This is a genomic window from Marinoscillum pacificum (genome assembly GCF_024714495.1).
Taxonomy (GTDB): Bacteria; Bacteroidota; Bacteroidia; order Cytophagales; family Cyclobacteriaceae; genus Marinoscillum; species Marinoscillum pacificum.
This window is the reverse complement of the sequence record NZ_JAMZMJ010000001.1, coordinates 1384116-1441786: the sequence shown is the minus strand read 5'-3', so window position 1 is coordinate 1441786 and position 57671 is coordinate 1384116. Positions and strand designations below refer to the sequence as shown.

The following is a 57671-nucleotide window of genomic DNA, read 5'->3' as shown; positions in this document are numbered from 1 at the left end:
ATACGACTTGACTGAATGGGTAGCTCCTGTGAGGCATATCCAATGAACGAATAGGTTATGATACTTGCTCCGTGGGGAATGGTTAAGGAGTACTGACCATCAATGTCTGAAACGGTGCCAACAGAAGTGCCTTTAACGACTATGTTAACACCAGGAATCGATTCTCCATATTCGTCCATAACCGTTCCACTCACTGTTCGGATGTTACCTTGAAATTCATCGTATACTGCACGAGTAATTGGTCTGGTGTTACGTGTGTAGTTCAGGAACCAGGTGTACAATTGCGGAGCTGTACTACTTAGGTTCGGGTTGGCATTAGAGAGCTTGAGTTTTACATTGTCCCAGCTTACTCCTGTGTTCTGGAATACATCGGCTTTGTAGGTCAGTTGCATGGGTTTTTCTACATTCTCCACACGAATGTCATACTTAGGATGCCAGCCTGCATTGCCAACAAAATAACTTACCTCAAAGGAAGCAGTTGTTTTACTTTCAGCGTCTACTTTGATTAGAACTTCACCTGTAGGTTTGTCCTTTAAGTTTCTGGTGAGTGCCAATTCGGCATAGAGTCTTTCGAGCTGCTCATTTAGGTCTCCTATTTTGTCATTGATGGACAATTCTTCTGTTTTGATGGCTGTTAAAGCATCATCATAAAAGATGATCGCTTGTTTCAGTTCGATTAATGAAGTGCCAGCATCACCTCCCAGCTTTTTGTTGGTGTTCAACAGGCTATGCTTCTCCTGCAAAACAGCCTTGCGCGATTCGAGTTTGGTAACTTGTGCTTTCAGTTTATCGGCTGCAATTGAAATGCTATCTATCCGTTGATCTTTCTGAATGGGAGAGAGGTAGTTGAGATTGTGATTCACTGATAGAACCGTAAAGGAGCCAGTAGCTTTCACTTGTACGCTCTTACCATCGATATAAGGAGATAGCTCTTTGAGTTTAATGGTTGATTTCCCTGCAGGTAAGAATATGGATCCAGTTCGAGTAACCTGGGCACCTTCCAGAAAAATGGTTACCTGCTCAATTTTACTTGTGAGTGGACGCTCTGTAAATGACTGGCTAAAAGCCGATGATACAGAAAGGATAAGGAGTAGTGTGATAGATCTCATGCGCTTTTTTATGATTGAGATGCATGAGGTGTGGAGATTCCATAAAATAGGAAGAAGTTTTTTAGAATTTGAAATGATTCTGATCTACAGGTATAATCACGGTCATCATAACGAACGTGATTATACTCTAAGATCCAAAGCTGTCATTCTGCCAACCCAAAGTAAAAACTAAAGATACCTAGCGTATTGAAAAAACCATGAACCATGATCATAAACCAGAGATCGTACTTGCGTTTGTAAAAAATGAGTGAAAAAATCGCTCCTGTTGATCCGGCAACAAGCTGACCGGTGATTCCTTGTTGCATGTGCATGTAGCCGAAAAAGCCGCAGATGATTAGAATATTGATTGCGATGCTTAATTTACTGTCTCCGAAAAACTTGACGAATTGGCGCATTAAAAAGCCTCGGAAAATAATTTCTTCTCCAAAGGCTGCTGTGGCCCAAATGACTCCCAGCCAGATTAAGGAGGAGGTAAGATCTCCTTCCAAATGATCCAATTGTGACATGTCAATAGGAACGCCAGTCAGTGTCTCAATCGCGGGAACAACTAATAGAACATAGAAAACGAAGAGCCCAAATGCAGTCAAAGGAGCCAGAACCAGTAGGTTTTTAGCCGTGAATTTTTCACGATACATTCCAATTGCGGCAAAAGGTTTTCCATTGAATTCGAAATAGCTAGCTACGATAATGACTAAAGAGAGAATGATGTTCTCAAAAATGGTTCTGGTAACAGGACCAAAGTACATGAATAAGATAATGGCTAGCGTCGCTAGTGGAAGAAGTATTTGTTTTAGTGTTAGGTTTTTCATCTTTCTGTTAGTTTGAATTGTTATGAGCGAATATCAATTCATATGCACTGCCAGGAAAGATGATTCTGCTGGACTATCGTTACGGCTGCTTGAATTGTAACGGTCTGACTATTGATTCATCCAATTCTTGAAATCGCTGGTTTTTGGCCTGCTAACGATGAATTCCTGATCTCTCGGATTGGTCACAAAAAGGATCACTCGATGGTTGAAATACGGCTCTATTTTCGAGATGCAAGATTTAGACACTATTTGTCCACGATTGATTTTAAAGAACTTAGTCTGATCCAAAGTAGTGTAGAGGTCATCAATAGTCTCTTCGATGATGAATCGCTTGTCCAGCGTGACACCAAAAGTGATGCTGTCTTCTGAATAGCAATAGAGTAAATCGGCTATTTTGAGCTGTACAAATCCGTTCCCAGATTTAACCAAAATGCCTTCTCTTTCGACAGGAACTTTTAAATCACTGAGCAACTGCTTCAGGGTTGTTTGATCCAATGTCGAAGACTTATTGGACTGGAGGAACTTGTCCAGTGCACTTTTTAGATCGTCCTTTTGTATCGGTTTTAACAAATAATCTACACTGTTGACCTTGAAGGCCTGAATGGCATATTGATCAAAGGCAGTAGTGAAGATGATAGGGGCTTTTACCGTTGTTTTCTGGAAAATCTCGAAGCTTAGGCCATCAGCCAGTTGAATGTCCATAAATACCAGGTCAGGGGCTTCATTATTTTTAAACCACAGCACAGCATCTTCGACCGTATCGATAATTTGAAGCAAATCAATCTTAAAGTCACATGCCTTCAGCATGGATTGCAGCTGGTTGACAGCCCGGATTTCGTCTTCGATAATTAAGATTTGCATTGTTATTCTTTTGGCAAGCTATTATTCAACAATGGGAGGGCAACTGAAAATTGATGCCCATCATTGACTATTTCTACTGATCGGTTAGAGATGAGCGCATACCGCTTTTCAATGTTTTTCAATCCCATTTTAGTGGAAGGTAGCTGGGTGGATTTCTTTTGAATTTTATTGGTGACCACTATGAATTCATCGATCTTGTCAATGTTGATCACCAGTGGTTTGGCTCTGGAAACTACATTGTGTTTAATGGCATTCTCCAGGAGCAATTGTAAGCTCATGGGCGCAATGAATTGATCTTCCGAGCCTTGCGGGATATTCCAATTCACTTTTAGATTGTCTCCAAATCGTTCAGACTGTACATGGATGTAGGCTTTAGCAAACTTCAACTCCGCCTTTAAAGAAATCAAATTGGCATTGCCTGACTCCAATAAAAACCGATAGATATCCGATAGTTTGTCTACAAACTGTTTTGCGTCTTCTTTCGGGCTTTGATCGATGATATCGCGCAAGGTGTTGAGCGTATTGAAGAAAAAATGCGGCTGGGCTTGATTACGAAGGGTGTCTAATTCGGCCTGGATAATTGCCTGTTTGGCTTGCTCTTCTTCTCTAACTGATTTTTTGAGTAAAACAAAGAAGTAAACGGCTTCATAAATAGCCATTGTCATAGTGGTGAGTATCACAATGACAACCAAAGATCGGGCTCTACCTTGAAAGTCATAGTGAACATTATTTACCAGCATAGAAATGAAGAAAACCCCAAGGAAATCAACGATGGTTACCGTGACTGTAGTACTTATGAATAGTAATGTTACCCGTTTGATGCTGTCCTTCAGGCTGGGGAAGAGGATTCTTAAGCGAATTAGAATGTATCGATTGATGAGCCAATCGCAAGCAGAGAAACATAAAGAGACTACAAAGGTAGCTATTAGTTCTGCTGTTGTAAGCTCGGTTATGGTTACATTAAAAACGTAGATTGTTGATAAGCCCAACAGGATGACACCTATGATGACGAACCATTTATCATCAAATCCCAGGTATTGTATGCGTTTTTCTCTATTGGTGATCATTCAAGTCTCAAGTGTTTACCTGCTTCGGTGCAAAACTTAGTTTGTTAGTCAATTTACAAAAGGACTTTGAGTTGAATTGTCGTTAATGGTATTTGAATTGTGAAAAAGTCTTCCATGGGGGGCAATTGTTTCACTTTATTGAATTTTATGCATTTGGTGTTGTCATCAAATACGTTTTATCGCTAGGGGTTAGTTTATTTCAATCAGGAAATGGCTGGTATGTTGTCGTTTAAATATGAGGAGTCTATATCTTTTTTGGTACTTTGAAGCTATTTTTTTGGACTATTGTTTTTTGTGTTCCTAACTAATCTTGATTTCTTAATACAGTTACCTGTAAAATACCATAATTAGGGTATTGATTATATATAACGTAACCTGATACCTTGTTAAGGATAATTGATAGTTGATCAATTTCTACTCATCTGGCACTAGACGATTCATTTTTTACACCTAAAATTTAAAGATTTATGCCAATTGACACTACACCAAGTACGGTGGCAACTAATGCATTAAATGCAATCGACTACAGCGCACTCATAGGCGGTCCGATGGATGCTATTGTTAAAGCGCAAGCAATGGCAGCTAAGACAACCTATGAATTTATCAATGAGGTTGGACTTACTGTAGACCCAGATACCAATGAGAAGAAACCGGTAAATGTCGTTTTCCAGTATAATAATGGAGGGCAACTTACTACTCTTACAGTTCCGTTAATAACTGTTTTAGCTATTCCAGTTATTGAGGTTACCAATTTCACCATTGATTTTATAGCTAATATATCGGCAGCATCCTCGAGTATGTCTGAAACGTCCAATGATACGGAACTTACCGTAGATGCTACAGCTGAAGCTAGTTTAGGAATAGGCCCATTTTCAGTTTCTGTAAAAGCTCAGGCTAATTATTCAAGCAAACAGCACTCTAAAGCCGCACAAGACTCCAAGTACTCTGTTGAATATACCATGAACGTTCATGTGGAAGGTGGTCAAGCTGGATTGCCTGCGGGTTTACAAACTGTGCTAAACATACTACAGGGTAGCTCATCTTCCATTTCACCAGATGAACAAATGGCAATAAGTCCTGCAGCCCTTACCCTGGATCGGACACAGACTAACACACTTCAAACGACTATTAAAAATGGAAATGGGTTAGTCGTACCAGGAGCAGAGGTAACAGTCAAGGTAATGGATACCGCAGATAATCCATTTGATCCAATCACTCTTGTTGAAGGAAGTGAGACGCCTGATCTTGAGGCTGCACTAAAACTGAAGAATAAAGGGCTACCTCTACATAGTGAGGGCAACTCCAAATTGATAGTCAGTGATCGAGTTTTGAATACTTACAAACGAGTATATCAAGGGAATAATGATCTGGAAGATGATGCTGACACTAAAACCGGATATGCCAATGATAAAGGTATAGTGGGTTTTGAATTTAAAGTTAAGGATGCTGTTTACTCTGGAACTGAAGAAAAGTCAGGAACTATTTCTGTGACTGCCAAAATTCCGAAACCAGGAAATGATGGGGGAACTTATAATCAGGTACAAAATATCGTCTATGTGATCATTCCTAACTCATCAGATACGGGAGGTGAGGAAGATGGTGGTGGAGAAGAGGAAGCTAAGCCGTCTAAAAAATCTGATAAGAAATAGTAGGAAAACTTAAATAAAGAATTGTCTCTCAAACATGTCATCAAAAAAGGATCAACCGGATATTCTGGAGAAACTGGTTAAACAAATACTGATAGATTTAATAGAAGCTCAAAATCAAGCGAATATCAAATCAGCCAAATTGGCCAAGGATTATTTCGATCACAAGGTCGAAAATCTACAATATTTTGGTGTTCCTAATAGCCTGGTAAAATCCTTTGACTTTACATTAAAATTCATGTTTGAAGACCTGGTGAACATGTTCAACGAGAAGACTAAGTCTCAATTTAAGCAACTCATTAAGTCCAACTGGAGAACGTTTGTTCTTCAGTTGCTTGATCAGGAGATCATTCAAGAATCAGATCTTGCTCAAAAATTAAAAGCTGTTCCTGATATATCAATCAATGTTGATCAACTGGAACCTCAGGATGAAGATCTGTTGGAAACAATATCTAGCTATCTAATCAAACAACTGGAAGCGCATGCTCAGCACTTAATTGAAAGCCAGAAATGTTCTTTTTCTAAGGAAAATAGTGAAAGCCTAAAGAATGAAGTACAGCAAATAATTGATCCTGTTAACATTCAAGAATCAGCTTCTTCAGAAAAAAAGAAGATGGTCATAGACTTGAATCAATTGAATAAGATGGATCAAAGTATGATTTGTGAAATAAAGGTTCATGCAGATATGCAAACATTAAAATGGGGCTATTCTGAGAAATTTGAGGATCCTGATCATGAGAAAGATCAAAAAAGGATGAAGTTTTTAGTAGACAACTAAGTCATGGCGGAAGAGAACTCAACTAACCCTGCGGAGGATCTGGTTCTATCGAATCTATTTCTTTTTAAAAATATCATTACGTTTCCGTTGGAGGCCGTGATTGATGCGAATATCAATGCATCCAGGACTTTACTGAAATTTATTAAAGAGTTTGGTTTTGAAACCAAAGATGGAAAGCTTGTACCCAAGTTATTGACCTTTTCCTATCATTATACAGGCTCCGGAGGCATACCGCAAAAAATGATCGTCAACATTCCTGTTTTGTCACTTATTACCATCCCCTTGATGACAATCAATAAGGCTGAATTCAAAATGGGAATCAATATTATTAATTGGATTGGGAAGGATACTGATGATCCACAAGGTCCAGACAAAGAGCTCAATCAGATCAGTCAACCAATAGCCATGTTGGGACCGTCTCAATCGAACGTTGAGTTGATTAACAATAACAATAAAGAAGAGGTATACACAACTTCATTAAAGACGAATATGCAGGCCAAAATGGAAGTAGTTACTTCAGATATGCCCGCAGGTTATCTACAGTTGCTGAATATATCTCAGGAAAATATTAAAGGTGTTACAGAGAATGAATATGAATTATCGGTATCACCCGAAAAAGTCTATTTCACTAAAAGCAAGAATGATATTTCATTGGAGATAACTCTGCACAACAGGAGTGATTCCAAAGTAGTAAGTAACGAATTAATCAATATCACTGTAGTTCCGAAAACTAGTCAAGACATGGATCAGGTTTTGCAGAAACCAATTGAAGTGGAGCAGGGAGATCCGGTTGGAGTTCCTTCTAATTATGCTGCCACGATTTTGACAAACGATCATGGTATTGTAAAAGTGCATTTGACTGCCAAAACCAAGCAACAATTTCCTTGTAATGGGTACATCGAAGTTACCTCATCAAGAACAAGTAAGAAACTAATCTATTTTCAAATTAAGCTATGATAAATCAAAACCCTCTTCATCAACCAGAGCACAAAAACGGATTTAAATGCCCTAAGTGTGAAACACATATTGAGACCAGCCTGCAAGACTTACTTTATCAGGCATCCATAACCTGTCCAAAGTGCCTGACCAACTTCTCTATGGATAGAGAAGAATCATCCAAGGCTATCGAGTTAATGCAAAAGCTGAAAGTGGCATTGGAGAATATCGATACTGCAAAGAAGTTTAAAGGATAAAAGTACTTTGCCACATTTGGTGTTGTCACCAAATAGATACACATAAGACTTAGGTTCCAATATAGTTTGTTGGAGACAACTCCAACAAAGGCTAAGGTTTCTAGAAGTACCGAAAATTCTGCTTCGTATTGATCTCTCTACCCCGATAACTATCGGGGCAGTTCATATGCGCACGGCTAGTGATTCATTTTAGTGTTTGTTATACTTCCTGTAATTAATTTTGAAAGGAATGTTTCTGTCTAGTAATAAAAATATCGTCATTATCCAATTCCACTTTTAATACATAAATCCTTCCAGGAACTACTGAAGTTAATGCACTGAAAGTAATGTATGTCTGGTCATTTTCAGAGATATAATTATTGTTGGCAATAATTTCTAATTCTATAGTTGAGTTGTCGGTTGAGTCAATTAACCAAGCCTTATTAATCTTGTCATAACATCTATAAATGGTCCAAAAGCTTTGCGCATTATTATGTCCATTTATTACAATTTCACTATGGTCATTCGTTAGTATAATGTTTCTTTTGACAAATCGAACAATATATTTTCGTGAATTCCCTGATTCCGATGTAACGGTAATTTCTTTATCTTCTTCATAATTCATATGACTATATATATCAACGTCAGGTTGTGATTTTTCTGAGAGCGAAAATTCTGGATTTATATTAGTAATATCCCTATTGGCCCAAACGTAAACTAGATGAAAGTTTTCGTCTGGAAGTCCTATGAGATCATCAGGATGGGTAACGAAATTCTGTAATGATGAATAAGACCATAACTGGTCTTCGTAATTTACAGAAATAATATAGTTATCGCTATTTCTTGTATTTAGATGATACGCTTCTATGTTACTAATTGGATCTATTAAATTTAGAATTAGTGAGTTAGGTATTTTATCAAATGTCAAATTTTGACTCAATTGAAAATTTGTTGAGATGTCAGGCTCTATTATTAAATTTTGATCCTTCAAAAGAATCGATAATTCTTCATAAGAAGCATCTATGGCTATACTGTCCGTCTCGTGGTTTATTTCACCTTGTATCACATTATCTCCTGCAATTAGGGATATTGACACAATCCCTGGTACTAATTCAGGTTGTGCGGTATAAACTCTTGAATTCCCAGTCTTATTCGTAATTATGAATTGTACCTCTTCACTGAAATTAATGGGTTGACTTGCAGATGGATGCATAATTGATCCGTTAGGAAGTGATACCTCAACTGATAGGTTAGATAAGTCAGTTGATTTGTAGACATCAAAAATGATAGAATCCCCTTTGATTGAAGCTTCTTTACCATGAACCTTAAATGATAATATTTCAGGTAAGTAGTCTAATACCACACTGTAAACTCGAATAGCACCATTCTCAGCTGTAACTTGTATTGCCAAAGGGTCATTAAAATCTATTGGATCTCGTAAATCTGGATCCATCGAGGCTCCGGGAGGTAACTCCACATTCACCAGCAAGTTCGAAATATCTAAATCAACATCAAGGATTAAAGTAATAGTATTTAAATCATGGTCTATTATAGTTTCAACATCATCTATTATAAAAGCTAGTATCGTGTTATCAGAACTAAGCTCTTCCTGACATGAAAATAGTAAAGCAAAATAGAGAAGAAATACTGGATAAAATCTTTTTTTCATATGCAGTAACTTAAGTGAAGTACAACGACCAGCTATCCGCCGTGTGTCCAGAGCTGGTAAAAAGCGGTAAGGTAGCGAATCTGCCCAACCACCGCAACAGTATCCACGATGCACTGCGTTCTGAAAGTCAAAAGCCAGAACCACAGAAGCTGAGTCGAGCGATTAAGTGTCAGAATGGGCAGAGTCGTGGGCGAGTCCCGATGCACTTTTAGAAAGCACTGTGACACATGGCGGATGAGCGTTTGTTAGGAGCTTTAATTGAGGATTAATTCAGGTCTAGGTTCAATTGATTTACTTTTTCTCCCCACCGCAAAGATTATATCATCTAGTAAAGATGCTATTTCCGAGCTTCTGAGGTCGTTTGGATAGCCGAACAGTACGTAGTACATGTCCACGTCATGCCAGCTAAAAAGGTTATATGCAAATTCTTGGATTTCTTCATCGGTATTCTTTTTATGAAGCCATTTTTTTATGGATTTCTTCATTTCACGGACTTCATTTTTGAAAATCTTCTCTCCAAATTCGTAGAGCCCAGCGGGAAATTTGTATTTTTCTCTTATTCGATTCTTTTCTTCCACAAAAAGTTCCCATTCATCTTCTTCATATAAGGGAACCTCATAAGATTCATTTTCAAAGTTGGCTAGCAAATCAAGTCTATAGAATATTTCAAGTTCAAGTCTCTTCCGATCAAATTTGTTTGTATTCAGATAAAGGCTTATCCTCTTTTTGACATCTTGTAGTCGAAATGGCTGCCTTGAAACTTTAACAGCAAGTTCTCTTGCTATTTCCTCTATATGTAAATGTTTGTTATTCAGAGCTACAATGTCAGCAATCAATGGAGACTCAGTAAACACTTCTTCCAACTCTATTTCGTGCCAGATTGGAATTAAGCGTTCACTATCGCCGATCAATTCCTTTGTGAAGATTGCATTTAGTTCTTTTTTTGGCCACTTCTTTTCAAAAAACTTTTTACTCAATACCACAACACCAAAGTCAGAATCTCTAATTCCTTTCTCTATAGATTCTTTTAAACTTGATCCAGGTGAAAGAGAGAATTCGTCGTACCAGACTTTAATGTTTCGCTTAATTAATTCAAGAACAAGGGGCTTTACGAATGTTCCTTTGTCTTCACTTGCATGACTTATAAAAAGATCCCATTTCATTCCTTTTCGACCCATATATTGCTCCTAATATCCATATAAACTGCACCAGTGCATGTTATCTGCTATCTAGTAGTTATACGGTTGATTTTTTTAACTATTTAATGGTCAGTGACTTATTCGTATGTAACCGTCTATAGCCGTTTTCAAACGGGTATAAGTGTCGCTTATGACAGGAATCTACCAGTTTCTCCGCTAAGGATCAAGTATAAACCGGTAGTTACCAGTAAAATACCCGAAAGTGGGTACATGTGTTAAATCACTAGCATTTTGAGTACATTTATAGTTATGAATTCACCCTACACTTCCAAATTCATAGGCATTTTACTCGTGATGATGATGTTCTTGCAGTCCTGTAAGAAAGACGATGAGCCTACTAAAAAAGACGATACCACTTCAGGCGAATTTGCGATCGATGTGGGAGAGAGTCAGATACCTTATGTTGTAATTACTACTTCAGGAGCTATCCAGAACGCAAAGAAGATTGCAGCGGAAATGTCCATTTACATGGAGAAAGAACTCCTACAGACCAATTTCATAGGTATTGAGTACCGAGGATCTACTTCGTTTCGTCTCTCGGATAAGAAATCCTATGGTATAGAAACGTGGGACGAAGCAGGAGAGGATCTGGATGTTTCATTTTTTGGATGGCCAGAGGAGGAAGATTGGATTTTGATGGGGCAAGTGGTCAATCTGGAAGAAAACTATCAGTTTGACAATACACTGCTTTACCATCATCTGGGATATACCATTTCCAGGAAAATGGATCGGTACGCCGCCAGAACTCAGTACGTAGAAGTTGAAATAAACGGGGACTACCAGGGCATCTATGTGTTCATGGAAAAATTGAAGCGAGATGGCGATCGCATTGATTTGTCCAAGCTGAATCCAGATGAAATTTCTGGTGAGGACTTAACTGGTGGCTACATTCTTAAAATCGATAAGACTTCAGGAGGCGATGGTAATGCCAATCAACCGCTGGAATACTTTGAAAACAACTGGGATGATGACGCTCGCTATACTGCAGAAAACAGTTTCCGGTCTGCCTACGATATCAATGGTCAGTTGCTCAATTTTGAGCCTCATGGTTCGCCTTATCATGCCAATATGTATCTGGAGACCTATTTTAACTATGAGTACCCAGATGCAGATGACTTAGTCGCGGAGCAAAAGACCTACATTCAGAACCATATCCATGAGTTTGAGGAGGCTCTACTGGCCGATGACTTCTCATCCGAACAGAGGACTTATACCGATTTCATTGATGTTTCCACTTTCGTGGACTATTTCCTGATCAATGAACTATGTAGGAATGTGGATGCCTATCGCTTGAGTACCTATTTGACCAAGGATAAAAATGGCTTGCTGAGTATGGGGCCAGTCTGGGATATGAATATTGGTTTTGATAATGGAGGTCGTATCCCAATGGATGATTGGGTGATCAACTACAACAATCATGTCTCTCAGGACGCCTGGATGATGCCTTTCTGGTGGCCTAGATTGATGGAAGATCCACAGTTTAGGGCATTGGTGAAAACTCGATGGCAAGAACTCCGGTCTGGAGCATTGTCGCTGACTAGTCTCAATGCGCTAGTGGATGAGTCTGCAGCTTATCTTGTGGACAATGGAGCAATAGCACGAAATGAAACTGTGTGGTCCATCGGTTCTGATTACAACCAGAGCATTGAAAACTTGAAAAATTATTTCTCAGAGCGAACTAGTTGGATGGATAGTGAGATTAACGGCTTTTAGTGTCGTAAATAGAGGTTCCATTTGTCGCTAATGGCAAGTGATTTTGGAACGAGTAAATCATAGCTTTACTGAAAATTAGACAATTATGAATTCCATTGAAATCATCATGATTCCTGTTGCTGACAGGCAGAAATCCAAAGCTTTTTATCTAAACCTTGGATTTGAAGTGGTACTCGAAGCACCTGATCCACATGGTGAAACCTGGATTCAAATGAGACTTCCCGGCTCTAATACCACCATTTCATTGGCTAGCTTCCAGGGGATCATCTGCGAAACGGAGGACATTCATGCTGCTATTGACAACTATCACCAAAAAGGTATAGAAGTGGGTGCTATTGATGAAACACCCTGGGGCAAGTTTGCCTGGCTCAAGGACCTGGATGGCAATAGTTTATGTCTGCACCAGAAGTGAGAAAATTTAAGGTTTAAGGGACTAAGTTTTATGTTCTGAGTTCTGAAATTCAACTAAACTCAGAACATAAAACCCAAAACCTAACAACTTATATCGGCTCTTGTTGACTTAGACAATGGAAGCTGCCTAATCCCCAGACAAGATCTGTTGAATCAATTCCAATTACTTTTCGATCGCTAAACAACCCTTGCAAAATCTCTAAAGCAATCGGGTCATTCTTTGCATCTCTATAAGTAGGAACGGCTACACACTCATTGGCAATGTAGAAGTTCGCATAAGATGCTGGAAGACGCTGATCTTCATAAATCACCGGTTTTGGCATTGGAAGTTCCACTACATTGAGTGGAGAGCCATCAGGCATTTTGAAGGTTTTTAGTTTTTCCAGATTTTCCGCTAGCGGCTCATGATTTTCATCCGCTGTGTTTGGCTCCACTACTGTAACTATCGTGTTGGTATTCACAAAGCGTGTGATATCGTCTACGTGTCCATCAGTGTCATCTCCAACGATACCATCACCAATCCACCAAATCTCTTTAGCTCCATAGTAGTCCTTCAAATACCCTTCAATCTCCTCCTGGTTTAGGTGTGGATTGCGGTTTTCATTCAAAAGACAGGCGGTAGTGGTTAGGATGATTCCCTGATCGTTAAAATCTACAGAACCACCTTCCATGACTATACCCGGTGTATAATGTTTTAACCCAAGTTTATCGGCAATGCTGGTCGGGATCTTATTGTCCAGATCGTACGGAGGATATTTCTCACCCCAGGCATTGTATCCCCAGTTGACGATCGCTTTTTCACCTTCCTTGATCACGAATGCCGGACCATGGTCTCGACACCACGCATCATTGGTTGGGTGCTGGTAAAATTTGATTTTTGATAAGTCCGCTCCAACTTCTTTCAGATAACCTGTGGCTTTTGCCTGCATCGCTTCATTCGCTATGTTGATGCAAACTTCTTCGCTCTTGGCTACTTCTCTGATAAACTCACAGTAAGGCTTGTAGATCGTTTCGATCTTGCCAGGCCATGAGTTGGTGTTGTGTGGCCAACTTAACCATGTTGCTCTATGTGGGTGCCATTCGGCAGGAAATCGGAATCCGTCCGCTTTAGGTGTACTCATTCTTCGTCGATGAAACGTTTTTCGATAGGACCATAGGCATCAATTCTTCTATCACGAAGGAACGGCCAGTGAATGCGGTAGCTATCTGATTTGTCCAGATTTACTGGTACTACTTTTACTATTTCTTCCAGATGCGGTGCTTTGTATTCCAACCAACCAAATGCGTTGGTAACATAGGATCCACCCCAAAACTGCATGTCGCCTTCCACACCTGTACGGTTCACACCAATCACAGGTACACCATTCGCAACAGCGTGTGATTGCTGAATCGTTTGCCACGCGTTGTGCTGCTCCTGATTGGTTTGATCATCCTGATCTTTGTGCCAGCCGATAGCAGTAGGGTAGAAGAGCATCTCAGCTCCTTTCAGAGCAGTGATTCGTGCTGCTTCCGGATACCATTGATCCCAGCATACCAGCACACCGATTTTAGCATATTTGGTGTCGAATGTCTTAAATCCAAGATCCCCAGGAGTGAAATAAAATTTCTCAAAATACCCTGGATCGTCCGGAATGTGCATTTTACGGTATTTACCAAGGTAAGTACCATCCGCATCGATTACAGCGGCAGTGTTGTGATACAAACCTTGAGCTCTTTTCTCAAAAAGCGAGGCAATGATCACTACATTGTGTTTTTTGGCTAGTTCAGAAAATATTTCAGTAGATGGGCCAGGAATGGCCTCCGCTAATTTGAAATTTTCATAATCCTCTACGTCGCAGAAATATGTAGATCCAAACAGCTCCTGGAGACAGATAATCTGCGCACCCTGTTTTGCTGCTTCTTCTACGCCTTCTACGGCTTTTCTTAGGTTGTCTTTTAAGTCAGAGCTACACGAGTTCTGAACTAAACCAATATTTACAATTCTTTCTTTTGCCATATCAATGTGTCAAACTTCAAAAGGAGGTGTGAAGTTCGGCAATAGTACGGGAAATTGAAAAAAGTGTTTTTAAGAATCTGAAATTAATCAGCAGGATTAGCGACGACTAATGAGTCAGTCTGAATGGAGAGTTTCCAGGTTTCGGTAAGATTATATCCACGAGACATACCGGTAATGTGATGTCCTACAATACCTATGGCTGCTCCTGCGGCCATTGCTGCAATTGGTGGCCCATACGGGTGCTCTCGTTCAGCAAGGATCGGGTTTCTTTCCGCACTAATAGCTACCAGTAGTCCAACCATGCCTCCAGCAGCTAGCAAGGCTCCAGCGGTAGTTACCGCATAGCCAGCAGCATCCTGGGCGAGATTTACTTTTGTTTTGCAAGATATTTTACGAAGGTCTTTAAAGGGTATGGTATCTAAACTCGTAATGATTGCATCGTTGCTCAGTTGGAATTGATTAAATCGATAGCGTTTGCCACCTAAAGTGACTAGTCTAATTTCCTCTGGTTTGACTATGCGTAAGGCGTTAGGATTAGTAGACTTGGTAAGGACCAAAGATTGGCTGAAGCCTAATGAAGTAATGCCCATTAAGCTTACCAGAAATAAGGTTCGGATCATGATTATCGGCGGTGTTAGTACCTGAAGATAATCAATAAATACCTAAGAACCAGTTAGCTTCAACGATTAAAAACCGGGCTAAACTTACGTGGAGGTGCTACAAATCTTTTTTTCAACTGAAAATATACAATGGAGCCTACCAGAGGAAAGAACAAAACAACTAGAAGCCATATGGTTCTATAACCTGGAGTTATGAACCGTGAACTGGCTATGTCTTTAATTGCCCAGAACCATAATGCAATGTTTAATACAGCTAAAACGTATGTCAGTATGGTAGGTATATTCGTTACTTTTTCTTTTTGAAAGGTCGTCTTCTGCCTTTGCCTCCACCTCTTTTTGGTTTAGGATCATATGCAGGACCTTCTCCAATATACGCAGGAATCTTAGCTTTTGGAACTGGTTTTCCTAATAACTCCTCGATTGCCAGGAACTTAGATTGTTCTTTTTCATTCACGAATGTAAAGGCTCCACCAGTACTTGCAGCTCTTGCAGTTCGTCCAATTCGGTGAATGTAGTCTTCACCATCATTTGGCACATCGTAGTTGATGACGATATCTATATCTTCCACATCAATTCCGCGAGCAAGGATATCTGTAGCCACCAACACTTTCAGTTTGCGACTTTTGAACTGACTCAAGACGTCTTCTCGAGCTTTTTGCTCCAGGTCAGAGTGTATTTCTTCTACCGACATATCGGCTTTTTTAAGCTCTCGGGTTAAGCGTTTCGCACTGTCCTTAGTCGAGCAGAAAACGATAACACTACGTAAGAATCCTGCTTTTAGGATATGTTTTACAAGGTCTATTTTTTGTCCATCATAACAAACGAAGGCTGCCTGTACGATCTTCTCATTCGGCTTGGAAATAGCTATACTGATTTCTTCTGGCTCTTTGAGAATCTTCTTCGCCAGATCACGGATTTTAGGAGGCATGGTTGCTGAGAAAAGCAACGTCTGACGCTCTTTTGGCAGGTAACCTATGATCTTCATGATGTCTTCATTGAAGCCCATGTCTAGCATGCGATCCGCTTCATCCAGCACCAATACATCGAGCTGTTCCACCTTCACATATTTCATGTTGAGGTGAGCAATCAATCTACCCGGAGTACCTACAATGATGTCTGCGCCTTCAGTAAGCGCTTTTTTCTCTCGATCAAAACTCTGACCATCTCCACCGCCATAAACCGCTAGTGAACTAACAGAGGTGTAGTATGATAATCCCTCTAGCTGCTGATCAATTTGAACCGCCAACTCACGAGTAGGAACGATCACCAACGCTTTGATGTGTCCGTCTTGTGGCTGTTCGAGTATTTTATGAATGATTGGGAGTAAGAATGCTGCCGTTTTTCCGGTTCCGGTTTGCGCCGCAGCAATAATGTCTTTATTCTCTAATATAATGGGGATTGTAGCCTCCTGAACAGGAGTAGCGTTTTCAAACCCAATTGCATCTATACCTTCTAGCAGCGATGGGTTTAAATTCAGTTCTGAAAATTTCAAAGTATTTCGTCCTTGGTTCGTATCAATATTGTATCCGTTACAATATGGGCAGTAAGTTAATCAATAGTCGATGACTTGATGAAATTTTCGATCGTATTGGATTAAAGTTCAGCCATTTCTTTCAATTCTTCGAACTTCTCACGTGTTTTTACAACGGTGCAAGTAGTGCCAAAGAATTCAAGCATAACTCTTGCGGCATTGCGAATGAGTATACTTCCTGATATGACTACTACACGATCAATCTGATGCTTGTGCAGATTCATGTATTCATACCATAGTTTTCTAGCTGAAATCTCGAATCCTCCCATGTTCTCACAATCCCAAATAAACACATAATGGGTAAGCGGATTGGCATCCAACTCCTGGTGCCATGCACGGGTAGAATCTCGTGACGCTGTTTCGGTAAATTTCCCTTTGAATTTAAAGTGAAGACTTGGCTCTCCCTGATAGTAGCCAGAGTCAATGTCGATGTTTGACGATGTGTATTTCATAACGTATTTAACTGAGTAACCAGGTTAAAAGTACCAGCTAAAAACAGCGACCGCAAGGGAATAATTAGTGAATAATGGGAGGTTCCAAAAATTGGGTTTTAGTTCTAGGCGAATTACTTAAAAAAGTGCGAGAAATACGTGTGATAGATATAATTATACAAACAAGCCTCAGGAAAAAGAGGCTTGTTTGTATACTATTTTAAAGTCCTAAAACTTCTGTTCCTTGCTCAAATACGATGTCTACAGGAATGTCCTGAAACTCTAGTTTGTCAAGATCAGCTTGAAGTTCTGAACCGATGATTCCTTTGTCTGATACCAGATCGGTTACACCATCGTAATCACCATTTCCTTGAAGGGTAAGGATGATTTCAGAAAGTGCGTTCATAGCGGTCTGCATTTTGTCGTAATCTACTTTGTAGGTGCCATCTTCCTGCTTAGTGAATGCACCCATTTCTTTAAAGAAATTGAAGCGGATCATGTTGGCTTTACCGTGCGCACTTGCTGCACCAAATCTTACAGATCTGAAGATCCCAGCCATAAAGGTGGTGTAGTAATCCTCTAATTGACTTTCCAATTCACCTTTTTGGTGAAGTTGCGTGATCATGTACAAGCCTAGTATATCGGCTTTGCCTTCTTCCAATGCGGAAGAGTGCTCTTTGATAGCAGAACGTACAGTTCCCTTGCCGTTGATGGTGTTTTTAATCCCCAAACCATGCGCTACTTCATGGAACATGGTGTTGCTAAAAAACGCATCAAATGTGATATGCTGGAGTGATTAATACTTTAGAGATAGGTACTAGAATCTCATCAAACTTAGCTCGCATGGCATTTTTTAACTGTAGTCTTCTAGAGCCTTTGGCAAGTTGAACTTCTTCGTCGTTTGGTAAGTTGATCGCTATGGTTTTAGGGCCAGCATTACAGTCTCCAGCATAGTAAACTACATCGTATGCGTTTAGGTCTGCATCGCTTCCGGGTTTCTCCGCTTTGTATGCATCAGGTACTGGAAGGCCAGTTTGTAGTTCAGGTAAGTAGGCTGCATATTTAGAAAGGCGATCACTCCATTGCTTATCCTTAATTAGGACATAAGCCTCATGCGCTGCCTTGTAATTGTACAAGGCATCTTCATAGTTTTCTATCGGGCCAATCACTACATCGATGCCATTGGTTTTCATGTCCATCCAGGCCATGTCAGAAGGTTGATAGTTGTCATCCAACAAAGCGTCTGCGCGTAAGGATAGATATTTCTTCAACCCTTCATCTTCTGCTAGCTCTGCGCATTCTTTCAATAGCTGAGAGACTTTCTGAACTTCCTCTGCAAACATCTCATGATAAGGAACGGTAATTAACTCACCAGCCTCATTTCTTCTGATGAAGGTGTAAAGGCTGGTTTTACCATCCAGTTCAGCAGCTTCAAACTCTTCCTTAGTCATGTCGGTAGGGTAGAAGTTAGCTCCGGCAGGTTTAGTGCCGACTCCTTCTAGAAATGCGATGTTATCATCCAGACGATCCCAAGGACCATAGTTGATTTTGATGTACTGTTTGGTAGCCTCATCTGCTGTTGCAGAAAGCAGCGAATCTTTCTTGCCATAAGCTTCATTCCAAAATAATTGATCCATGATCTGAGCTGCTTCAATCAGCTTAGGAATCATAGCTTTCTCAGATTCACTCAAAGCAGAAAGGTCAGTGGTTAGTTTGACGCTTTTATAATCCGCAAGTTTTTGTTCCATTGGTGAAGGTGTTTCTTCGATTGATTCTTCTTGTTTTTGGGTTGGCTGACTACAGGCAAATGCTAGTAGTAAGGATCCAGCCAACAATTTGGATAGTTGATTCATAGTTTATTTAGGGTTAAGATTTGATCCATCTAAGTTACCCATTTGGACACAAAAAAAGCGCCTGTTAGAGCAGGCGCTAGTGTCGTTTTATGCTGATTTATATCAATTGCTCAATTTGTACGCAACTACCTGATTACCAAAGAAAGTAGGTACGAAAACAGTTTTGCTAGTTGAATGATATTCGATATCAGCGGCGTTTGCTCCTGCGTCTTTTGTATCCAATAATTTGGTTTTGGTCCAGTCTGCCGTAACGTAGTACACTTCACCATTCCAGTTCGAAACCAGGAAGTCTTTTTCGTCTACCATTTCAACTCCATCACCACCTGGAATGGAATCAACGACCATTTCAATTTCTGAAGTAGCCATATTGATCTTTTTAAAGTTGCCTTCACCAAATGTCGCCAGCATTAAGACATCATCCATGTAATACAATCCATTTGGGCCGCCAAGAGATTCGCTTTCCAACCATGTGGAAAGAACTCCTTGTTGCGAAAGCATGTGTATTTTGTTGGTATTGGAATCGGAGAAATAGACATTACCATTGCCATCTACCGTTGCATCATTTAAGAACTGAGCGCCTTCTACTGGCACTCGTTTAGTAATTTCACCACTTGTTCTGTCGATAATGACAATTTCATCAATGTTGGTTACATATAGGTTATTGCCAAACAAAGCCATACCTTTTGGAGCATCAAGGCCAGTTACCCATTTCAGTTCTATAACCGAGCCATCTTCTGGTGAAACTTTAGCGATGAATCCATCTTCATCCTGAGCAGCAGGAGGTACTCCATTGATGCAGGAAACATATAAGATTCCAGAATCATAATCATACAATACGGACTCGGAAGTGGATAGAATAGTGTCTGACTCCCACAGCTTTTCAAGAGTTGGTGTTACTGTTTCTGATACTGCTACTTCCGTTTCAGAAGAAGATTCTTCATTGGATTTTGGTTGGCTGCAAGCGATAACTAGCAGTGCCAAACTTAGATTTAATAGGTATTTCATAGTATTTAGGTATTTGTATTGGTTTATAGCTTGGAAATCAATGAGTAGACGATTTTGTTATGAATTGTTACTGAAAATTACCGTTCGTATATGAATTTATCATTTAGTAGAGAAGAATTTTTAGTGTCCATAAAAAATCACCAAATTCAGGTTTCGAATAAAATTAAACCTATGAAGAAGTTAACCTATTTATCCATGGTCATGGCTTTGGCAGCCTGCCAACCAAAGGAAAGTGTCAGTGAAGAAACAGAGCTGATAGACACAGTGGCAATAGCCAGTCATATCGAAACTTTGGCTTCCGATGAGTTTATGGGTAGAAAACCATTTACTGTTGGTGAAGAAAAAACGATCGCATATATCGCCGATCAATTCAAAAGTTTTGGTTTAAAGCCGGGTAATGGGGATAGTTATTTTCAGCAAGTGCCTTTGGTGGAGTTGGATGCTAAACCATCAGAAACCATGCTGATCTCTGGTGGTAAGGAGGCGGTAGAATTAAAAGTAGGAGAAGATTTTGTTGCTTACAGCGAACGAGTAGAGCCAATCAATGAGTTGAAAGATTCAGAGGTCGTTTTTGCAGGTTATGGTGTAGTCGCTCCAGAATACGGCTGGAATGACTATGAAGGGCTGGATGTAAAAGGTAAAACAGTCGTAGTGTTGGTCAATGATCCGGGTTTTGGATCGGAAGATTCTACGCTATTCAAAGGTAAGACAATGACGTATTATGGTCGTTGGACATATAAATATGAGGAGGCTGCTCGTCAGGGTGCGGCAGCTTGTTTGATTGTTCATGAAACGATTCCTGCTGGTTATGGTTGGTCGGTCGTGAAGAATTCCTGGTCAGGAGCCAGTCTGTATCTGGATCAGACGGGAGATGCGTATAAGCCGGTTGTACAGGGTTGGATTACCCGTGATGCAGCCATTAAAATGTTCGAAGCGACAGATGTGGATATGAAAGGCTTCGTTGAGCGATCTAGAAGTGCCGATTTTGAGCCTATTCCATTGAACCTAACTGCAACTGTTACTGTGGAGAATGGAATTAAGAAATCAACTTCTAATAATGTCATTGCAGTAAAAGAAGGGACTACTAAAGCGGACGAATTTGTCCTGTATTCAGCTCACTGGGATCATCTAGGTGTAGGTCCTGTGGTGGATGGTGATAGTATCTACAATGGTGCACATGATAATGCATCAGGTTCGGCGGCCTTGTTGGGCATTGCAGAGGCTTTTTCAAAATCGGGAGATACTGAGCGAAGTGTGATTTTCTTGGCCGTAACCGCTGAAGAACAAGGATTGCTTGGATCAAAATATTATGCAGAGAATCCGATTTATCCGGTTGCTAAAACGGTAGCGAACATCAACATGGACGGTTTACCATTTTATGGTTTCATGAAGGATTTGACGATAGTTGGTTATGGACAGTCAGAACTGGATGATTTGGCAACCGGCCTGGCTGAAAAGCAAGGAAGATATGTGATCCCAGATCCAGCTCCTGGAAAAGGTTATTTCTTCCGTTCAGATCATTTTCAGTTTGCAAAAGTGGGTGTGCCAGCGATTTTCGCTTATGGTTCTTATGAGCACCTAACCAAAGGTGTTGAGTTCATTGAAAACAAGATCGTAGAATTCGAAACGAATGCCTACCACCGTCCAGCTGATGAGGTTACTCCAGCTTGGGAGTATGGTGGGATTTACCAAGATGTCTCTCTTTTCTATGAAATGGGATTGCAATTGGCTAATTCAGACAAATGGCCAAAATGGAAAGAAGGATCAGAGTTTAAGTCTATTCGAGAGAAATAATTTTTGAAGATTTATAACGAATAGGTCTCAAATGATGATTAGTAAGGGTTTGAGACCTGTTTTTTATTCAAAATGGCTGATATTTTTTCACTTTGAATGAAGTGTGTGACAGTTAATGGCATTGTTAATGATTTTGACTATTTGGCAACGTTTTTGATAAAGGAGTTGAAACATCCTTTTTTACACACATGGTTATTCAAAACTTAGATTATCCAAATTATCAAGCCTTGATTTACATCATTGAAAAGAAGCAAACCAACAGAGTGATAACCACTTCGGAACTACAGAAAATAACGGAGTTGGCTACTGAAAATGGTATCAGTCGAGAGGAGGTAAAAGAACTCATGGACCTGATGGAAGTAGTCTATTAATCTTACTTCAAAGCTCCTCTTTTTCCCAATTCTATCACTTCCAGGTTTTTAGGTTTTCCATTTTCCAGATCAAACCTCAATAGCGTTTTCATCTGATGAAAGCCGTGAATTCCTGCAGCTCCTGGATTCATGAAAAGCAAGTTGTTTTCATGGTCAGGCTGTACTTTAAGGATGTGTGAGTGCCCACAAATCAATAGGTTCGGTTGGTGCTCTTTGATGAGTTTCTTAACTCTCGCATTGTACTTTGGTGGCTTACCAGCTATGTGAGTCATCAAGACTTTAACTCCTTCTCTTACGATGATCTGGTTTTCTGGAGCAGCGGCCTGTATAGATGTATCATCTATATTTCCGTAAACAGCAACAGTCGGTTTGAAAGCATCCAATTGCTCCAATAATGACAAAGTGCCGATATCTCCGGCATGCCATATCTCGTCTACTTCATGGAAATACTGAAACACTTTTTCATCCAAATAGCTATGGGTATCTGAAATAAGGCCAATTTTCATAGTTGCAAACCTACTAGAAAACCAATGCGATGCCTACTCCGGAAGAAGCAGGTTTAAGTTGCAATCCAACTTTTTTAGGTTCTTGATATCCGTTGTTATAGTACTCTGCGGCTTGTCTTGCTTTATGCAGGAATACACGATTGAGGACAAACGACCCGACCACTACGCCTATGCCTGCATAAGTCAGGTTGAGATTGGGTTCTTTATCAAACTGAAGTTGCCAAAGTGGCCAGGTAGATAATACTGTTCCCGTAGCATTTAATAAGGAGTTGGAAATGTAGATTGCTGCAAGAGGCTTGGTGTATTGATCCATCAAAGGATCGTCTGCCAGAAATTCGATGAACTGTTGATTCGATAAAGTGAATCCACATTTTTTAATGACAGTCTTTTTAAATAAACCTTTACGTTCGATTTGAAAAGGCACTTCTTGTGCCGAACATACGGTAACTAGGATTAGTAAGAACGTTGGTAATAGGAGTTTCTTCATTTTTAGCTCGTAGCAATACAAATTTAGCACTATTCTCTCTTCAAAAATGCTTATCTTAAACATTCTACCAATTAGCGAAGACAATTGTCCAACTATCGATAAAACCCATGGAGCTATAGAGCTTCAATATTAATTTGTAAGATATGAGAGGAATAGTCTTTACCGAACTACTAGAATTAGTCGAAAATAAATTTGGCTATGAAACTGTAGATAAAGTATTACAAAAAGCAAAGCCAATCACATCCGATGCCTATACATCGGTAGGTTCTTATCCACATAGAGAACTTGTATCGATACTAGTGGAGTTATCTCAAGAGCTTGATATGAGCATAGGAGATTTGATGGAGCTTTATGGTCATCATTTGTTTGGAGTGTTTGGTCAGAGGTATTCATCCCTTTTCATTCCGGGTATCGATGCCTTTACATTTCTGGCGAGCGTTGAAGACCATATACATCCGGAAGTATTGAAACTTTATCCGGATGCAGAATTGCCAAAATTTGACATTGAATCAAAGGATCATTCCGAATTGATTATGGTATATCACTCCAAAAGAAAAATGGGTGATTTTGCTCTTGGATTGATCAAAGGATGTCTGGAGTATTTTGATGAGCAGGCAGATATACTAATGGAAAAACTCAATGATGATGCAACCACAGTTAGATTCACCATCCGTAGAAGAGCTTAATCTTCAAATAGAGATACTGAAGAGACGGGTAGCAAGAGAACGTGCTGCCAGGTCGTCCGCAGAGCTTCTTCTAGAACAAAAGTCATTGGAACTATATAAGTCCAACAGGGACCTGATGCGCCTCAATGAAACACTTGAATGGAGAGTGTCTGAGCGGACAAATACACTATCATCTTTAATACAGAGTTTCCATGCAGGGATTTTGCTGGAAGACGAGCATCGAAATATTATCCTGACCAATGAGCTATTCTTGACGCAATTTAATATTGATGAGGATCCAGCCAATTTAGTTGGTATGAATTGTTCATCCTTTTTAACTGATGTTGCTAGTCTGTTTGAAGACTCTGAATCATTTAAAGTACGTGTAGATGAACTTCAGAGAAATCAGGAGAAAGTGGTGAATGAAATTGTCAAAATGAAGAATGGCAGGGTCTTTAGTAGAGATTACGTGCCAACTTTTGTTGACGATAAATATGTAGGTCATCTGTGGAAATACAGGGATATCACGGAAAATTATACTACTGAACAACGAATAAAATATTCTGAAGAGAAATATCGAGGGATCATCGAGAACATGGAGCTGGGTTTACTAGAGGTAGATACAGATCATAGGATTATCAGAGCGTATGATCGATTCTGTGAAATGACTGGCTACAGTTCAGAGGAATTAAAAGGACAAAATGCCCTTGAATTGTTGCTGCCAGAGGAGTACCAGGGAGCCATGACTGAGCAAGATAAGAAACGTGCTAGTGGCAAACAGGGCATTTATGAAATAGAACTTAAACGAAAAAGTGGAGAACGAATGTGGGTGCTAATTAGTGGTGCTCCATTTTATAACTCAGAAGGTAACATCGACGGATCCATTGGTATACATTATGATATAACAGATCGCAAACGCCTGGAAGCTGAGTTAAGACAAGCCAGAGAAATAGCCGAAAAGGCGAGAATGGCTGAGAAGGAGTTTTTGGCTAACATGAGTCATGAGATCAGAAATCCAATCAACGCGATTGCCGGGTTGACCAACTTATTTTATGATACCAACCTGAAACCTGATCAACTAGAGCTTTTAGATAATATCAAGTATTCCGCTGACATTTTGTTGGGTCTATTATCTGACATACTTGATATTTCGAAGATTGAATCCGGTAAAATGGAATTGAATGAGAAGCAGCTTCCATTAGCCGCGAGTGTTAAAGCTTTGGTTCAAACTTATAAATTCCGAAATAACAACCAGGTGAAGTTCAACGTTACTATTGATCCTAAGATTGATTTTGATGTTGTTGCTGATCAAACTATCTTGAATCAAATACTGCTTAACCTTATAGGTAACGCTGCGAAGTTTACGGAGGCTGGTGAAATATGTACTACTCTCGAGTTAATCGAAGAAATAGGAAACCATGTTAATATTCGATTTTCAGTAAGAGACACAGGAATTGGAATAGATGAAGATCAGCTTCAGACCATCTTTGAAAGTTTCAAACAAGGAAGTAAGCAGACCAAGCTGAGATATGGAGGTACCGGATTGGGACTTTCTATCGTTAAGCGATTGGTCAATATGTACAAAGGAGATATTCATGTTACGAGTGAAGTTGGTAAAGGCTCTGAATTTTCCTTTAATATGATTTTTGTGAAAAGAACTGAGCAACAGAAAATAACAGATCAAAGAATATATAGTGAGATGCTTCCTGATAGTATAAACCATGTATTGATTGTTGAGGATAATAAGATCAATCAACAATATTTAATAGGGCTGCTGAATAAATGGGAAATCACTTATGATTTAGCGAATCATGGTGGAGAAGCAGTGGAGTTAATAAAATCCAATACCTATGATTTAATTCTGATGGATATCCGAATGCCAGTGATGGACGGCTATGAAACAACCATTCGTATCCGAAGCATGGAGCACAATACCAATCAGAACATACCCATTATTGCGCTGACTGCCTCAGCATTGGTCGATGAGAAAGAAAAGGCGATATCAGCTGGGATGAATCATCACCTCAGTAAACCATTCTCTCCTGAGCAATTGCTTAATATTTTTGAACAATTGACTGAATCGGATGCTAATAGTTCACTAGGTGGTCACAGTACTTTCCAATTTTCAAATGAACTAGATATACAATATTTGGATTCGTTCTATATGGGTGATTTTGAAAGAGCCCATCTGATGTTTCAGATATTTTTGGATAACATTAATAGTGAATTAGATAAACTTAAACAGCATTTTGATTCGGAAAACTGGTCAGAGTTAGTTACATTGGCACATAGGATAAAGCCAAACTTTGTAATGGTAGGTCTAGGAAAACTTACCGATCAAATGCTGGAAATTGAACAAGCAGGAAAAAGATCAGACATCAATTCCATTAGACAGCTTGTTCCGGCATTTATAAAAGAATTTGAAGCAACACATCAACTGGTAGCAAACGAACGGGCTAGATTATCCGAATGGTTAAGTAATTAGTGCTTTATAAAAAGTAAGCTATCAAAACATGAAATGTCTCATAGTAGAAGATGACCAAATGGCTCGAGCGTCCATTGAGCTAATGTGTCAAAAAATTGATGATCTAGAGGTTGTTGGTTCGTTTGATAATGGATTGGATGCCTTAAAGCTTATCAAATCAGTGGAAATTGATGTCCTGTTGCTGGATATTCAAATGCCGGATTTCAGTGGTCTGGATTTAATAAAAAGTCTTGAGAAAAAACCACAAATCATACTAACAACTGGTCATGCAGAATATGCTGTAGAGGCTTTTGAACATCACGTCACCGATTTTTTAACCAAGCCAGTTGAGCTTCCACGGTTGTTGAAAGCACTCGACCATGCGAGACAAAACTTGTCTTCATCTTCTGGTTCTGAAGAAATGAGCGAACTATTCATTAAAGTGGATGGTAGATACGTTAGGCTTGATTTGGAAGATGTACTGTATGTAGAATCACTTGGTGATTACGTGACTTTCAGAACGTCCAAAGAGAAGTATATCGTGCATAGTACACTGAAGAATATTGATGACAAAATCAAGAATAGCAAGTTCTTAAAGGTTCACCGATCATACATTGTAAATCTGTCCAAAGTAGTGGATATCGAAGAAACAAACATGGTAATAGCCGATAAGGTGATTCCTGTGAGTAGAGCGCATAAGCCTATCTTGATGAATAAGATCAAAACAATTTAACGTTCATTTCAGTCAAAAATCTTTTAATAATTGTTGATTAACGAAAACTAGCCAATTGCTCCTGTCAGTAGGTCTACTTTAGTAAAAAAAAGATAGACCTATGGAGACTTCAGCCATCATTTTTGTGATCTGTTTATTTATTGTTTTTTACAGCTATTTAGGATACGGTATTCTACTCGGTGTGCTAGTCAGATTTTTTGGTAAAAAGCCAAAATTTGAAGAAGTATCAGACGAGTTATTACCTGATGTGGCGTTTGTAGTAGCAGCATTTAATGAACAGGATATTATCATAAACAAGATCGAGAACACTCTTGATCTTAATTACCCACAGGACAAACTACATCTATACTTTGTGACTGATGGGTCTGATGATTTGACGGCTAAAATCGTTGGCTTATTTCCACAAGTACATGTTTTACATCAAGATGCCAGAAAGGGCAAACTTTCTGCAGTAGATCGAGTAATGAAGTTGGTGAAGGAGCCTATTACCATTTTCACCGATGCAAATGCTATGATTAATAAGGATGGCGTTCTCAACATGGTTCGTCATTTTCAGAATCAGCAAGTAGGGGCTGTTGCAGGAGAAAAGTGTGTGGCTATGGAAGATGATGCAGCTAGTGCTGGAGAAGGAATCTATTGGAAATACGAGTCCTTGCTGAAAAAGTGGGACTACAGCCTACACTCTGTAGTGGGTGCTGCTGGTGAGCTGTTTGCTATTAGAACGGAATTATATGAAAAGCCAGAGCCTGATACATTAATTGAAGACTTTGTGATGACCATGCGTATTTCTGCACAGGGATATCGTGTGGCATATGAGCCAAAAGCACAAGCCGTGGAATCGTCTTCGGAATCTCTAGAGGAGGAGATGAAGCGTAAAGTACGAATCTCTGCCGGAGGTATACAGGCGATCATTCGTTTGGCTTACGTCCTGAATCCATTTAAATATGGAGTATTAACATTTCAATATGTGTCTCATCGTGTGTTGAGATGGACATTAGCTCCATTATCCTTGATGCTGCTTTTTGTGACCAATATTTTCTTGTTAGAAACGGGGCATTGGTTTTGGATGTTGACCATGACTGGACAAGCTGCATTTTACATTGCTGCAATTGCCGGGTGGTATTTGGAAGCATCTAATATCCGAGTGAAGGCTCTTTTTGTACCGCTTTACTTTACATTCATGAACCTCAATGTATACCTGGGGCTAATTAAACTGATGTCAGGTAATCAGTCAGTGGTGTGGTCAAAGGCAAAGAGAAAGTCATGAGTAAAGTTTCCATCATCACAGTCAATTACAACCAGCCTGAGGTTACACTCGAACTGTTGGAATCATTAAGGAACCAAGACTATCAGGATCTGGAGGTCATAGTAGTGGATAATGGTTCTAAAGTGGATCCGTCCAAAATGATTCAATTGGGTTACCCTGAGGTAAAAGTCATCCGAAGTGAAAAAAATCTCGGTTTTGCCGGAGGAAATAACTTAGGTATACGTGAAGCTTCTGGGGATTATCTATTCTTTTTAAATAATGATACTGAAGTGCCACTACAATCCATTCGGGCATTGGTGGCTGCATTGGAGAGGTTTCCTGATGCTGGAGTGGTCAGCCCAATTATCAACTATTTTGATCAGCCAGGGTTGACCCAATATGCGGGTTATACAGAAATTAATTCATTGACAGGTCGCAATCATGCGATAGGTCATAAACAACAAGTGCAACCTAAAATGAAGGTCTCTGATACACATTATGCACATGGTGCAGCCATGATGGTTCGCCGAGAGGTGATTGAAACTGTGGGTATGATGCCTGAAAATTACTTTCTTTACTATGAAGAGTTGGACTGGGGAGCACAAATCAAACGTGCTGGCTACAAAATTAAGGTAGTAGAGTCGGTGTATATTTTGCATAAAGAGTCTGTGTCTACTGGTAAATCCTCACCTTTAAAGACCTATTTTCAAACAAGGAACAGAATGTTGTTCATGAGGAGGAATATGGGACTCATTCAAAAAGCCATTTTCTACCTATTCTTCTTGACGGTGGCTCTCCCTAAAAATCTTATTGTCTATGCGTTAAGAAGAGAACTGGATCATTTGAAGTCTTACTGGAATGGTACCATGTGGAATTTCAAGAATGATGTCCATAGTCAGCAAATTGGCTATATCTATGAGTCGTTAAGGAACTAAGATGCTTGTACCTTGATGATGAATGATTTGATCTTTTTAATGACTTGCTTACCGGCACTCACAAATTCATAAGCATCGCAGAATTCATATTTATTGTCAGCATCCATGATCATTTCACCAAGAAGTACAGCTTCTTTTCCATGAGTGATGATTTGATGAATGACTAGTGATTGAGGCGGAAATTCTGACATTCCTTTTACGGCAGCACATAGTGCATTGCTTCCTGTGATCATCTCGTTACCGATAATATTCCACTGGATGTCTGATGCACTATGAGCTTTTAGAAAATCAAGATTTTCATCAAAGAAAGCCATGTTGTAGTCCAGAAGGAATTGTTTTTTGGTTGAGTTGTAATCACATTTTATCTCGACTTTCATAGAATTTCATCGGTTAGTATATAATTGATAATCATTAGGAGTTGTATGCTGCTTCCAGGTCGGCGATTATGAGCTTTTTCATCTTTAGCATGGTTTCTGTCACTCGTTGTACCTGAAAAGAATTACCCGAGGACATTAGCTCTAAAAATCGTTTGGGAATAACTTGCCAGGACAAGCCGTATTTGTCCTTGCACCAGCTACACATACTTTCCTCGCCACCATTCTGGGTAAATGCATTCCAATAGAAATCTACTTCTTGTTGATCATCGCAGAGTATCTGAAAGGAAATTGCTTCAGAAAATTTGAACTTTGGGCCACCATTTAGTGCGACGAATGAATTACCGTCCAGCTCAAAAGAAGCTATGAGAGGTGATGAGGACGTTATTTTTGAATTAGGAAAAATAGAACAGTAAAATTCTGCCGCTTCTTTGGCTTGATTGTCAAACCAAAGGCAAGGTATGATAGGGGTTTGTAGTTTACTCATTACCTGAAGAAGTTGGATTGAGTAAGAATGTCTTTAATGCAGGGTATCTTAATATTAATCCACCCCACATTAAAATGCTGAGATAAATTGGAAATAAAATGTGTGAGAAAAGTGGTTGATCAAGTCTGAAGTTAGTGACTATTGCCCCACCAAAGTAACCTGTGAGTAATACTGCTCCGATTACAGACGTTTTAGGGATGATATAACAAAGCGTGGCTATGAATCCGATAATACCGATTGGAAGAATTTGAGATTCATGAAAACCTAATTTCACAGTGGCTTCAATAACTTCATCAGGTTGAATAAATTTCATGATAGAATCAAAAAGCATGAAAAGTATCAAGAGTCCACTCATGATCATGCCGGGAATAGATTTGTGCTTAGTTGTCATATAGAATTTAGATTTAGATAATTCAAAATTGTGGTTTTTCTTCGATTCACTAAATGTGTCTATGCGAACGATTAAAGGGTTGATTGCGACAAACAATTCTGATATCTTGCATTAACTACTTTTAGCTATGAAACATGTTTCTATCCTCGTTCCGAAGGGGCAATACAGTATTGTCAATATCGCAGGAGCATTCCAGATTCTAAATTGGGCAAACGATGTGTATGCTCAGCAGACCAGACAACATTTATTTAAAGTGGAATTTGTAGGACATTCCAGGCCTGCACAGGATGCGGAGGGTTTTTACACTGTCACTCCCCCAAAAACAATAGAAGAGGTTACTAAAACGGATCTCATTATTGTTCCTGCAGTGCATGGTGATCTTAGGGAAGGGATAGATAAGAATGCAGAAGTCATCGAATGGGTGGCGAAACAGTATAATCAAGGAGCTGAAATAGCGGCTTTTTGTATCGGGGCATTTTTACTTGCAGAAACAGGAATACTTGATGGTAAAACATGTTCTACCCATTGGGGACATGCTCAGGACCTGCAGGACATGTTTCCAAAAGTGAAAGTAGAAGCGGAGAATATCGTTTCCATAAGTGATGGCATCTATACGAGTGGTGGTGCATATGCTTTCACCAATTTGGTGATTTATCTGATTGAGCGATATGGAGGAAGGGAGTTGGCATTGATGACAGCCAAAGCATTTATGATTGATGTAGATAAGAACAATCAATCGCTCTATATGATATTTAATGGTCAGAAGAATCATGGTGATGAAATGGTCTTAAAGGTGCAGGAACATATCGAGAAACATTTCAAGTCACCTGTTTCAGTAGCAGAACTTGCAGATGACCGGGCAACAAATAGAAGAACATTAGAGCGTCGTTTTAAATCAGCGACTGGAAATTCTGTAATTCAATATCTTCAAAGGGTGCGAGTAGAACGCGCGAAGAAAATATTGGAGCAAGGATCTAAATCTGTCACTGACGCCATGTTTGATTCAGGCTATTCTGATGCCAAATCTTTCCGTGAGGTGTTTAGAAAATATGTAGGTGTAAGTCCATTGGAGTACAAGCGTAAGTTTGTCAAAGAGGATAAGAAGGTTGATGTAACTACTTACTAAATTTTGCGGGCATTAAGTTGAACTAGTTATTCAATACGATATCACAGAAACCAAAGGAAATCGTAGCTTCTTTAGAAGACGGATTTGGGTATTCACGAATCACTTTTTCTCCAATGGAGAAAGGTATTGGTTCATTGAATAAAGGGCCATCATAGCAAAAGGTATGAAACTCTCCATTTTCACCACACGGATCAACATCTGACGGGAGCTGATTGATTAACTCATGCGTGATCGTTTGTCCTAAAAATGACTCATCCAAGTTGTTTAGATTAGCACAAACGATTACAGCCTTGTATCCTAATTCAAGGAATTCTTTGATTAGCGCCTTGGTGTCTTTCAACCATAATGGGAACAAAGGCGCGATTTCAAGAGGTTTTAGCATTTGCTCACGATATTGTTTGAGATCTTCCAGGAAGATATCTCCAAACACCGTCTGATCATATCCAGCAGATTTAAGTTGGTGCAGTTTATTATTCATCAATTCATTATAGTCTTCCATCGAGGGGTTTTCTGGAACCACTAGAAGATCTAATGGCAGCTCTATTGCACTAGCCTGAGCTTCTAGCACATTGATAGGGAGGCCATGCATGCTCACTCTGTTGTAGTGGCCATTGACAGTTGTCAGTAGCAAATCGATGGTGATGTTTTGTTCTTTCAAATAGTGAAGAGCTAACATGGAATCCTTGCCACTACTCCAGTTGAAATATGTTTTGTGCATGCTTGGTCAGTTGTAAAAAGATGTAAAGTTAAAGGAAGCTACTTTGACAAAAGTGGTTACCAATGTTGGTGGTATATCTTTACCACATGAGAATAGGTTTTATCCCATTGATATTTTGTGTTTCATCTGTTGTATTTGGTCAGGAGAATCAACCCAGAACTTACATTGCTTCTTATGCTGCTTCTCCTGTAGTAGTAGATGGAGAGCATGAAGACGAATGGTTAAATGCGGCATGGTCAGAGGATTTTGTTGATATAGAGGGCGTTAAAAAAACTGCACATCGCACTCAAATGAAAATGATGTGGGACAGTACCTACTTGTACTTTTATGCTTCACTTCAAGAACCTCATGTTTGGGGTGATATTACGGAGAGAGATCAGGTGATTTTTTATAATAATGATTTTGAAATTTTCATTGATCCAGACGGAGATACACATAATTACATGGAGTTTGAAATGAATGCACTGAATACCGTGTGGGATTTATTCCTAACTAAACCGTATAGAAATGGCCCCAGAGTAATTGATAATTGGGATATCAAAGGCATAAAAACCGCAGTTAAAATCAATGGTACGTTGAATGATCCTTCAGATATAGATGAGGGTTGGAGTGTGGAAATAGCCATGCCCTGGAGCGCCTTACTTGAAGCAACTACAAATAGACTGCCTGTGAATGACTATTGGCGGATCAATTTTAGCCGTGTTAATTGGGATTATGAGTTGATCGATAACCAATATCGACGCAAAAAGGATGATGAGGGAAAGTTTTTGCCAGAATACAATTGGGTTTGGAGTCCCCAGGGAGTTATTAATATGCACGAGCCAGAACATTGGGGATTTGTTTACTTCGCTCAAAAGAAGACTGACTTCAATGCGCCTTATGAAGAGCTACTCAGAGAAAAACTTTACGAAGTGTACAGAAGCGTACATGAGCGGAAGTTGATTTTGGATGATTCCGACTATTTTGCAATTTCGTTTCAGACTCAAGAAATACCCGTTCATTTTAAGCGACACTTGACCGGGTGGAATATCTGGATCGAAATCCCCAATACCGAAAAGCGCATCATCATCAAAGAAGATGGTGAATCTATTATTTCTATTAATTAAAATATGAAAAGAACGTTACTAGCACTTCTCACGGTATTATTGATATCCGCTTGTGAACAAACAAAATCTCCACCAACAAAAACTGAAAGCACAGCAGTCGCCAATCCGTTTAAAGTATGGACCTGGTTAACAGCCAAGTCAGACTGGACAGACAGCACGTATCAGTCAAAGTTCCAACGTCTCGCGGAAAGCGGAATCGATGCTGTACTAATAAACACGGGTACTAATCCGGCCGAGTTGGCGAGATTGACGCCTATAGCCTCAGAGGAGGGTCTGGAAGTTCATGCCTGGATCATGGCCATGAATCGCCCAGGAGATACTGTTGCTTTGCAGCATCCAGACTGGTACGCTGTAAGTCGTGAAGGTAAATCATGTTTCGATACCCGACCATATGTGGGGTATTATCAATGGATGTGTCCTACTAGACCAGAAAGTAGGGGTCACGTCTTAAACTTGGTCAGAGGGTTGGCAGAAGTGCCAGGAGTGGCTAGTGTGCATCTGGATTATATCAGGTATTCTGATATTTTCCTACCTATAGGGTTGCTTCCAAAATATGACCTGGTTCAGAATGAAGAGCTGCCTGAATTTGACTTTTGCTACTGTGATAAGTGTATCGAAAAATTTGAGAGTATTCATCATAAGAATCCGAGAGAAATGGAACATCCGGAACTCGATTTGGAATGGAAACAATTTCGTTTGAATCAAGTGAAAGCTGTAGTAGATGATGCCTATAAAATCGTTCATGATAATGGTAAGATCTTAACAGCGGCAGTATTTCCTTATCCAGAAATGGCTGCTCGAATGGTCCGTCAGCGATGGGATAAATGGAACATTGATATGGTGCTTCCGATGATCTATCATAACTTTTACAATGAAGAACTGGATTGGATAGGATTTGCTACAGGTCAGGGAGTGAGTGATCTTTCTGCCAGAGAAACAGAATTACATACCGGATTATTTATTCCTTCCATACCAGCGGATCAGTTGAAGGAAGCATTTGAGCAAGCGAAAACTAATGGAGCCAAAGGAGTGGCCTTATTTGACGCAGGAGCTCTAATGGAAGAACATTTAGCAGTTATCAAAGAATTCACAACCCAAAAGAATGATTAAACGAAGAAAGTTTATTGGACAAGCAGCAGTAGGAGTAGCTTCATTAAGTTCACTGTCAGCATGTGCTACTGAGTCCAAAGAGGAAACACGTAAAAAGGCATTAGTAAAACCAGTGGCTATTTCTACCTGGAACCATGGCATGATGGCTAATGACGAGTCCTGGGAATTTCTGAAAAGTGGTGGTTCAGCTTTAGATGCTGTTGAAAAAGGTGTGAGAGTGGTTGAAGACGATCCTAAAGTGATGACCGTAGGTTTAGGTGGCTTTCCTGATAGAGAAGGTAAAGTGACTCTTGATGCGTGTATCATGGATAAATATAGTAACTGTGGTTCGGTGGCATACCTTCAAGATATTAAGAACCCAATATCTGTTGCTAGAAAGGTAATGGAAAAAACACCGCATATAATGTTGGTTGGGGCAGGAGCAAAGAAGTTTGCCCTTGAGCAAGGATTTGAAGCGCAGAATTTATTAACCCCAGAAGCTGAAAAAGCATATAAAAAATGGTTGGAAAAGTCTAAATATCAGCCAGTTATTAATATTGAGAATCATGATACCATCAGCATGCTGGCATTGGATCAAAATGGTGATTTGGCGGGAGCTTGTACCACAAGCGGAGCAGCCTGGAAAATGGACGGTCGAGTAGGGGACTCACCAATTATCGGAGCTGGTTTGTTCTTAGATAACGAAGTAGGAGCTGCTGCAGCGACTGGTTTGGGTGAAGCTGTTATTCGTACTGCAGGTAGTGCAATGGTAGTAGAGCTTATGCGACAGGGTAAGTCACCAGAGGAGGCTTGTATTGAAGTGACCAACAGAATTTACGAACTGTACAAGCGACGTGATGATATGGAATACTTGCAAGTAGGCTTTATCGCTCTCAATAAGAACGGCGAGCACGCTGGTTATAGCTTAAAGTCAGGGTTCAATTATGCTATTCACAATCCAGATGTTCAACAAATGGAGGATGCAAAGTTTCAGATGAAAGGCTAAAGTGCTATTGGTTGACTTATTATTTTTTCTTCTTAGTAAATCCAAAAATCATCAGGCCAATTCCACAGCCGAAAATCAAACCATCTATGAAATCAGGGATTTCAAAATAGTAGGAAGCTATTTGGTTTCCTGCAATTAGAAAAAGACCAACGATGATGAAGATGATTTGCTTTCCTTTCATTTGAGCTGTTGTTATTGGCTCGAACTTATAAGATTTAACTGAAGAATTAAAAGGATTGACTCGAAGCCTAAGTCAATCCTTTTTTCATTTTATTCCGTTCGTAAAGAATCTACAGGATTTTGCGTAGCTGATCGAATAGCGTGATTAGCAATGGTAAGCAAGGTGATAGAAAGTGCTGCACCTGCTGCAATGACAAACAACCAGATATTTAAATCGATACTATAAGCGTACTGGCTGAGCCAATCATTCATGATATAAATGGCTATCGGACTGGCGATTATGAATGATAATATGATCAGTACCAGATATTCTTTGCCTACTAGACTAAGAATAGAAGTGATACTGGCACCAAGTACCTTGCGTATTCCTATTTCTTTGGTTTTTAATTGAGTACTGAAAGAAATAAGACTTAACAATCCAAGGCATGAAATGATGATCGCTACAACTGTAAAGTATAGCATAAGCTCACTTACCAGCATTTCGCTCTGATAGCGGTCTTGATAGTCATCGTCCATAAAACTGTACCCGAAGACTCTTTCGGGACTATATTCATTGTGAAGTTGCTCCAGTGATTTGATGGCAGCTTGTGCTTCTCCTGGCTTTGTTTTTACCAATAATAGCCCTGGACCCGGATCTATTCTCATGATCATAGGTTCTATTGGAGTATGTAGAGAGGCGATATGGAAGTTTTTAGCGATGCCAATTACTTTTCCCGGATTATCCCAAAAGGTTAACTCTTTTCCGAGAGCTTCATCCCCACCCATGAGGCTTGCGGTTACTTCATTGATGATGTAGCCTGTGGAATCCGTGCTTAAATTCATGTCAAAGTCTCTTCCTGCAACTATTTCAATATTCATCATTTCATTGAAATGCGGATCTACACCTAAGATATGAAAATAGACATCCATCATAGGATCCTTGTCTGGCCATGAAGGGTCAGAAGTGCTGTTTGCAATATCTGTTGGGTCTTGATTGACTACACTATAAGAGGCAATACCTGGCATGTTGGATAATCTACTAACGTAAGTTTTACGTTGAGTATCACTTAGGTGCCAGATACTTGATTTGAGGACGTTATCCCTATCAAGTCCCAGATTTTTATAGAGTACATAATCGATTTGCTCATAGATAGTTACTGAGCCAATGATCATGGTGATGGTGATCACAAATTGGAATATCACGAGACCCTTACGGAATAACCTATTGGAATGATCGGATTTGATAATGCCCTTCATAGAAATGATTGGATTGAGTGCAGCCATATAAAATGCTGGATACAAACCAGAGATCACGCCAAGAACAAAAATGAAAATTAGGCACGTGAGAATGAATTGGAAATCAAAAAACTCAATACCTATGGATTTGTTAGCCAATTGATTGAAGGTTGGTAAGAGCAATGCAACAGCTATTCCAGAGACTATAAATGCCGCCAGTGTAATTAGCATAGCTTCAATCAAGTATTGCGATCGAAGTGATTGTCTCTGAGCACCAAGTACCTTTCTGATTCCAGTTTCTTTAGAGCGTTTTGATGATCTTGCAGTAGTAAGGTTGATGAAATTAACCGAGGCAAGTACCAAAATGAGAATAGCAGATATGCCCAGAATCTTAACATAATCAATACGACCTCCTGATTGTTGGCCATTTTCATACTTGGTGAATAGATACAAATCGCTAAATGGCTGCAATACTAGTGGGGCTGTCATTTCTACATCAGGACGATTTTCTGAAATTGCATTTTGGATATTTTCCTGAGCTGTCAGCGTAGTATAACCATCAGCTATTTTCACATACATCGAGTGATTGAAATTACCCCAATGCTTATTCCAGGGTTGCTTGGAGAGCATATAATCAAATGGGATAATGAATTCGAACCTTACTGTTGAGTGTTTTGGAATGTCCTTAAAGACACCAGCGATGATGAACGATTTACCGTCCTTATCAGTAATGTGTTTTCCCGTTAGGTTTTCAGATTGCCATTCTGGACCATAGTATTTTTCAGCCGAGCTAGCGCTTATGGCTATAGATTCTGGGTTTTCAAACATCATTTGATGTCCGCCTTGCATGAATGGTATAGAAAATACATCAAAAACCTCGGGAGTTGCATATCGGCCGTTTATTGTCAGGAATTCCTCACCTTTTTTCAGGATAAAGTTGGTGCCCCAGTTCATCATAGTAGCTTTTTCAATAGCTGGGTATTTCTCTTGAAGTATGGGGTGAAGTGGTTGTGGGGTGGTAGACCAGGTGTGTATGATGCCAGATGATTCCTCCATGTTAACCAGAACATTGTGAATTTTATCCTTGTCATCAGGCCATTGATTGTAGCTGAGTTCATCCTGTATCCATAGGTAGATAAAAAGACTACATGTGATGCCAAGTGCCAATCCGAGAATGTTGGTAAAGGTGTATCCTTTTTCTTTTTTAAAGACTCGAAACGCTACTTTCAGATAGTTGGAAATAATTTGAGTGTTCATATGTATTTGAGTTTTTTTTAAGCTTGACGGACGGAAGAATCGGAAGACATCCAGAATGAATCGTCTTCGGGCCACATGTTTGCCTTTTGTTAACTGGTTTTTATGGAATTGCTCGAAAAGATCGCCCTGAATTTCATCCAATAGATCTTCATGGCAATACCATTCTAAAAAGCGGTTGGCCCAGTTGGGAGGTGATATGTGGTCAGAAGGTTTCATGCCATATTAAACTGTGGTGCAAGTTTCCAGAGATCGTTTCTGGTATCTCGTAGTTCTGCAATGATCTTGTAGCCACTCCTTGTAATTTCAAAAAGCCGCTTTTTCCGGCCACCTCTTTCTGCAGTAGCTCCTCCCATGAAGGACGTTAAGAAGCCTTTCTTTTCTAGCCGCTTAAGTACCGTGTGAATAGCTGGAATGGAGATGCTCTTTCCAGTTCGTTTCTGATATTCTTCACCTACTGATACCCCATAAGCCTCTTCTTGCATTACTAGCACGATTAATAAAATCGTTTCCTCCAGAGACCCTATTGATTCATTCATTATACAAAAGTTTAATTAACATATGTATAACAAATAGATGCAATTAAATTGAGAAGGTTGCATTTGTTGTGAAAAAAATAAAGTTGGTACTCAAGCTTTAACCATACAGCGAGATTTTGAGGGATACGATTGCCTGAACTTTAATTTTCACATTTTAAGCCAAATTTCATTTTGAGACAACTCTGTTAGGCCACTTAGTAGTTAAATATTTTGGACTCAATTGATTTTAGGTTAATCTTGAATTGTAAATATTCTATCACCATCGCTTAGATACAGGATAATGAATCTTGGAGGATGTATAATATGAGAATAGCCGTCTTCATTTTAACATGCTTAGTATTTAAAAGTGTTTTCTCACAATCCCCTAATGAATCCTTAGTTGCTCACTACAAATCTCTAGAGAACTCAACTTGCCAAGTGGTACTCAATGGAACTTATACCTGTACGGGTACAGTCATTTTTGGGAATGGTATCGCAGATGATGAGTTGTATATACTTACTGCAGCTCATTGTCTTCCAGAGGATAATTCATTAGCTTCAGCATATTTCATTTTTGGAGAATTACCCCTTCTGAAACAAAGTAAATCGTACAAATCCGTTCGGTGGGTTTCTAATGGAGCCTTTGAATTATTGGCAGTCGATAAAAGTCTTGATTTTGCATTGTTTCGAATCTCAGAAAAACCTCCAAGAGAATTAGCAACATATCAATTGGGTTGGGATGTGTCAGCTTTGAATCCATCTTATGGTTTGGTGTTTCATTTTGCGGATTTTGATTTACAACAAACTGCCTTAAGTAGAAATACTATTTCAATTGGCAGTTTTAGTGCCTACTCTGAGATAGAGAATGGTTTTTGGAGAGTTGGAAACTGGACGCAAGGAAGAACTGGGCAAGGCTCATCAGGTGCCGGATTAATCGATCAAAGAAAGCATTTTTTAGGAGGCTTAAGCGGTAGCACACTTAGGGGAACTGATACCATCGATTACTTTTATAGATTTGACTATGCCTATGGTTATCACTCCGAACCTGATAAGAGTTTAGAGAGCTGGATTGACCGTGATGGAATCGGGAAAGTTGAGGGGGAACTTTGTTATCCATTTATAAAAATTCCTTTATACGATGATACGGACAGTCTAAATGGGAATAAAACCATTTCATCTCAAAGTTTTACTCAATCAATTCAACTACAAGAAAAAGTGGCATTAGTTGGTGTTTATCTGACAGTGGCAGGTAAATCTCTCACTGATTTTTCCAGTCCATTAGTACTGGAAGTTATGGAAGAAGATGAACTAGTTCATTCGACTTATTTGAATTCCGAAACACTAACAGATAATCGGGAGAATTTCATAGAGCTGGACGAGAATATACAGCTCGGTGAAACTTTTGAAATCCGAATAACCTCAACAGATGATAACCTGATTGATGTACCTATGGTCTCTCATGATGGTCAAGTTGTGACATTAATGAGCCTGTTAGTAGAGCGTTCAACTTTGTATCAACCTTGGACGGCACAAACTACTAATGAATTAACTGTTTTTCCAAATCCTTCAAACTCATTTACCTATCTACAAATTTCCAATTATTCAAAAATGTATATAACGAATTCTATGGGGAAAGAGGTCGAAACAAGTCATAGTTATTTCAATGGAGAGTTGATAATTGATTGGAAAACAGTTCCTAACGGGTTATACTTTCTTAACATAGAGCGGAAAGGTGAAAAAAAATCTTATCTTCGTGTACTCGTTAGAAAATGATTTTTTCTAACATCAACCTAATCAGCATTTAACTTTTATTATCACCAAAACTGCCTAAAAGCAATGCGAAAGTTTTTACCCCTAATGATCATTATCGTACTGGCTGCAAGTTGTCATGTAAACGATAATAAAGTAGAAGAGGAAGCTCTTCTAAAAAGAATGCCATTTAATGAGCGAGTGTTCTTGCTAAACTCTGTAGCAGGCGAATCAAGAATTTATGAATTGGATTATGATTTCCAGGGTCTGGGATCAGAAGCTGTTTTGAATCGTTTAGAAACAGAATCACCAATTCCTAATGGTGGACACATGACTATGTCTCCAGACAATGAATGGATCACGATTGTGGTCTCTAAACAGAGCAAAATTTATCTGGTAAATGTAAACTCAGGAGAAGTAAGAGAATTGATACTCTTCGACTATAATCCTGATGGAATGTATTATGATGAGCATTATAATAACAGGATGTTTACAGGTAAGATTACTCAGGTAGATGTAGATGAAGACGGTTTCTTGTTTATTGCAGGACAAGCTGGTTTCTTCAAAGTGGTAGCCGATAACGGAAATGGTCTTGCTGACCCTTCTTATGTTAACGTAGGAGCAGATATCTGGTCTGATGAAGATCCTACTCTTTGTAGCGCAGGAAATGCAAGTCTGGGTGCTTGTGGTCAGGTATGGGTACATGCTGTACCGTTCAAATTTTCTGGAGACGCTTACGTTGAAACCACTGAAGACGGAGAGGATTACTTTGATGATTTGACCGAATTCAATTCTAAGAAAGTAAAATTCCAGGGTGGGGATATTTTATTCACTCAAAACGGGACAGAAACCGATGGGTTTGAAGCTCAAAGATTGATATCTTTTAGTCAATGGAAGAACAATACCGCTATAGCACTAGATCTAACCTGGGACTGGGCAAATAAAGAGATTTCTTTTACCGCCAGCAAAGTGTTCGGTGCAAGTAGTTCTCACAGTTTTGCTAAACAGAAATCAGGTAAAGTAACGGGAGCTGCTCTTACTGGAGATAATTATGTATTTACTTCTCACCATAAAAAAGGGTTTCTAAATCTTTGGAATCTTCACGGTGATTTGATCACCAAAGTTGATTTTACAATCAATGATCCTATAGCAGGAGATAAATTTAAAGACAACAAAACAGTGCATTTCTGGGGAGATATGACCTCTACTCAGTCTTTTGATAAAAATTCTTTGAATCCATCCGGGTCTAGTTCGAATGAGATTCCAGGAGCTTACTCTCAGTATTGGGACTTTAGTTCGGCGGATGCTCATCAATATGCAGAGATCAAGTTATACAGACCAGGAAGTGGAATGTCTGCAGACCCTAATAATATATCTGAAGACGAATACAATTCTACCAATGAATCTAGAGCCAATGCGGCTAATGCAGATATTGCAGATTATAATAAAAACGGATCTAAGTTTGTCTCTCTTGGTAAAGGAAATGGCTATGCTATGATGAGATTTGAGGAAGCTGTTGCTGTGGAGGATAATACGGTTTTACAAGTTGTGGAAACGTCGTGGAATCGAAATGCAAATTACTCATCACTAGCAAGTGCTTACAGCGCTTACCCTGAGAAAGTGGATGTATACGTACTAAAAAGTGAACTTCCAAGATATTATACCAGTGGTCTGGAAAGTACCGTGGACCATAACTGGGTACTTGTAGGTCAGGCAGGCATTGCGAATAACCTGTTTTCACTTGGAGATGTTAGTGCTTTAGACGGTGCTACTTTTCAATGGGTAATGTTGGTAGATGCTTACTCAACCACACCAGATGGATTTGATATCAACTTTGTTTCAGTTTTTGAGTCACCAGAAACAACCGACGCACCTTAAAATATTTTCTTGAATCAAATAATTTAGGCCATTTCTGAAAAGAGATGGCCTTTTATTTTTGGAATCAGAATGAGTATTCAGTAATAGGTTTATGCTGTTTTCTGAACTGACTGCTGTTCTATTTCATAATGAATAGAAGCGTAATCTAGATTTTCGGATAGTTGCAAGCTCAATATCTTTTCTACAAAATCACTCGCTGTTTCAACATAGTTCCAATTTGGACTAATGTTATTCCCAAAGAAATGATTAGTAACAACTGGAGTATTTGGTAAAAGGTTCGTTAACCTGGAAATAATTCTTGAGCCATTAGAAATGGCGGATTTAGCATATGGAAGAATAGCAATGTCGAAATCATTTACTAAAAGTTGTGAATCCTCTGAGGTTTGACTTCCATAAAACTGCACGTTTGGGAAAGCATCTAATTGTAATGCACTTTTATACGCTTTGATCGGGCCAATAAAATGAAAATCAAACATTGGCAGACCTGCAACCAATTGTTGTAAAAGATCATAATCAAGAAGATGGTCTATGGATCCTGAAAATCCAATTACTTTTCTAGCTTTTACTACTTTCGGTTGATTGTTGAGAGAGGTTCTTTTTCTCTTGCCTAAATTCAAAATATGCTGTATTGGGTTCATGCTGAGGTGTTTTGAGGTCTTAATTGATAACCTATATTCTAATATACGTAGACTTTTGCTGTCTCAGATTTCTATTAGATGACTTACAGTCTTCACTCGTCTGAATGCATAGAATTCAAGATGAATGAATTACACATGATTAGGAATTTGGCTCACGACGCTTGATATTGAGTTCATCGTTAGGCAGATTCAGCACTTAATCTTTCTGTAAGCAGTACGTAATCTACATTTTTATTGAAGTAGAAATTTGTCATTTTCCGAGCTGTTGCTTGCCATTTAAATGACGAAGCATAATCGAGTTTTTCAGCTTCGACTTTGGTATTGGTATTTCTAGTCAGCACCTCACTCATTTTATCTGCAATGGCTGATGGGTTATTAGGATCTATGTAGTCAGCATATTCATGACCAATTTCAGGCATTGAGGAGGTGTTAGAAGTAATTACCGGGGTGCTACAAATCATAGCTTCTATAATTGGAATGCCAAAACTCTCTCTCAGTGAAGGATACATAAACAAACTTGCTGCAGAATACAGAGCAGGAAGATCTTCCTGAGGTATATAACCAGTAAGTGTTATATGTTCAAAAAGATCTGGTTCTTCAATTTCTCTGAGATGATTTTTAAGTTCAGTTTCTCCAATTTCTGCAATGACCAGGGGAAGAGGCGTCAGATCATTCTTGATGTACTGGGCATATGCTTTGAGCATACCTGGAAGGTTCTTTTTGGGTGCTGTGTTGCCCAGGAAAAATATGAATTTATATGGAAGATGATACTTTACTCTTATGGATCCAATGCGGTCCGGCGATTGAGGGTAAAACTTATCAGATACACCATTATATATGACTTCTACCTTTTCTGTTTCTCCAAAATGTTCATTGATCTCGCGTTTTTCAAAATTCGAAACGGTGAATACTTTCTTTGCTTTCTCAAATACAATAGGTACAATCCATTTTCTGTAATAATGACCTAGTTTTTGATACCATGAACCACCTCCATATGCTTGATTAAGATAGATGATGTCATGAATGGTAACATATAAAGGAGCAGGAGCAAATATCGGAGCGGTATTGCTGGTGCAATGAAGAACATCCAGATCTAGCTTTGAGGCTACAAGTGGTAATTGAATCTGTTCCCAATCTGCATAGGTCAGTGCCTTAATTTCTATAATCTTGAAATTGGCTGTTTCCTCCAGACATTTGTCCTCACCTGGTCGTACAAAAATGTAATATTGATTTAGCTGATCAATAGCTTGGAGATTTCTGATCAGTTCTAAAGCATAGATATCCATTCCATGCTTTTTATGTCTAAATATTCGCTGCGCTTCTATTCCAATTTTCATGATTGTACCGATTGATGGGGTGTGTGTAAGAAGTTGGTTTTTGCTTTTTTGAATCCGGCAAATGCCTTGATCATTAGCCAAAATGTTTTAGGTAGTCTGAAACATGCCTTTAGCATTTCTGCGTTCCAGTATTTTTTTGGTATTGCTAATGCCAGAGCAATGATTAACGAAGCCCAGATTCCAAGCATGGGTAGCCATAATTCTTGCTGCAATACGGTTAGAACCAGAGCAAGAATGGTATTTACGCCTAAAAGAATTAACCTGGGGGGTAGTAAAAATTGAAGTGACTTGTCAAAATAGTCTACATTCAGTTTCGTGAAAAGTTGGATGAGCGCATCTCCAAATGAATTAATTCCATATCGAATTTGCGCTGCAATCCATCGTGTTCGCTGGTTAGTGAAGGCCTCTTCCGCACTTACCTTTTCGTCATATACATAGGCATCTTCCAAATAACCAATCGTCAATCGTTGTTTTAAAAGTCTTAGTTCAAGTTCTTTGTCAAATCCACCAATAGCATCAATTTGAGCCATTTCTGATTTGATTAATGGATAGTCAAATGCCATTCCAGAGCCTATCAAAGCGGAGGAAAGTCCTAAAGCTCTATGACCTGACCTGAATATGCTGTTGTTGATTTCCTCACTTACTGCATCCAGAGTGGCTAGCTTGGTATCATGGTTTTTGGCGACTCTATGTCCCTGCATTGCAGAATAACCACTGTTGTAAGCGTTGTTGATTTTTTGAAGGAAATTAACTTCCATAACGTTATCAGCATCTAAAATCACTGCGATTTGATAGCTGGAATCAATTTGATCAAAAGCGGTATTCAGTGCTTTTGCTTTGGTGCTTTTATCAAAACTTACTTCGATTACCTTAATTGGCAATTCTTTGAGTGCTTTGATGGTTTCTTTTTGCAACGAATCGGCAATCACATAAATACTGTACATGGTAGGAGGGTACACCTGATTGAGTGCTTTTATCGCACTATCTACGATTACTCCGTCTTCCTTGTAAGCAGGTATCAGTACTGCTATTTTATTGAAATTGATTAGCGTGCTCGCTTTGGTTCCTTTTTTAGGGAATAAAGACCCAACTGAAAAGAATAAATAATAAATGGTGGCAATAGCCAGGTATCCTAGGATAATGGAGAGTGCAATATTCATGATTATCTTAATTTTAGCCAGTTGCTAAGATCTCTGTTGATTAAACTTTGCAATTGTTGGATGTCAGATCCATATATACTTTCGACCATTGAATTTCGAATGTTGGCTGGTATTGGTACTTTAACCAGGTTCTTCTTACGCAATTGATTGATCCACTTTTTCAATTGTTGATTATTCGTAATCGCATCTTTCAGTTTTGGGTTGACCATAGCAGCTAATTCCTTAATGACACTTTTTTGTCCGATTAGCTTGTCTATTACTGGATTTTTAATCAGTCCAGATACATTGTATTCTGTATTGAAATCTGGTTCGTGCCATCCATTCACTCCTATGAACTCATAGATGTTCTGAACTTCTTTTAGAGGATCTGATTTGAAGTCATCATATAAAATGACCTTGATCTGATCTCGATCAAACAGTTTGTAATACTTCTGCAAATGCTTGTGATAAAAACCTTCCGTGACCAGATCATTGCGTCTCCACCAAATAGTGTTTTTATTTAGTGCGTCTTCAAAACGACTGGTAGGTTTTCTGTTTTCTCTTGCCAGGTGCATGAATCTGGAGTATAACCTGTCAACAGGGTTTCTAAGTATGACAATAATTTTCATATCAGGGAATTTCACCTTGATTCTGAAGGCTGCTTCCTGAGAGTAGAGATACATTGGTGATACCTCACCAATGGCTTTTTGTTCTTTTACACCATCAAATAGTTTCTGATATTCTTCCCAATTAGTTACTGACCAGGGGTAGTGAAACATTTGCTCCGGGTCATCTTTTGGGTCAACCAACTTTTCACCTTCAAGGGCAAAAAAGTTGGTTTCCTTTACTGGACTCATGTATACATCAGGATGTTCTGCCAGATATTCATAAAGAGCGGTTGTTCCAGATTTACCCGCTCCAATGATCATGAAATTAGGAAGCTTGTTCATACTCTTAATTGTTTAAATCAAAAGTATATGACCTACTTAGGAGTGTGTAGGAGTATTCGCTGACTGGCTATGAATGATCGATTTTTGGTTTGAATCCAAAGTAGCCAAGTTAGACTTTAGGTATGGATGACAAACTAATGTGAACCATACACCTGCTACAATATTGATGATGGTTACTACTGCCACTAATAGTAAAGAGTCGAATAGCCATATAGCGAGTAGGTCTCCGGCAATATTGGCAATAACCATAATCCATACTTTAATCGCGTTAATTCTTGGTTGTCCAATACTGTCCAAAGAAGCACCAAAAAATTTGTCAACTGGCAGAAGGAGTAAAGGAATGGAGAGTACCCTTAACAGTGTGTAACTCTCCTCATAGGTGTCTCCGCCGAGTATTCGAATGATCCAGTCTGGTACTATGAGCATTCCTAATGCAACAGGAATACATAGAATGGTTAGTTTCGAAATGTTGCTGAAAAGCAATTTTTTGAATGCTTCAGTTTGTCCGGAGTTATGCAGCTGAGATAATCGTCGGAATGCTGTCATCACAAATCCACGAAGAGGAATTTCCATGAGGTCCAGAGCTTTCATCGGAATCGCAAAAATGGCAACTGCTTCAGTACCCATTAGCGCACCAATAATGAGGTTGTCTGCACTTTTTAGAAGATTGGCTCCGGTTAGTGTGGCTAGACTATGTTTACCATAATCTACCAAACCTTTGATTTGCGTTTTGCTTACTGCTATCCAGTGAATGGTCCTGAGCGAATTAACTGAATAAATAGAAATGAGGCCATTGGCAGCCAAATAGGCCCAGACAAATTCTTCCAGGGTAAATTCAAGAATTGAACCAGCACCTACCAGTGCTATGAATAGTACATTGACGAAAAGTCTCAAGGCATTCATACGACGATATTTGCCTAATGCATGCATGTACCAGGTGTCAAAATTCCATGGAAGTGTCACAAGGTTTAACAATGGATAGAACTTCATAAAAATCTCCAGACCAGAATTAGACCAGTCCATTGAGAGATTTAATATCCATACTCCAATAGAGGACATGATGGAAATGGATGCAGCGAGGAATCCAGCAGAAGCCAATGTACTTTGATTGTCGTTTTGTGAAGTAGCAATTGTTCGTACCATTCCTTGTCTCACGAGCCCTGTACGCATTAAGTCTAAAAGACCTGCGCTGGAAATGAACAATGCCCAGGCTCCGAAATCACTCTTAGAGAGATTTCTAGCCAAAAGCATGAAGATACCAAGACCCAATGCTGAGGCTACCAGGTTGCCTATAAGGACAACTCCATTGTCACTATTCAGTAGTGATTTAAGCTTGTTTAGCAAGCGGTTCATCTTTATTCAGTATTAATTCTACTAATTCAGCCCTTGAAGACCAATCATTTTGTTTGGCTGCTGCTATTCTTAATTGTTCCTTTTGTTTGCTATTCGATTCCAGTTCCATCTGCATCAATGCCTGAAATTCTTCTGTGCTCGATGCAATACTGACCAATGATTCAAAGTCTTTTAAGTCAGCGAAATCAGTGCTGATGACTGGAAGTCCTGCTGAGAGGTATTCATTGATTTTTAACGGGTAGATATTTCGGGTAAAGTCATTCTTTGCAAAAGGTATGATTCCCAAGTCAAACTCTCGCATGAATCCTGTAATGTTATGAGGTTGTTGTGATCCAAAGAACTGTATGTTGGGGTATTTGTCCAACATCTTTGCTTGTTTAGCTTCGGTGATTCTACCTACGAAGTGAAAGTCATATTCAGGAAAGCTCACTGCTAAGTGCTCTAAGAGTTGATAGTCCAATCTGAAATCTACAGAGCCAACATACCCTATTGTTTTTCTGGGTTTCATCTGTGGATGATACGCCTCATGAAACAGGCTAAAGTCAACTCCATTTTTTACAAGACTTACAGAAGAATGGTTTTTTGTTTTGCTTTCTAAAAGTCCTTCTGATGTGACGATTACTTCATCAACTAATTGCAAAAACTGATCTTCCATTTGACCACCATGTTTTCCACACCACTGAGCAGCTCTTATTTCATCATAGCAATAATAGATTAGTTTAGATTCGTTCAGCTTTCCAGCCAATGGCAATCCAATTATGGGGTTAAAAGCATTGATGACTATTGGATCATGAAACTCCAAAGTATTCATTGCTTTTACAATACTATTTCGAATGATGGTTGATTGAAGCTCGTTAATTCGTTGATAGCTCGCTTCATCATTCATCCAGTTGATAGGTAAAATAGGAGGCAGAGTCAGGTGATAGACGTCATTTTCGTTGGCTTCCAAAGTTCTTAATCGATTGTTAATGCCCAGCATTCGCTTGACAGGAGCTTTTGATTTACCAAGTATGGTGCTCGCCACATCTTTGACAGTAAAAGGGTAATCCACAAATAACACGCGATGATTCTTGGCTAAATGAGTCATCATATGAACTATAGTTTTCATGTAGTCCCCTTCCCAGGTGGTCATGGTAATACAGACTATGTCTTTTCCTGTCTTCATAATGTCTTTGATTTAATACCTGAATTGCCCAACTCAAATCGTACGACCTTCCTGATCCAATTCACAAGCAAGCTCCTTTTTACGGGAAGTTCTGCAATCACCTGATCCAGATAATAATGCTTTATTCCATTAAGAATGAGCTGAGGTTTATTGGCGGATAGTTTTTCTAGGTCAGACAACATGGACTTGTAGGCCACAGACCAAGACCTGTCAGCTCGTACTGTCCAGAGGATTAGATTGCTGTCACTAACTATCTGAACCGGTACATGACCTTCCACCCAGGCTGGTAATTCTAGAAAGATGTAGTCATAACCTTTTACTTCTTGATCCGTAAAGTCACTGAGTGTTTTGAAACTGGATAAATTTGGAGTTACGATATACTCGAAATAATCAGAATCATCTATTGGTTTATCAGATTTTGGAGTAATCAAACAAGCTGTTTCCCCTGAAGCTTTCACAGCCTGAAATAACGGTAACAATGCCGTGGTTTTTCCTTCTTGCTGTTGGGTGCTTAACCCGACAATAAGAATCGGTTCTTTAAGATTTTGAGCATGCTTTTCCAACTTGATTTTATTGGCCAAAATGCTACTCAGGCGTGGAACCATTCCATCATATTTCTTTTCGAATCGAGCGTCAATCTTAGGCAAAACCCCGGCTACTTCCAATCCGGTTATCTTGTTGGCTTTAACTGGATTTTTAAGAGAACTATCCAATAAGACACCACCTAGAAGGCTTGCTACAACAGAAAACAACCCGAACATAAAGGATGCAATAATCAATAAGCCTCTTTTGGATGCTAATGCCTCCTGTGGAAACTTAGGCTCATCGAGAATTTCTACATTGCTAGACATCTCAATGTGTTGCTGACGCAGTTTTGCCATATTCAAACCATGTAAGATCTCCAGATATTCACGTTCATACACATCGATTTCACGCTCCAAACGCGCAATAGTAGATCCCATCGGTGCAAATCGATCATATTCTTTATCAAGGTCATTTAACCGTGTCTGATAAAGGCTAACAATGACTTTGTCCTTTTCAAGTTGGACTACATTATTCAACCAATCATTGAGTAGCTGTCTACTAGGTAGTCCTTCTTTAGTATTTGAATAGCTGAATAGTATTTCCAGATCTCTTTCTAATTCATTTTTCAATTGATTCTGTTCAGTGATCAAATCTTGAAAAACAGAATCTTCTCCATTCTTAGCTTGGAGCAAGGCTAATTGACCAGTGATTGCAGTTAACCTGTTTTTTTTCTCCAGCACTTCAACATTTTTACCCAATATATTTTCCCTAATTTTCAACTTTTCCTCGATCTGTCTGAGTGCTGCTTCAGTTGATTTTAGGTTCATTTTTTTCATGGCAAACTCCTCTAATGCATTCTGTTTTTTGAATGCTATTGCTTTCGTTTGTTCCACGTAATTGATAACTCGGCTTTTCACTCTAAATTGAGTGAGTCGATCTTCCGCATCATTCAGATTGTTTTTACCTTTTTGTAGTTCTGCTTCGAAGTAGGCTACCACATCTCCGGTCTCGGATTGCTTAAGATCTTTGTAACGTCTGGTAAATACGTCTAAAAGGATGACTAGCGTCTGTTGGCAGATACCCGGATCAGTAGATTTATAGGCTAATTCTACCATATCACTTGATTTGTTTCTCTTTGCGGATATTTCCGAAAGGCGTTTAAGTGACCAGTGGCTTTTACCCTTGTTGACCAATTGCTGGAGCTCAGGATTTCCTAACTCATAAAGAGCTTTTAAACGCTGGTAGGTCTCTTCCTCATCTTTACCTACTACTTTGCTTTTTAAGTCATCACTGAAATAAGTATGAATATCCGTGAATGCTTTGGCTTCTATGATTCCATAAGTTGGTTTCTCTAAAATCAGGTGAGAAGCTATTAACCTAAGTGAAACTTCCTCAAGGGTGATTCTTGATTCGATTACCAAAAGAAGGTTGTCAAAAGCATTGTTTACTGCTTTGTAATCCAACTTCTGATCCGCTCCAGATTCAATATTAAATCCTGAGGCAATACCTGTATAAATCATCGCACTGGCAGCATATTCCTTATCCTGATTTCTGGTGAAATGGAAAACCGTAATAGCAAGTACCAATGGAACAAGAATGACCATTAAGGCATTTCTGTAAAGGAGTCTTATAAAGTCGAACAATGACATGATTACCGTTCACCTAAAAGTATCTCGATCTCACTTTTCATTTTCATCGACTGAACGTGGCCTTTCATTAAGCTCTCTTCAGCGAGGTAAACCTGATGTTGAATCACCAGTAGTTCATCCAGGGTTCGGTTGCCATTTTTAAAGTCTATCTCAAATACTCGAAGGTATTGCTTGCGAGCATCTAAAGAATGCTGACGAATCAAAACAGATTCTAACATCGCTAAGTACTCATAGTAAAGGTTTAGGATTCTTACCTTGAGCATTTGCTTCTGATCTTCTTGCTGATAAAAAGTTCTGCTTTTCTTATTCTCGGCCTGTCTCATCATACTCTTTCTATTGACCAATTGTGCCGGGTCAATAGTCAGATTGAGACCTACATTAGGAAGCAAACCATAAGTAGTATATGATTGATCGTCCTGATCCAGGGAAGTGTTTGCTGAAAAGAGGTTGACACCTAACCGAAAGGAAGACACCCAGTTGCGCTTTTTCTGAAGGTACTCCTCGTCATAGAGCTCCATCGATTCATCAAAGGTTTTGATGGTCGCAGAGTTTCGATATGCTTTTTGAACAAGAGAATCCAGGAGCTCAGGATTGTTAATGACATGACTCACCTTCAGGATTTCTTGCTGGTATATGGATTCTTCCTGTACCAAGCCTGAGGTGACGTCCTGAGCTGAAAGTCTACAGGTGACTATCGTCAAAAGGAGTAAAACAATATTTTTCACTGGTAATAATGGTTTGATTTCAATGTAAATGTAGATGGGGCGTTGTGTGGATCTTTTGGTTAATAGATAAGTGGAAGGGATTATTCGATTTTTGGTAAAAGAGTGAGGTTGAGTGTTGAAATGTGCTTATACGTTAAAATTTGGAAGATTTTCCAAAAAACGTTTGATTCATACCATTAATCGAAATGGTTTGAATACATACTTCTAATTGTTTCACTTTCGTAACATGAAGTCAACAGCAAAAGTGTATTTTCCAGGATTAAACGGACTCCGATTCTTTGCAGCATCCATGGTGATTTTTCATCATGTTGAGCAATATAAGTTTTGGTCAGGGATGCCAAGTGCATGGGGGAATGCCGCTGTTGATAGCCTGGGACATCAGGCTGTTTCCTTTTTCTTTGTGCTGAGTGGTTTTTTGATCACGTATCTACTGATGGTTGAGCACCAAAAATCTGGAACAATCCATTTGGGTAAATTCTACTGGAGAAGGATTTTGAGGATTTGGCCTTTGTATTTTTTAATAGTTGCCATTGCATTCTTTCTGGCTCCAATGTCGAAGAAATTGGGCTATGATATCCCTTCAGAACTTTCGTTAGCAGCTTTGCTTAGCTTGATTTTCCTACTTCCAAATTTACTGAGAGTTATGCATCCTACGTTGCTAGGGGCTAATCAGTTATGGTCTGTAGGTATCGAGGAGCAGTTTTATGCAGTTTGGCCTGTGTTAATTAGAAAATTTATTAGAAGTATAATCCCATTTTTAGGAGCGTTTATATTTATTAAGTTAATAGTTCACTGGATGTTGTTAATTGGAGTGTCAGCTAACATTCATCCGGCATTACTCAAGATAGAAAGAATTTATGCGCTGTTCCCGGTAGAGCAGATGGCAGTGGGAGGTTTGGGAGCAGCGCTATTATTTTATCAATATGATCGAATTGTATCCTTCGTCTTAAATAAGTGGTTGTTTTTTATCACCATAGCTTTACTGATTGGATCATCAGTGAGCGGCAGTCACTTTGTTTTAAAGTCCTATTTGGATGCGGTGTTGTTCACGATCATCTTGATACACGTAGTTAAACGACCTGAATTACATAATAGTCTTGAGCGTAAATCTCTATTGCATTTGGGTAATATCTCATACGGTATCTACATGTGGCATACACTTGTAATTACTTTGGTTATTGGATTAGTTAATTATCTGGCTTTACCGATTAATCTTGTGAGTAACCTGATCATACATATGACCTGCTTTGCAGTGTCAGTTGGTGTAGCTCATTTCTCCTATAAGTGGTATGAAACGCCATTCCTAAAAATGAAGGATCGTTTCGCATTTGACACCTCATCAATAAAGCGAAAATGGGCTTCACACTAAATACCGAATTATTACTTAAGATATTTCGCTATGTTTTGCTGCTGGCCATTTTGGTGCTTGTCGGTAAGTTTATAGCTACTGGCGGATTCAAACTTGGTATTGTACTGGTGGTAGTCCCTCCAGTATTGTTGTTTGTAATATTCGCCTTCAAACAGCCTCAGTGGCTTTTGCACATTGTGATAGCGATGGGCTTCTTGATTTCTTTGCTTAGTAGATATGTGCCGGGAATACCTTTCGGGTTAAGTGTGGATGGACTGTTAGGGTTAATGATCTTAGTCCTAATATTTGACCCTAATACGAAGTTTGAAGGTAAGTATATTGTAAATGGACTGACTTTATCCCTTTTGGTGTGGTTAATATTTACTTGCCTGATGCTCTTCAATCCTCTAGCCAAGAGTAAGGAAGCCTGGTTTTATGCCAACCGAGGACTTTCTTTTTACCCAGTCTTGCTGACAATCACTACCATGTATATCTACAGAGGACAGAAGCATTTACATGCGTTTTTGTTTATCTGGGCAGGTTTTGCAGTGTTTGGTACGCTTTGGGGTATGAAACAGCTTATTTTAGGTGTAAGTCACACAGAGCAGATGTGGCTGAATGCTGGTGCTGCAAGTACACATATACTTTTTGGTAAACTTAGGGTTTTTTCTTATTTCAGTGATGCAGCTCAGTTTGGAGCTAGTCAGGCACATACGGCCGTTGTTTTTGGGATTATTGGATTGTATCCTGGCAAGCTGAAGTATCGATGGCTGTACCTGTTTATCGGTCTTTTTTCCTTTTATGGAATGCTAATCTCTGGGACCAGAGGAGCATTGGGAGTAATCGCATTAGGAGGCTTTACCTATTTCATTATGACCAAAAATTTCAAAATTGTCATTGCTGGAATTTTAGTAGCAGGAGGAGCTTTTGTGTTTTTGAAATACACCACCATCATGCAATCCAACTACCAGGTGAATAGAATGCGGACAGCTCTGAGTGCCGATGATCCATCGTTGGTAGTTCGAAAAGAGCGGGAGAAAATACTAGAGCATTATCTATCGGATAAGCCACTTGGTGGAGGAGTAGGAAGTGCAGGATTCTGGGGTAAAAGATTTTCTCCTGGTACCTTTTTAGCTGAAATTGGTACCGATGGTCATTATACAAGAATCTGGATGGAAACTGGAGTTGTTGGTCTATGGATCTATCTTTTGATGTTAGCAACCATAATTTTTTATCTTGGTGCAAGGTTGTGGAGGATGGAGGATTCCCCACTTCGGCAAAAGTTGGTGGCCATCTATAGTGCTTTATTGGGACTCTGTTTGGCAAGTTATACCAATGGATTACTTACTCAGATCCCTACAGGTATATTGACATTTATAGGACTTGCAATGGTCTATTTGGGTACCGAAAAAGAGCTGGAGGAGGCTTAATATTTTGGTTTTCTAAAAATCTCCCTTGAATTCGTTTCTTTATTGCTCAGTCTGTAGTGATAAACAGAACTGGTAATAGCACTTATAAAAATGGCAACTGACAATAGATCAATGGAATCAGTTCTTACAAAACTGTAAAAGGTGTAGCCAAAGGTGATTACCGTTAGCAGGATACTAGCAAGCATTTTGTGAAATGCCTCTCTTCGTTTTTGTCTACTAAATTCAGCTAGAATCTCTTCATTGTCCATTTTTTTCAATGCAGAGGTGATCTGTAATTCATCAAAGCCTTCGTTGCTAAGGTATCTTCTGATTTTACCATGATCAAATCCTTCTGATCGGTACTTCTTAGTTTTTTCAATAAGCGAATTATCCATTCTTATCCAACCGATGATTTTCGAACATCTCTATAGCTGCTTTAAGCACTCCTAGTATTCCTATAGCTAAGACAATCAACCCCAGAGAGATTTCAGAAAGTATGGTGTCTTTGGATAAAAGACCAACGAGTCCTATGGTAAGCATGATGGACATACAGATTCCTATTGACAACAAAAACAACTTACCCTTTCTAGGGCTTTGCCATATTTTTTTTGAAAACTTGTTTTGAGTGGTCGTAGTATCCTGAAGAGTGGAGAAACTTAGGCCTATTCCCATGAATACAAGGGTGTTCTGAATGTCTGGTAACATCGGTTTTAAATTTCCATCAAAACCCGTAAAGAGAATTTTATAAATTTTGATAAGATACCAGAAGCCAACAAGGTTAAATGGATATTGTAAATAGCTGACTAAATGAAATAGGCGAGTAGTTGTTTGCATTGGTTAGGCAATAGGAGTTCATTATAAAACTACAATAAAAAAGTAAAAGGGCCTCCGTTGCCAGAGACCCTTTGAATCAAACCACTCTTGTATATCTTTTGGTTATTGTTTCTTATAAATTCTATCTGGGTTACGGTATCCAGTTTTTTCAATATACCAGTCCATAAAACTAAACCCACCACTTTGTGCCCATTGGTTGAAGTTGTTGTAGCCAGCTCTTACATCCGTTTTTTCTTTCGGGTAGTCAAAACTCACAGGTAAATTCATTCCCCAAGGTAGGCCTACTTGAGTCTTGTAGTAAACGCCGGCCCCTAAGTCAGTTGCATCATTTACTGTACCGAAATAGTCCGTATTTACTAAGTCTGTAGGTGCATAACCCGGCATGTGCAGCTCTCGACCTCTGGTATTGTTGATCACCAGGAACGGATTGAAAGGAGCTACTCCTGCACCACTTAAGGTGATTCCGCTAGTGAAGTCAACTGATACTACAATAGTGTCAGGATCCTGGTATGCTAGGGATTCGTCGGTGTTGATGAATCCACGGCCTTCAAATCCTGCATGAGCATCATCAGTTACAGGTATTACTGCTTTGGATTGCCCTGACTCTGTACCGTTCCCGTTTAGGGTAAATAGATCTGAGCTTATATAGTTTCCTGATACCTGGCTGATGGAAGATGGAGCAATATCCAACTGCACACCAAATCCATTTTTAAATCCGGCACCCACGGCTTTGATCACGTATTCTGCTTCCAACTTGACCATTTGATTGCTTGCATTGGCTATTTGACGGTATTGGTAATCTGCTACCAGGTCATTGAAGTCATAGTCTCCCTTATTTGGCCATTGATCCTCAAATGCAAATGTGCCATAAGATCCTTCACCCGGATAGCTATACATGTAGGCGTATCTTGGATCATCTGGGTATTCGTCATACGTGTCATTTACTCCATCATTATCAGCATCCACAGGTTTATCAATTGGATTAACATTCGTTCTGTTGATAGCTTCAATTGGATTAGCTGTCAAATAGAATACTGCATCATTGAAGTCATCGTCACTACTGCCATCTCTGTTTAGATCTTCTAATCCTACAACAAATAGTTCATTAACATCATCATAGAGAAGAACTGAGTGGTATCTCTTTTCAACTGTTGATTCTGGGTTTAAGTGATTGTTGGAGTAAACCACATGTAGTCCAGTTGTTGATTCTGATCCATTCCATCCGTTAGCAAGCAATGCAAAACCCATGGTAGTTCCTGCTTCAAACGTACCTAAATGAACCTTGTCGCCTGTTTGTAATCCACCACCAGAATATAAGAATGATGCATTTGGAAAAGCCACAATCAACGAATCAATATCATCTGCGGTGGCAGGAGGATTTCCAGTTGGGTAAGTGTAATATGCTAATACGTTTCTATAACCTGCACCTTCATGTATAAAAGTCATCCAAACATCGGCTTGTGCCTCTATGATCAGGTTGCTTTCTGCACTCTCTGCTAAATATGATGGGTGTGCCACAGGTACTGGAGCACCTTCAGGTAATGAAGCGTTAATAAATGATAACAGCTCGCTTGATACTACATCTTGTGGCTCCATGAGATCAGGTACGCCATCTGTATTGTAGGTTGATAGGTAAGTAATTGGAGCGGCAGCTATCCTGGCATTATAACTACCTGTTTCTACTCCATCTTGTGGAAAGCTCTGCCCGGGAGTAGAAATAGTCTCAAGTTCTTTAAATTCATGATCAGTCCCTTTGACTAGCACGTGATCCAATTGATCTACTGGGATGACCAGATAATTTGGCATTCCAATTTGACTGATTTCTAGAACAACATTTTCTAAATGTGCAGGTAAATTATAGTCTGAAGTGATCTTTCCATCCGTATCTGTTAAGGACTTAAATATAATTGTACCTCCAGCTACCGGAGATCCAGCCCATAACTTGACCATCACTCCAGATAAAGGCTCATTACTTTGAGCTTTCAACTCAAGGTTTATGCTGGTTTGAGCGAAATTTGTGGTGTTTAGATCATTACTTATCAAGTTGTCATCAACTACTTGATCAACGTTTTCTGTACTGGTAACACAACTACTTAATACGGTTACCAAAATTGCAAAAGCTAGTAAATTCTTCTTCATCTTTTTTAAACTTTTTCTTGTTGAATTGCGGCTAGGGGAGTTTTTAGAAGGATTTTTAAATCCATCCACATAGAATAGTTCTGCGCATAGGTGATGTCAAGAAGTTTGCGGCTATCTGTAGAAGTGCTGGCTTTACCACGTTCTGTGACTTGCCACAGGCCGGTGATGCCTGCTGGTGCCATAAAACGTAGAGCCCACATATCTGAAGTAAGTTTCTCTGCCTCATAAAGCGGAAGTGGTCTGTTGCCCACTATGGACATGTGTCCGAGTAAAACATTGACTAACTGAGGCAATTCGT

General features: G+C 39.3%; 57 protein-coding genes (2 of these 57 cut by a window edge). 21 read left to right on the top strand and 36 right to left on the bottom strand.

Features of this window, described 5'->3' with window-relative positions; genetic code table 11:
• From NXS00_RS06200 to NXS00_RS06185, 4 genes are all read right to left on the bottom strand, one after another.
• On the bottom strand, positions 1 to 1109 hold the 5' portion of the coding sequence (locus NXS00_RS06200) for a mucoidy inhibitor MuiA family protein (RefSeq protein WP_258098257.1). It extends 772 nt beyond the left edge of the window; only the first 1109 of its 1881 coding nucleotides appear in the window; it begins with the start codon at positions 1107 to 1109; the stop codon falls past the left edge of the window.
• Between the two features lie 143 nt (positions 1110 to 1252).
• Positions 1253 to 1918 (bottom strand): CPBP family intramembrane glutamic endopeptidase, encoded by a 666-nt coding sequence (locus tag NXS00_RS06195; RefSeq protein WP_258098256.1) that lies wholly within the window; start codon positions 1916 to 1918, stop codon positions 1253 to 1255.
• Between the two features lie 108 nt (positions 1919 to 2026).
• A complete protein-coding gene (locus tag NXS00_RS06190) occupies positions 2027 to 2779 on the bottom strand; it encodes a LytR/AlgR family response regulator transcription factor (RefSeq protein WP_258098255.1) in 753 nt (250 codons plus the stop codon).
• A 2-nt stretch (positions 2780 to 2781) separates the two neighbouring features.
• Positions 2782 to 3846 carry a sensor histidine kinase gene (locus tag NXS00_RS06185; RefSeq protein ID WP_258098254.1) on the bottom strand — a complete coding sequence of 355 codons (1065 nt, stop codon included), beginning with the start codon at positions 3844 to 3846 and terminating at the stop codon, positions 2782 to 2784.
• A gap of 467 nt (positions 3847 to 4313) precedes the next feature.
• On the opposite strand from NXS00_RS06185, the gene NXS00_RS06180 reads away from it, so the two are divergent.
• Genes NXS00_RS06180 through NXS00_RS06165 form a run of 4 tightly spaced genes read left to right on the top strand, consistent with a single transcriptional unit; the run spans position 4314 to position 7463 of the window.
• Positions 4314 to 5495, top strand: coding sequence for a DUF2589 domain-containing protein (locus tag NXS00_RS06180; protein ID WP_258098253.1), 1182 nt, complete (start codon positions 4314 to 4316; stop codon positions 5493 to 5495).
• Positions 5496 to 5529: 34 nt separating this feature from the next.
• Complete coding sequence (locus tag NXS00_RS06175) at positions 5530 to 6270, top strand: hypothetical protein (protein WP_258098252.1); 741 nt, start codon at positions 5530 to 5532, stop codon at positions 6268 to 6270.
• Between the two features lie 3 nt (positions 6271 to 6273).
• Complete coding sequence (locus NXS00_RS06170; RefSeq protein ID WP_258098251.1) at positions 6274 to 7227, top strand: DUF2589 domain-containing protein; 954 nt, start codon at positions 6274 to 6276, stop codon at positions 7225 to 7227.
• Entirely contained in the window at positions 7224 to 7463 is a 240-nt protein-coding gene (locus NXS00_RS06165) for a hypothetical protein (protein WP_258098250.1), read from the top strand. Before NXS00_RS06170 ends, NXS00_RS06165 begins: the two co-directional genes overlap by 4 nt.
• 214 nt (positions 7464 to 7677) lie before the next feature.
• Here the strand turns inward: NXS00_RS06165 and NXS00_RS06160 are convergent, their stop codons facing one another.
• A complete protein-coding gene (locus tag NXS00_RS06160; protein ID WP_258098249.1) occupies positions 7678 to 9111 on the bottom strand; it encodes an SGBP N-terminal domain-containing protein in 1434 nt (477 codons plus the stop codon).
• A 254-nt stretch (positions 9112 to 9365) separates the two neighbouring features.
• Positions 9366 to 10289 (bottom strand): TIR domain-containing protein, encoded by a 924-nt coding sequence (locus NXS00_RS06155; protein ID WP_258098248.1) that lies wholly within the window; start codon positions 10287 to 10289, stop codon positions 9366 to 9368.
• Positions 10290 to 10559: 270 nt separating this feature from the next.
• Between NXS00_RS06155 and NXS00_RS06150 the strand changes: the two genes are divergently transcribed.
• Together NXS00_RS06150 and NXS00_RS06145 are read left to right on the top strand one after the other, a co-directional pair.
• Complete coding sequence (locus tag NXS00_RS06150; RefSeq protein WP_258098247.1) at positions 10560 to 12023, top strand: CotH kinase family protein; 1464 nt, start codon at positions 10560 to 10562, stop codon at positions 12021 to 12023.
• An 85-nt stretch (positions 12024 to 12108) separates the two neighbouring features.
• On the top strand, positions 12109 to 12435 hold the full coding sequence (locus NXS00_RS06145; protein WP_258098246.1) for a VOC family protein: 327 nt from the start codon (positions 12109 to 12111) through the stop codon (positions 12433 to 12435).
• 88 nt (positions 12436 to 12523) lie between these two features.
• Here the strand turns inward: NXS00_RS06145 and NXS00_RS06140 are convergent, their stop codons facing one another.
• The 9 genes from NXS00_RS06140 to NXS00_RS06110 all read right to left on the bottom strand — a co-directional run bounded on the left by NXS00_RS06140 (position 12524) and on the right by NXS00_RS06110 (position 19870).
• Positions 12524 to 13555: an agmatine deiminase family protein gene (locus tag NXS00_RS06140; protein WP_258098245.1), complete on the bottom strand. Its 1032-nt coding sequence runs from the start codon at positions 13553 to 13555 to the stop codon at positions 12524 to 12526.
• The gene (locus tag NXS00_RS06135; RefSeq protein ID WP_258098244.1) at positions 13552 to 14430 is read right to left on the bottom strand and encodes a carbon-nitrogen hydrolase; all 879 of its coding nucleotides are present in this window, start codon (positions 14428 to 14430) and stop codon (positions 13552 to 13554) included. The genes NXS00_RS06140 and NXS00_RS06135 overlap by 4 nt, the downstream gene beginning before the upstream one ends.
• Positions 14431 to 14513: 83 nt before the next feature.
• A complete protein-coding gene (locus NXS00_RS06130; RefSeq protein WP_258098243.1) occupies positions 14514 to 15050 on the bottom strand; it encodes a hypothetical protein in 537 nt (178 codons plus the stop codon).
• Between the two features lie 59 nt (positions 15051 to 15109).
• Entirely contained in the window at positions 15110 to 15292 is a 183-nt protein-coding gene (locus tag NXS00_RS26935) for a PLDc N-terminal domain-containing protein (RefSeq protein ID WP_373418658.1), read from the bottom strand.
• A 44-nt stretch (positions 15293 to 15336) separates the two neighbouring features.
• Positions 15337 to 16542 carry a DEAD/DEAH box helicase gene (locus NXS00_RS06125; RefSeq protein ID WP_258098242.1) on the bottom strand — a complete coding sequence of 402 codons (1206 nt, stop codon included), beginning with the start codon at positions 16540 to 16542 and terminating at the stop codon, positions 15337 to 15339.
• Positions 16543 to 16643: 101 nt separating this feature from the next.
• Positions 16644 to 17033, bottom strand: coding sequence for a hypothetical protein (locus NXS00_RS06120; RefSeq protein ID WP_258098241.1), 390 nt, complete (start codon positions 17031 to 17033; stop codon positions 16644 to 16646).
• Positions 17034 to 17232: 199 nt separating this feature from the next.
• Complete coding sequence (locus NXS00_RS26865) at positions 17233 to 17766, bottom strand: DUF8614 domain-containing protein (protein ID WP_308708648.1); 534 nt, start codon at positions 17764 to 17766, stop codon at positions 17233 to 17235.
• Positions 17767 to 17785: 19 nt separating this feature from the next.
• Positions 17786 to 18865 (bottom strand): dipeptidyl-peptidase 3 family protein, encoded by a 1080-nt coding sequence (locus NXS00_RS06115; protein WP_308708646.1) that lies wholly within the window; start codon positions 18863 to 18865, stop codon positions 17786 to 17788.
• A gap of 102 nt (positions 18866 to 18967) precedes the next feature.
• Positions 18968 to 19870, bottom strand: coding sequence for an NHL repeat-containing protein (locus tag NXS00_RS06110; protein ID WP_258098240.1), 903 nt, complete (start codon positions 19868 to 19870; stop codon positions 18968 to 18970).
• 171 nt (positions 19871 to 20041) lie between these two features.
• On the opposite strand from NXS00_RS06110, the gene NXS00_RS06105 reads away from it, so the two are divergent.
• Complete coding sequence (locus NXS00_RS06105; protein ID WP_258098239.1) at positions 20042 to 21664, top strand: M28 family metallopeptidase; 1623 nt, start codon at positions 20042 to 20044, stop codon at positions 21662 to 21664.
• 188 nt (positions 21665 to 21852) lie between these two features.
• On the top strand, positions 21853 to 22035 hold the full coding sequence (locus NXS00_RS06100; protein ID WP_258098238.1) for a hypothetical protein: 183 nt from the start codon (positions 21853 to 21855) through the stop codon (positions 22033 to 22035).
• 2 nt (positions 22036 to 22037) lie between these two features.
• On the opposite strand, the gene NXS00_RS06095 is transcribed toward NXS00_RS06100, so the two are convergent.
• Entirely contained in the window at positions 22038 to 22541 is a 504-nt protein-coding gene (locus NXS00_RS06095; protein ID WP_258098237.1) for a metallophosphoesterase family protein, read from the bottom strand.
• Between the two features lie 13 nt (positions 22542 to 22554).
• On the bottom strand, positions 22555 to 23028 hold the full coding sequence (locus NXS00_RS06090) for a hypothetical protein (RefSeq protein ID WP_258098236.1): 474 nt from the start codon (positions 23026 to 23028) through the stop codon (positions 22555 to 22557).
• A 143-nt stretch (positions 23029 to 23171) separates the two neighbouring features.
• Between NXS00_RS06090 and NXS00_RS06085 the strand changes: the two genes are divergently transcribed.
• The 5 genes from NXS00_RS06085 (at position 23172) to NXS00_RS06065 (ending at position 29071) form a co-directional block, all read left to right on the top strand.
• Positions 23172 to 23714, top strand: a complete 543-nt coding sequence (locus NXS00_RS06085; RefSeq protein ID WP_258098235.1) for a heme NO-binding domain-containing protein — start codon at positions 23172 to 23174, stop codon at positions 23712 to 23714.
• A complete protein-coding gene (locus NXS00_RS06080) occupies positions 23668 to 26178 on the top strand; it encodes a PAS domain S-box protein (RefSeq protein WP_258098234.1) in 2511 nt (836 codons plus the stop codon). The genes NXS00_RS06085 and NXS00_RS06080 overlap by 47 nt, the downstream gene beginning before the upstream one ends.
• 28 nt (positions 26179 to 26206) lie before the next feature.
• On the top strand, positions 26207 to 26890 hold the full coding sequence (locus tag NXS00_RS06075; protein ID WP_258098232.1) for a LytR/AlgR family response regulator transcription factor: 684 nt from the start codon (positions 26207 to 26209) through the stop codon (positions 26888 to 26890).
• A gap of 100 nt (positions 26891 to 26990) precedes the next feature.
• Positions 26991 to 28157, top strand: a complete 1167-nt coding sequence (locus NXS00_RS06070; RefSeq protein ID WP_258098231.1) for a glycosyltransferase family 2 protein — start codon at positions 26991 to 26993, stop codon at positions 28155 to 28157.
• A complete protein-coding gene (locus tag NXS00_RS06065) occupies positions 28154 to 29071 on the top strand; it encodes a glycosyltransferase family 2 protein (protein ID WP_258098230.1) in 918 nt (305 codons plus the stop codon). The genes NXS00_RS06070 and NXS00_RS06065 overlap by 4 nt, the downstream gene beginning before the upstream one ends.
• Here the strand turns inward: NXS00_RS06065 and NXS00_RS06060 are convergent.
• From NXS00_RS06060 to NXS00_RS06050, 3 genes are read right to left on the bottom strand one after another with little or no spacing between them, the layout of a single operon-like run.
• On the bottom strand, positions 29068 to 29448 hold the full coding sequence (locus tag NXS00_RS06060; protein WP_258098229.1) for a nuclear transport factor 2 family protein: 381 nt from the start codon (positions 29446 to 29448) through the stop codon (positions 29068 to 29070). The genes NXS00_RS06065 and NXS00_RS06060 overlap by 4 nt on opposite strands.
• A 34-nt stretch (positions 29449 to 29482) precedes the next feature.
• The gene (locus NXS00_RS06055; RefSeq protein ID WP_258098228.1) at positions 29483 to 29932 is read right to left on the bottom strand and encodes a VOC family protein; all 450 of its coding nucleotides are present in this window, start codon (positions 29930 to 29932) and stop codon (positions 29483 to 29485) included.
• Positions 29925 to 30323, bottom strand: coding sequence for a DoxX family protein (locus NXS00_RS06050; protein WP_258098227.1), 399 nt, complete (start codon positions 30321 to 30323; stop codon positions 29925 to 29927). The genes NXS00_RS06055 and NXS00_RS06050 overlap by 8 nt, the downstream gene beginning before the upstream one ends.
• Before the next feature lie 127 nt (positions 30324 to 30450).
• Between NXS00_RS06050 and NXS00_RS06045 the strand changes: the two genes are divergently transcribed.
• Positions 30451 to 31449: a GlxA family transcriptional regulator gene (locus tag NXS00_RS06045; protein WP_258098226.1), complete on the top strand. Its 999-nt coding sequence runs from the start codon at positions 30451 to 30453 to the stop codon at positions 31447 to 31449.
• A 22-nt stretch (positions 31450 to 31471) separates the two neighbouring features.
• On the opposite strand, the gene NXS00_RS06040 is transcribed toward NXS00_RS06045, so the two are convergent.
• A complete protein-coding gene (locus NXS00_RS06040; RefSeq protein WP_258098225.1) occupies positions 31472 to 32167 on the bottom strand; it encodes a Dph6-related ATP pyrophosphatase in 696 nt (231 codons plus the stop codon).
• A gap of 86 nt (positions 32168 to 32253) precedes the next feature.
• Here NXS00_RS06040 and NXS00_RS06035 point away from each other — a divergent pair, with 86 nt between their 5' ends.
• From NXS00_RS06035 to NXS00_RS06025, 3 genes are read left to right on the top strand one after another with little or no spacing between them, the layout of a single operon-like run.
• The gene (locus NXS00_RS06035) at positions 32254 to 33273 is read left to right on the top strand and encodes a carbohydrate-binding family 9-like protein (RefSeq protein ID WP_258098224.1); all 1020 of its coding nucleotides are present in this window, start codon (positions 32254 to 32256) and stop codon (positions 33271 to 33273) included.
• Between the two features lie 3 nt (positions 33274 to 33276).
• Complete coding sequence (locus tag NXS00_RS06030) at positions 33277 to 34383, top strand: glycoside hydrolase family protein (RefSeq protein WP_258098222.1); 1107 nt, start codon at positions 33277 to 33279, stop codon at positions 34381 to 34383.
• Positions 34376 to 35368: an isoaspartyl peptidase/L-asparaginase family protein gene (locus tag NXS00_RS06025; RefSeq protein ID WP_258098221.1), complete on the top strand. Its 993-nt coding sequence runs from the start codon at positions 34376 to 34378 to the stop codon at positions 35366 to 35368. Before NXS00_RS06030 ends, NXS00_RS06025 begins: the two co-directional genes overlap by 8 nt.
• 19 nt (positions 35369 to 35387) lie before the next feature.
• Here NXS00_RS06025 and NXS00_RS06020 read toward each other — a convergent pair whose 3' ends face one another.
• From NXS00_RS06020 to NXS00_RS06010, 3 genes are all read right to left on the bottom strand, one after another.
• Positions 35388 to 35549 carry a hypothetical protein gene (locus NXS00_RS06020; protein WP_258098220.1) on the bottom strand — a complete coding sequence of 54 codons (162 nt, stop codon included), beginning with the start codon at positions 35547 to 35549 and terminating at the stop codon, positions 35388 to 35390.
• Between the two features lie 89 nt (positions 35550 to 35638).
• Entirely contained in the window at positions 35639 to 38236 is a 2598-nt protein-coding gene (locus NXS00_RS06015; RefSeq protein WP_258098219.1) for an FtsX-like permease family protein, read from the bottom strand.
• Positions 38233 to 38556, bottom strand: coding sequence for a PadR family transcriptional regulator (locus tag NXS00_RS06010; protein ID WP_258098218.1), 324 nt, complete (start codon positions 38554 to 38556; stop codon positions 38233 to 38235). The genes NXS00_RS06015 and NXS00_RS06010 overlap by 4 nt, the downstream gene beginning before the upstream one ends.
• A gap of 303 nt (positions 38557 to 38859) precedes the next feature.
• On the opposite strand from NXS00_RS06010, the gene NXS00_RS06005 reads away from it, so the two are divergent.
• Together NXS00_RS06005 and NXS00_RS06000 are read left to right on the top strand one after the other, a co-directional pair.
• Positions 38860 to 40308 carry a trypsin-like peptidase domain-containing protein gene (locus NXS00_RS06005; protein ID WP_258098217.1) on the top strand — a complete coding sequence of 483 codons (1449 nt, stop codon included), beginning with the start codon at positions 38860 to 38862 and terminating at the stop codon, positions 40306 to 40308.
• Between the two features lie 63 nt (positions 40309 to 40371).
• On the top strand, positions 40372 to 42162 hold the full coding sequence (locus tag NXS00_RS06000; protein ID WP_258098216.1) for a hypothetical protein: 1791 nt from the start codon (positions 40372 to 40374) through the stop codon (positions 42160 to 42162).
• A gap of 89 nt (positions 42163 to 42251) precedes the next feature.
• Here the strand turns inward: NXS00_RS06000 and NXS00_RS05995 are convergent, their stop codons facing one another.
• The 8 genes from NXS00_RS05995 to NXS00_RS05960 all read right to left on the bottom strand — a co-directional run bounded on the left by NXS00_RS05995 (position 42252) and on the right by NXS00_RS05960 (position 51643).
• Positions 42252 to 42800 carry a glycosyltransferase family protein gene (locus tag NXS00_RS05995; RefSeq protein ID WP_258098215.1) on the bottom strand — a complete coding sequence of 183 codons (549 nt, stop codon included), beginning with the start codon at positions 42798 to 42800 and terminating at the stop codon, positions 42252 to 42254.
• A gap of 179 nt (positions 42801 to 42979) precedes the next feature.
• Positions 42980 to 44137: a glycosyltransferase family 4 protein gene (locus NXS00_RS05990; RefSeq protein WP_258098214.1), complete on the bottom strand. Its 1158-nt coding sequence runs from the start codon at positions 44135 to 44137 to the stop codon at positions 42980 to 42982.
• A complete protein-coding gene (locus NXS00_RS05985; RefSeq protein ID WP_258098213.1) occupies positions 44134 to 45297 on the bottom strand; it encodes a glycosyltransferase family 2 protein in 1164 nt (387 codons plus the stop codon). Before NXS00_RS05985 ends, NXS00_RS05990 begins: the two co-directional genes overlap by 4 nt.
• 2 nt (positions 45298 to 45299) lie before the next feature.
• Positions 45300 to 46226, bottom strand: coding sequence for a sulfotransferase family protein (locus tag NXS00_RS05980; protein WP_258098212.1), 927 nt, complete (start codon positions 46224 to 46226; stop codon positions 45300 to 45302).
• A 36-nt stretch (positions 46227 to 46262) separates the two neighbouring features.
• Positions 46263 to 47579 carry an oligosaccharide flippase family protein gene (locus NXS00_RS05975; protein WP_258098211.1) on the bottom strand — a complete coding sequence of 439 codons (1317 nt, stop codon included), beginning with the start codon at positions 47577 to 47579 and terminating at the stop codon, positions 46263 to 46265.
• A complete protein-coding gene (locus NXS00_RS05970; RefSeq protein WP_258098210.1) occupies positions 47554 to 48744 on the bottom strand; it encodes a glycosyltransferase in 1191 nt (396 codons plus the stop codon). The genes NXS00_RS05975 and NXS00_RS05970 overlap by 26 nt, the downstream gene beginning before the upstream one ends.
• Positions 48741 to 50918 (bottom strand): GumC family protein, encoded by a 2178-nt coding sequence (locus tag NXS00_RS05965; protein WP_258098209.1) that lies wholly within the window; start codon positions 50916 to 50918, stop codon positions 48741 to 48743. Before NXS00_RS05965 ends, NXS00_RS05970 begins: the two co-directional genes overlap by 4 nt.
• 2 nt (positions 50919 to 50920) lie before the next feature.
• A complete protein-coding gene (locus tag NXS00_RS05960) occupies positions 50921 to 51643 on the bottom strand; it encodes a TolC family protein (protein WP_258098208.1) in 723 nt (240 codons plus the stop codon).
• A 226-nt stretch (positions 51644 to 51869) separates the two neighbouring features.
• Between NXS00_RS05960 and NXS00_RS05955 the strand changes: the two genes are divergently transcribed.
• Both NXS00_RS05955 and NXS00_RS05950 read left to right on the top strand, forming a co-directional pair.
• Complete coding sequence (locus NXS00_RS05955) at positions 51870 to 53012, top strand: acyltransferase family protein (protein ID WP_258098207.1); 1143 nt, start codon at positions 51870 to 51872, stop codon at positions 53010 to 53012.
• Entirely contained in the window at positions 52997 to 54421 is a 1425-nt protein-coding gene (locus NXS00_RS05950) for an O-antigen ligase family protein (RefSeq protein WP_258098206.1), read from the top strand. Before NXS00_RS05955 ends, NXS00_RS05950 begins: the two co-directional genes overlap by 16 nt.
• On the opposite strand, the gene NXS00_RS05945 is transcribed toward NXS00_RS05950, so the two are convergent.
• The 4 genes from NXS00_RS05945 to NXS00_RS05930 all read right to left on the bottom strand — a co-directional run.
• Positions 54418 to 54795 carry a hypothetical protein gene (locus NXS00_RS05945; protein ID WP_258098205.1) on the bottom strand — a complete coding sequence of 126 codons (378 nt, stop codon included), beginning with the start codon at positions 54793 to 54795 and terminating at the stop codon, positions 54418 to 54420. The genes NXS00_RS05950 and NXS00_RS05945 overlap by 4 nt on opposite strands.
• Positions 54788 to 55234, bottom strand: coding sequence for a hypothetical protein (locus tag NXS00_RS05940; RefSeq protein ID WP_258098204.1), 447 nt, complete (start codon positions 55232 to 55234; stop codon positions 54788 to 54790). Before NXS00_RS05940 ends, NXS00_RS05945 begins: the two co-directional genes overlap by 8 nt.
• Positions 55235 to 55336: 102 nt before the next feature.
• Entirely contained in the window at positions 55337 to 57373 is a 2037-nt protein-coding gene (locus NXS00_RS05935) for an LruC domain-containing protein (protein ID WP_258098203.1), read from the bottom strand.
• A gap of 5 nt (positions 57374 to 57378) precedes the next feature.
• Positions 57379 to 57671: the 3' portion of a sugar transferase gene (locus NXS00_RS05930; RefSeq protein ID WP_258098202.1), read on the bottom strand. Its footprint extends 829 nt past the window's final position; 293 of the gene's 1122 nt are visible here — the last part of the coding sequence; its start codon lies off the right edge, out of view; the stop codon is at positions 57379 to 57381.

Coding starts and splice junctions, on each gene's coding strand:
- NXS00_RS06120 (WP_258098241.1), bottom strand. CDS start 17,033: ATGAAATACACATCGTCAAACATCGACATTGACTCTGGCTACTATCAG.
- NXS00_RS06140 (WP_258098245.1), bottom strand. CDS start 13,555: ATGAGTACACCTAAAGCGGACGGATTCCGATTTCCTGCCGAATGGCAC.
- NXS00_RS06100 (WP_258098238.1), top strand. CDS start 21,853: ATGGTTATTCAAAACTTAGATTATCCAAATTATCAAGCCTTGATTTAC.
- NXS00_RS06045 (WP_258098226.1), top strand. CDS start 30,451: ATGAAACATGTTTCTATCCTCGTTCCGAAGGGGCAATACAGTATTGTC.
- NXS00_RS06080 (WP_258098234.1), top strand. CDS start 23,668: ATGATGATGCAACCACAGTTAGATTCACCATCCGTAGAAGAGCTTAAT.
- NXS00_RS05940 (WP_258098204.1), bottom strand. CDS start 55,234: ATGCAAACAACTACTCGCCTATTTCATTTAGTCAGCTATTTACAATAT.
- NXS00_RS06000 (WP_258098216.1), top strand. CDS start 40,372: ATGCGAAAGTTTTTACCCCTAATGATCATTATCGTACTGGCTGCAAGT.
- NXS00_RS06160 (WP_258098249.1), bottom strand. CDS start 9,111: ATGAAAAAAAGATTTTATCCAGTATTTCTTCTCTATTTTGCTTTACTA.
- NXS00_RS06050 (WP_258098227.1), bottom strand. CDS start 30,323: ATGACAACTAAGCACAAATCTATTCCCGGCATGATCATGAGTGGACTC.
- NXS00_RS05945 (WP_258098205.1), bottom strand. CDS start 54,795: ATGGATAATTCGCTTATTGAAAAAACTAAGAAGTACCGATCAGAAGGA.
- NXS00_RS06195 (WP_258098256.1), bottom strand. CDS start 1,918: ATGAAAAACCTAACACTAAAACAAATACTTCTTCCACTAGCGACGCTA.
- NXS00_RS06055 (WP_258098228.1), bottom strand. CDS start 29,932: ATGAGTAAACTACAAACCCCTATCATACCTTGCCTTTGGTTTGACAAT.
- NXS00_RS06110 (WP_258098240.1), bottom strand. CDS start 19,870: ATGAAATACCTATTAAATCTAAGTTTGGCACTGCTAGTTATCGCTTGC.
- NXS00_RS06040 (WP_258098225.1), bottom strand. CDS start 32,167: ATGCACAAAACATATTTCAACTGGAGTAGTGGCAAGGATTCCATGTTA.
- NXS00_RS05975 (WP_258098211.1), bottom strand. CDS start 47,579: ATGAACCGCTTGCTAAACAAGCTTAAATCACTACTGAATAGTGACAAT.
- NXS00_RS06035 (WP_258098224.1), top strand. CDS start 32,254: ATGAGAATAGGTTTTATCCCATTGATATTTTGTGTTTCATCTGTTGTA.
- NXS00_RS06150 (WP_258098247.1), top strand. CDS start 10,560: ATGAATTCACCCTACACTTCCAAATTCATAGGCATTTTACTCGTGATG.
- NXS00_RS06185 (WP_258098254.1), bottom strand. CDS start 3,846: ATGATCACCAATAGAGAAAAACGCATACAATACCTGGGATTTGATGAT.
- NXS00_RS05970 (WP_258098210.1), bottom strand. CDS start 48,744: ATGAAGACAGGAAAAGACATAGTCTGTATTACCATGACCACCTGGGAA.
- NXS00_RS06095 (WP_258098237.1), bottom strand. CDS start 22,541: ATGAAAATTGGCCTTATTTCAGATACCCATAGCTATTTGGATGAAAAA.
- NXS00_RS26865 (WP_308708648.1), bottom strand. CDS start 17,766: ATGTTCCATGAAGTAGCGCATGGTTTGGGGATTAAAAACACCATCAAC.
- NXS00_RS05995 (WP_258098215.1), bottom strand. CDS start 42,800: ATGAACCCAATACAGCATATTTTGAATTTAGGCAAGAGAAAAAGAACC.
- NXS00_RS06175 (WP_258098252.1), top strand. CDS start 5,530: ATGTCATCAAAAAAGGATCAACCGGATATTCTGGAGAAACTGGTTAAA.
- NXS00_RS06155 (WP_258098248.1), bottom strand. CDS start 10,289: ATGGGTCGAAAAGGAATGAAATGGGATCTTTTTATAAGTCATGCAAGT.
- NXS00_RS06060 (WP_258098229.1), bottom strand. CDS start 29,448: ATGAAAGTCGAGATAAAATGTGATTACAACTCAACCAAAAAACAATTC.
- NXS00_RS06070 (WP_258098231.1), top strand. CDS start 26,991: ATGGAGACTTCAGCCATCATTTTTGTGATCTGTTTATTTATTGTTTTT.
- NXS00_RS06065 (WP_258098230.1), top strand. CDS start 28,154: ATGAGTAAAGTTTCCATCATCACAGTCAATTACAACCAGCCTGAGGTT.
- NXS00_RS06005 (WP_258098217.1), top strand. CDS start 38,860: ATGAGAATAGCCGTCTTCATTTTAACATGCTTAGTATTTAAAAGTGTT.
- NXS00_RS06165 (WP_258098250.1), top strand. CDS start 7,224: ATGATAAATCAAAACCCTCTTCATCAACCAGAGCACAAAAACGGATTT.
- NXS00_RS06075 (WP_258098232.1), top strand. CDS start 26,207: ATGAAATGTCTCATAGTAGAAGATGACCAAATGGCTCGAGCGTCCATT.
- NXS00_RS06025 (WP_258098221.1), top strand. CDS start 34,376: ATGATTAAACGAAGAAAGTTTATTGGACAAGCAGCAGTAGGAGTAGCT.
- NXS00_RS05965 (WP_258098209.1), bottom strand. CDS start 50,918: ATGTCATTGTTCGACTTTATAAGACTCCTTTACAGAAATGCCTTAATG.
- NXS00_RS06145 (WP_258098246.1), top strand. CDS start 12,109: ATGAATTCCATTGAAATCATCATGATTCCTGTTGCTGACAGGCAGAAA.
- NXS00_RS05985 (WP_258098213.1), bottom strand. CDS start 45,297: ATGAATATTGCACTCTCCATTATCCTAGGATACCTGGCTATTGCCACC.
- NXS00_RS06105 (WP_258098239.1), top strand. CDS start 20,042: ATGAAGAAGTTAACCTATTTATCCATGGTCATGGCTTTGGCAGCCTGC.
- NXS00_RS06090 (WP_258098236.1), bottom strand. CDS start 23,028: ATGAAGAAACTCCTATTACCAACGTTCTTACTAATCCTAGTTACCGTA.
- NXS00_RS05935 (WP_258098203.1), bottom strand. CDS start 57,373: ATGAAGAAGAATTTACTAGCTTTTGCAATTTTGGTAACCGTATTAAGT.
- NXS00_RS06170 (WP_258098251.1), top strand. CDS start 6,274: ATGGCGGAAGAGAACTCAACTAACCCTGCGGAGGATCTGGTTCTATCG.
- NXS00_RS06010 (WP_258098218.1), bottom strand. CDS start 38,556: ATGAATGAATCAATAGGGTCTCTGGAGGAAACGATTTTATTAATCGTG.
- NXS00_RS05980 (WP_258098212.1), bottom strand. CDS start 46,226: ATGAACAAGCTTCCTAATTTCATGATCATTGGAGCGGGTAAATCTGGA.
- NXS00_RS05950 (WP_258098206.1), top strand. CDS start 52,997: ATGGGCTTCACACTAAATACCGAATTATTACTTAAGATATTTCGCTAT.
- NXS00_RS06180 (WP_258098253.1), top strand. CDS start 4,314: ATGCCAATTGACACTACACCAAGTACGGTGGCAACTAATGCATTAAAT.
- NXS00_RS06020 (WP_258098220.1), bottom strand. CDS start 35,549: ATGAAAGGAAAGCAAATCATCTTCATCATCGTTGGTCTTTTTCTAATT.
- NXS00_RS06085 (WP_258098235.1), top strand. CDS start 23,172: ATGAGAGGAATAGTCTTTACCGAACTACTAGAATTAGTCGAAAATAAA.
- NXS00_RS05990 (WP_258098214.1), bottom strand. CDS start 44,137: ATGAAAATTGGAATAGAAGCGCAGCGAATATTTAGACATAAAAAGCAT.
- NXS00_RS06030 (WP_258098222.1), top strand. CDS start 33,277: ATGAAAAGAACGTTACTAGCACTTCTCACGGTATTATTGATATCCGCT.
- NXS00_RS06130 (WP_258098243.1), bottom strand. CDS start 15,050: ATGATCCGAACCTTATTTCTGGTAAGCTTAATGGGCATTACTTCATTA.
- NXS00_RS06015 (WP_258098219.1), bottom strand. CDS start 38,236: ATGAAACCTTCTGACCACATATCACCTCCCAACTGGGCCAACCGCTTT.
- NXS00_RS06190 (WP_258098255.1), bottom strand. CDS start 2,779: ATGCAAATCTTAATTATCGAAGACGAAATCCGGGCTGTCAACCAGCTG.
- NXS00_RS06135 (WP_258098244.1), bottom strand. CDS start 14,430: ATGGCAAAAGAAAGAATTGTAAATATTGGTTTAGTTCAGAACTCGTGT.
- NXS00_RS05955 (WP_258098207.1), top strand. CDS start 51,870: ATGAAGTCAACAGCAAAAGTGTATTTTCCAGGATTAAACGGACTCCGA.
- NXS00_RS06115 (WP_308708646.1), bottom strand. CDS start 18,865: ATGAATCAACTATCCAAATTGTTGGCTGGATCCTTACTACTAGCATTT.